Annotated in this window: 59 protein-coding genes (1 of these 59 running past the window's edge); 58 read left to right on the top strand and 1 reads right to left on the bottom strand. The window is 43.8% G+C overall.

From position 1 onward, the window contains the following. The 11 genes from priA to spoVM form a co-directional block, all read left to right on the top strand. Nucleotides 1-2193 carry the 3' portion of a primosomal protein N' gene (gene priA / locus B6A27_RS06510; protein ID WP_080860875.1) on the top strand. Its footprint begins 219 nt before the window's first position, so only the last 2193 of its 2412 coding nucleotides appear in the window; the start codon falls outside the window, past its left edge; its stop codon occupies nucleotides 2191-2193. A 16-nt stretch (nucleotides 2194-2209) separates the two neighbouring features. Continuing rightward, nucleotides 2210-2683, top strand: a complete 474-nt coding sequence (gene def / locus B6A27_RS06505) for a peptide deformylase (RefSeq protein WP_080861007.1) — start codon at nucleotides 2210-2212, stop codon at nucleotides 2681-2683. 12 nt (nucleotides 2684-2695) lie between these two features. Then, on the top strand, nucleotides 2696-3652 hold the full coding sequence (gene fmt / locus B6A27_RS06500; protein WP_080861005.1) for a methionyl-tRNA formyltransferase: 957 nt from the start codon (nucleotides 2696-2698) through the stop codon (nucleotides 3650-3652). Beyond that, entirely contained in the window at nucleotides 3642-4985 is a 1344-nt protein-coding gene (gene rsmB, locus B6A27_RS06495) for a 16S rRNA (cytosine(967)-C(5))-methyltransferase RsmB (protein WP_080860873.1), read from the top strand. Before fmt ends, rsmB begins: the two co-directional genes overlap by 11 nt. A 5-nt stretch (nucleotides 4986-4990) precedes the next feature. Then, the gene (gene rlmN, locus B6A27_RS06490; RefSeq protein ID WP_369824149.1) at nucleotides 4991-6085 is read left to right on the top strand and encodes a dual-specificity RNA methyltransferase RlmN; all 1095 of its coding nucleotides are present in this window, start codon (nucleotides 4991-4993) and stop codon (nucleotides 6083-6085) included. 4 nt (nucleotides 6086-6089) lie between these two features. Beyond that, nucleotides 6090-6839 (top strand): Stp1/IreP family PP2C-type Ser/Thr phosphatase, encoded by a 750-nt coding sequence (locus tag B6A27_RS06485; protein ID WP_080860870.1) that lies wholly within the window; start codon nucleotides 6090-6092, stop codon nucleotides 6837-6839. A gap of 6 nt (nucleotides 6840-6845) precedes the next feature. Continuing rightward, entirely contained in the window at nucleotides 6846-8801 is a 1956-nt protein-coding gene (gene pknB / locus B6A27_RS06480) for a Stk1 family PASTA domain-containing Ser/Thr kinase (RefSeq protein WP_080860869.1), read from the top strand. A 4-nt stretch (nucleotides 8802-8805) separates the two neighbouring features. Next, the gene (rsgA, locus tag B6A27_RS06475) at nucleotides 8806-9690 is read left to right on the top strand and encodes a ribosome small subunit-dependent GTPase A (protein WP_080860868.1); all 885 of its coding nucleotides are present in this window, start codon (nucleotides 8806-8808) and stop codon (nucleotides 9688-9690) included. Continuing rightward, nucleotides 9690-10337: a ribulose-phosphate 3-epimerase gene (gene rpe, locus B6A27_RS06470; protein ID WP_044746185.1), complete on the top strand. Its 648-nt coding sequence runs from the start codon at nucleotides 9690-9692 to the stop codon at nucleotides 10335-10337. Before rsgA ends, rpe begins: the two co-directional genes overlap by 1 nt. A 62-nt stretch (nucleotides 10338-10399) precedes the next feature. Next, a complete protein-coding gene (locus tag B6A27_RS06465; RefSeq protein ID WP_080860867.1) occupies nucleotides 10400-11047 on the top strand; it encodes a thiamine diphosphokinase in 648 nt (215 codons plus the stop codon). Between the two features lie 78 nt (nucleotides 11048-11125). Next, nucleotides 11126-11206: a stage V sporulation protein SpoVM gene (gene spoVM, locus B6A27_RS06460; RefSeq protein ID WP_003394991.1), complete on the top strand. Its 81-nt coding sequence runs from the start codon at nucleotides 11126-11128 to the stop codon at nucleotides 11204-11206. Nucleotides 11207-11282: 76 nt separating this feature from the next. Here the strand turns inward: spoVM and rpmB are convergent, their stop codons facing one another. Beyond that, complete coding sequence (gene rpmB / locus B6A27_RS06455; protein WP_044746183.1) at nucleotides 11283-11468, bottom strand: 50S ribosomal protein L28; 186 nt, start codon at nucleotides 11466-11468, stop codon at nucleotides 11283-11285. Nucleotides 11469-11711: 243 nt separating this feature from the next. Between rpmB and B6A27_RS06450 the strand changes: the two genes are divergently transcribed. From B6A27_RS06450 to flgG, 47 genes are all read left to right on the top strand, one after another. Next, nucleotides 11712-12074: an Asp23/Gls24 family envelope stress response protein gene (locus tag B6A27_RS06450; protein WP_044746182.1), complete on the top strand. Its 363-nt coding sequence runs from the start codon at nucleotides 11712-11714 to the stop codon at nucleotides 12072-12074. Nucleotides 12075-12096: 22 nt separating this feature from the next. After that, nucleotides 12097-13767: a DAK2 domain-containing protein gene (locus B6A27_RS06445; RefSeq protein WP_080860866.1), complete on the top strand. Its 1671-nt coding sequence runs from the start codon at nucleotides 12097-12099 to the stop codon at nucleotides 13765-13767. Between the two features lie 66 nt (nucleotides 13768-13833). Continuing rightward, a complete protein-coding gene (gene sdaAB, locus B6A27_RS06440) occupies nucleotides 13834-14496 on the top strand; it encodes an L-serine ammonia-lyase, iron-sulfur-dependent subunit beta (RefSeq protein ID WP_044746180.1) in 663 nt (220 codons plus the stop codon). 38 nt (nucleotides 14497-14534) lie between these two features. Further along, nucleotides 14535-15422, top strand: a complete 888-nt coding sequence (sdaAA, locus tag B6A27_RS06435) for an L-serine ammonia-lyase, iron-sulfur-dependent, subunit alpha (protein ID WP_080860865.1) — start codon at nucleotides 14535-14537, stop codon at nucleotides 15420-15422. Next, nucleotides 15415-17463 carry an ATP-dependent DNA helicase RecG gene (recG, locus tag B6A27_RS06430; protein ID WP_080860864.1) on the top strand — a complete coding sequence of 683 codons (2049 nt, stop codon included), beginning with the start codon at nucleotides 15415-15417 and terminating at the stop codon, nucleotides 17461-17463. Before sdaAA ends, recG begins: the two co-directional genes overlap by 8 nt. Before the next feature lie 92 nt (nucleotides 17464-17555). Further along, complete coding sequence (gene fapR / locus B6A27_RS06425) at nucleotides 17556-18152, top strand: transcription factor FapR (RefSeq protein ID WP_044746177.1); 597 nt, start codon at nucleotides 17556-17558, stop codon at nucleotides 18150-18152. After that, nucleotides 18136-19125: a phosphate acyltransferase PlsX gene (plsX, locus tag B6A27_RS06420; protein WP_080860863.1), complete on the top strand. Its 990-nt coding sequence runs from the start codon at nucleotides 18136-18138 to the stop codon at nucleotides 19123-19125. Before fapR ends, plsX begins: the two co-directional genes overlap by 17 nt. A 15-nt stretch (nucleotides 19126-19140) precedes the next feature. After that, nucleotides 19141-20082 (top strand): ACP S-malonyltransferase, encoded by a 942-nt coding sequence (fabD, locus tag B6A27_RS06415; protein WP_080860862.1) that lies wholly within the window; start codon nucleotides 19141-19143, stop codon nucleotides 20080-20082. A 2-nt stretch (nucleotides 20083-20084) separates the two neighbouring features. After that, nucleotides 20085-20825, top strand: a complete 741-nt coding sequence (gene fabG, locus B6A27_RS06410; RefSeq protein WP_080860856.1) for a 3-oxoacyl-[acyl-carrier-protein] reductase — start codon at nucleotides 20085-20087, stop codon at nucleotides 20823-20825. Between the two features lie 68 nt (nucleotides 20826-20893). Further along, nucleotides 20894-21127, top strand: coding sequence for an acyl carrier protein (gene acpP, locus B6A27_RS06405; protein WP_027408166.1), 234 nt, complete (start codon nucleotides 20894-20896; stop codon nucleotides 21125-21127). 106 nt (nucleotides 21128-21233) lie between these two features. Beyond that, a complete protein-coding gene (rnc, locus tag B6A27_RS06400; protein WP_080860854.1) occupies nucleotides 21234-21977 on the top strand; it encodes a ribonuclease III in 744 nt (247 codons plus the stop codon). A 271-nt stretch (nucleotides 21978-22248) separates the two neighbouring features. Then, nucleotides 22249-25812: a chromosome segregation protein SMC gene (smc, locus tag B6A27_RS06395; RefSeq protein ID WP_080860853.1), complete on the top strand. Its 3564-nt coding sequence runs from the start codon at nucleotides 22249-22251 to the stop codon at nucleotides 25810-25812. A 22-nt stretch (nucleotides 25813-25834) separates the two neighbouring features. Then, entirely contained in the window at nucleotides 25835-26815 is a 981-nt protein-coding gene (gene ftsY, locus B6A27_RS06390) for a signal recognition particle-docking protein FtsY (RefSeq protein ID WP_080860851.1), read from the top strand. Nucleotides 26816-27169: 354 nt separating this feature from the next. After that, the gene (locus B6A27_RS06385) at nucleotides 27170-27502 is read left to right on the top strand and encodes a putative DNA-binding protein (RefSeq protein ID WP_044746170.1); all 333 of its coding nucleotides are present in this window, start codon (nucleotides 27170-27172) and stop codon (nucleotides 27500-27502) included. Between the two features lie 13 nt (nucleotides 27503-27515). Then, nucleotides 27516-28856: a signal recognition particle protein gene (gene ffh / locus B6A27_RS06380; RefSeq protein ID WP_044746169.1), complete on the top strand. Its 1341-nt coding sequence runs from the start codon at nucleotides 27516-27518 to the stop codon at nucleotides 28854-28856. 92 nt (nucleotides 28857-28948) lie between these two features. After that, nucleotides 28949-29221, top strand: coding sequence for a 30S ribosomal protein S16 (gene rpsP / locus B6A27_RS06375; RefSeq protein WP_044746168.1), 273 nt, complete (start codon nucleotides 28949-28951; stop codon nucleotides 29219-29221). 15 nt (nucleotides 29222-29236) lie between these two features. Then, a complete protein-coding gene (locus B6A27_RS06370; RefSeq protein WP_044746167.1) occupies nucleotides 29237-29473 on the top strand; it encodes a KH domain-containing protein in 237 nt (78 codons plus the stop codon). A 161-nt stretch (nucleotides 29474-29634) separates the two neighbouring features. Then, nucleotides 29635-30021: a YlqD family protein gene (locus B6A27_RS06365; RefSeq protein ID WP_080860850.1), complete on the top strand. Its 387-nt coding sequence runs from the start codon at nucleotides 29635-29637 to the stop codon at nucleotides 30019-30021. Nucleotides 30022-30040: 19 nt separating this feature from the next. Beyond that, nucleotides 30041-30559, top strand: a complete 519-nt coding sequence (gene rimM / locus B6A27_RS06360) for a ribosome maturation factor RimM (RefSeq protein WP_080860848.1) — start codon at nucleotides 30041-30043, stop codon at nucleotides 30557-30559. After that, on the top strand, nucleotides 30559-31293 hold the full coding sequence (gene trmD / locus B6A27_RS06355; protein ID WP_066147229.1) for a tRNA (guanosine(37)-N1)-methyltransferase TrmD: 735 nt from the start codon (nucleotides 30559-30561) through the stop codon (nucleotides 31291-31293). The genes rimM and trmD overlap by 1 nt, the downstream gene beginning before the upstream one ends. Nucleotides 31294-31426: 133 nt before the next feature. Beyond that, nucleotides 31427-31771 carry a 50S ribosomal protein L19 gene (gene rplS / locus B6A27_RS06350; protein ID WP_066147231.1) on the top strand — a complete coding sequence of 115 codons (345 nt, stop codon included), beginning with the start codon at nucleotides 31427-31429 and terminating at the stop codon, nucleotides 31769-31771. 133 nt (nucleotides 31772-31904) lie between these two features. Then, nucleotides 31905-32459, top strand: a complete 555-nt coding sequence (lepB, locus tag B6A27_RS06345) for a signal peptidase I (protein ID WP_066147233.1) — start codon at nucleotides 31905-31907, stop codon at nucleotides 32457-32459. A gap of 4 nt (nucleotides 32460-32463) precedes the next feature. Beyond that, entirely contained in the window at nucleotides 32464-33318 is an 855-nt protein-coding gene (gene ylqF, locus B6A27_RS06340) for a ribosome biogenesis GTPase YlqF (protein WP_201722548.1), read from the top strand. Between the two features lie 250 nt (nucleotides 33319-33568). Further along, a complete protein-coding gene (locus B6A27_RS06335; RefSeq protein WP_080860837.1) occupies nucleotides 33569-34342 on the top strand; it encodes a ribonuclease HII in 774 nt (257 codons plus the stop codon). Nucleotides 34343-34379: 37 nt separating this feature from the next. Beyond that, nucleotides 34380-36047 (top strand): flagellar hook-length control protein FliK, encoded by a 1668-nt coding sequence (fliK, locus tag B6A27_RS06330; protein WP_080860836.1) that lies wholly within the window; start codon nucleotides 34380-34382, stop codon nucleotides 36045-36047. Then, complete coding sequence (locus B6A27_RS06325; RefSeq protein WP_044746158.1) at nucleotides 36044-36322, top strand: EscU/YscU/HrcU family type III secretion system export apparatus switch protein; 279 nt, start codon at nucleotides 36044-36046, stop codon at nucleotides 36320-36322. The genes fliK and B6A27_RS06325 overlap by 4 nt, the downstream gene beginning before the upstream one ends. 142 nt (nucleotides 36323-36464) lie before the next feature. Next, nucleotides 36465-37625 (top strand): ADP-forming succinate--CoA ligase subunit beta, encoded by a 1161-nt coding sequence (gene sucC, locus B6A27_RS06320; RefSeq protein WP_080860835.1) that lies wholly within the window; start codon nucleotides 36465-36467, stop codon nucleotides 37623-37625. Nucleotides 37626-37642: 17 nt separating this feature from the next. Further along, nucleotides 37643-38545, top strand: coding sequence for a succinate--CoA ligase subunit alpha (gene sucD, locus B6A27_RS06315; RefSeq protein WP_044746156.1), 903 nt, complete (start codon nucleotides 37643-37645; stop codon nucleotides 38543-38545). Between the two features lie 742 nt (nucleotides 38546-39287). Then, nucleotides 39288-40181 carry a DNA-processing protein DprA gene (gene dprA, locus B6A27_RS06310; RefSeq protein ID WP_066147241.1) on the top strand — a complete coding sequence of 298 codons (894 nt, stop codon included), beginning with the start codon at nucleotides 39288-39290 and terminating at the stop codon, nucleotides 40179-40181. 91 nt (nucleotides 40182-40272) lie between these two features. Further along, on the top strand, nucleotides 40273-42348 hold the full coding sequence (gene topA, locus B6A27_RS06305; protein ID WP_044746154.1) for a type I DNA topoisomerase: 2076 nt from the start codon (nucleotides 40273-40275) through the stop codon (nucleotides 42346-42348). 58 nt (nucleotides 42349-42406) lie between these two features. Further along, on the top strand, nucleotides 42407-43702 hold the full coding sequence (gene trmFO / locus B6A27_RS06300) for an FADH(2)-oxidizing methylenetetrahydrofolate--tRNA-(uracil(54)-C(5))-methyltransferase TrmFO (protein ID WP_044746153.1): 1296 nt from the start codon (nucleotides 42407-42409) through the stop codon (nucleotides 43700-43702). Nucleotides 43703-43758: 56 nt separating this feature from the next. Further along, entirely contained in the window at nucleotides 43759-44661 is a 903-nt protein-coding gene (gene xerC, locus B6A27_RS06295; protein WP_066147243.1) for a tyrosine recombinase XerC, read from the top strand. A gap of 22 nt (nucleotides 44662-44683) precedes the next feature. After that, nucleotides 44684-45226 carry an ATP-dependent protease subunit HslV gene (gene hslV / locus B6A27_RS06290; protein WP_080860834.1) on the top strand — a complete coding sequence of 181 codons (543 nt, stop codon included), beginning with the start codon at nucleotides 44684-44686 and terminating at the stop codon, nucleotides 45224-45226. A 15-nt stretch (nucleotides 45227-45241) separates the two neighbouring features. Further along, nucleotides 45242-46633: an ATP-dependent protease ATPase subunit HslU gene (hslU, locus tag B6A27_RS06285; protein ID WP_369815491.1), complete on the top strand. Its 1392-nt coding sequence runs from the start codon at nucleotides 45242-45244 to the stop codon at nucleotides 46631-46633. A 27-nt stretch (nucleotides 46634-46660) separates the two neighbouring features. Next, complete coding sequence (gene codY, locus B6A27_RS06280) at nucleotides 46661-47440, top strand: GTP-sensing pleiotropic transcriptional regulator CodY (protein WP_080860833.1); 780 nt, start codon at nucleotides 46661-46663, stop codon at nucleotides 47438-47440. Nucleotides 47441-47825: 385 nt separating this feature from the next. After that, complete coding sequence (flgB, locus tag B6A27_RS06275; RefSeq protein ID WP_044746148.1) at nucleotides 47826-48218, top strand: flagellar basal body rod protein FlgB; 393 nt, start codon at nucleotides 47826-47828, stop codon at nucleotides 48216-48218. Between the two features lie 3 nt (nucleotides 48219-48221). Further along, nucleotides 48222-48674 (top strand): flagellar basal body rod protein FlgC, encoded by a 453-nt coding sequence (gene flgC / locus B6A27_RS06270; RefSeq protein WP_044746147.1) that lies wholly within the window; start codon nucleotides 48222-48224, stop codon nucleotides 48672-48674. A gap of 13 nt (nucleotides 48675-48687) precedes the next feature. Beyond that, a complete protein-coding gene (gene fliE, locus B6A27_RS06265; protein WP_080860832.1) occupies nucleotides 48688-48981 on the top strand; it encodes a flagellar hook-basal body complex protein FliE in 294 nt (97 codons plus the stop codon). 56 nt (nucleotides 48982-49037) lie between these two features. Next, a complete protein-coding gene (gene fliF, locus B6A27_RS06260) occupies nucleotides 49038-50624 on the top strand; it encodes a flagellar basal-body MS-ring/collar protein FliF (protein WP_080860831.1) in 1587 nt (528 codons plus the stop codon). 11 nt (nucleotides 50625-50635) lie between these two features. Next, on the top strand, nucleotides 50636-51655 hold the full coding sequence (gene fliG / locus B6A27_RS06255; RefSeq protein ID WP_044746144.1) for a flagellar motor switch protein FliG: 1020 nt from the start codon (nucleotides 50636-50638) through the stop codon (nucleotides 51653-51655). Further along, entirely contained in the window at nucleotides 51639-52409 is a 771-nt protein-coding gene (gene fliH, locus B6A27_RS06250) for a flagellar assembly protein FliH (RefSeq protein WP_080860830.1), read from the top strand. The genes fliG and fliH overlap by 17 nt, the downstream gene beginning before the upstream one ends. Before the next feature lie 4 nt (nucleotides 52410-52413). Further along, nucleotides 52414-53730: a flagellar protein export ATPase FliI gene (gene fliI, locus B6A27_RS06245; RefSeq protein WP_044746142.1), complete on the top strand. Its 1317-nt coding sequence runs from the start codon at nucleotides 52414-52416 to the stop codon at nucleotides 53728-53730. 7 nt (nucleotides 53731-53737) lie between these two features. Further along, complete coding sequence (gene fliJ / locus B6A27_RS06240) at nucleotides 53738-54181, top strand: flagellar export protein FliJ (protein WP_044746141.1); 444 nt, start codon at nucleotides 53738-53740, stop codon at nucleotides 54179-54181. Nucleotides 54182-54204: 23 nt separating this feature from the next. Further along, complete coding sequence (locus B6A27_RS06235; RefSeq protein WP_236631807.1) at nucleotides 54205-54807, top strand: MotE family protein; 603 nt, start codon at nucleotides 54205-54207, stop codon at nucleotides 54805-54807. 16 nt (nucleotides 54808-54823) lie between these two features. Beyond that, a complete protein-coding gene (locus B6A27_RS06230) occupies nucleotides 54824-56083 on the top strand; it encodes a flagellar hook-length control protein FliK (RefSeq protein WP_080860827.1) in 1260 nt (419 codons plus the stop codon). A 12-nt stretch (nucleotides 56084-56095) separates the two neighbouring features. After that, entirely contained in the window at nucleotides 56096-56539 is a 444-nt protein-coding gene (flgD, locus tag B6A27_RS06225) for a flagellar hook assembly protein FlgD (RefSeq protein WP_066147258.1), read from the top strand. A 31-nt stretch (nucleotides 56540-56570) separates the two neighbouring features. Beyond that, on the top strand, nucleotides 56571-57368 hold the full coding sequence (gene flgG / locus B6A27_RS06220; RefSeq protein ID WP_080860825.1) for a flagellar basal body rod protein FlgG: 798 nt from the start codon (nucleotides 56571-56573) through the stop codon (nucleotides 57366-57368). The last annotated feature ends 303 nt before the right edge of the window (nucleotides 57369-57671 follow it).

The raw sequence follows: 57671 nt of genomic DNA, 5'->3' as shown, positions 1-57671 counted from the left end.
GTATTGAATGAAGAACTATTGCGTTTGGGCCAATACTTAACCGAAACGACGCTCTGCTTTGCTATTTCCGCTTACCAAGCGATGCTTCCGGCTGCGATGAAAGCGAAGTATGAAAAAGAGATACGCCTTGTAGATGAAAAATATCGCGATCGTTTGCATCCAAATGTCCAGCCTTTCTTTTCTAACCGCTCTGCGGTTTCGTGGAAAGAGCTTGAGAATACCAATGTGTTATCTCGCTTACAAAAGGACGTTCAAAACGGCTATTTGGAGGTTATTTATCATCTCAAGGACAAAGCAGCGAAGAAAACGATCAAATACGTTGCTTTTTCCGTACCAGAAGAGCAGCGAAAGAAGGCGATTGAATCACTTCCGGCCAATGCTGTTAAGCAAAAGCAATTGTTAGAGCTGCTGCTTTTCAATGAGCACTTGCCATTAAAGGAGGTGCTCGAGCGAAGCGGTGCCTCGCACGCCTCAGTAAAAACATTAATTCAAAAAGGAATCATTTGCGAATATGAGGTTGAAGCTTATCGCGATCCCTATGGACAGCACCATTTTGCAGCCACTCAACCGCTTATGTTAACGGAGGAGCAGCAGCAAGCGCTCGAGCCGATCGTTAACAGCATCAAGGCGAATGAGCATCAAGTCTTTTTGCTTTATGGTGTGACAGGGAGCGGAAAAACAGAAGTATACATGCAAGCGATTGAGGCCGTATTAAAGCAAGGAAAGGAAGCCATTGTACTCGTTCCAGAAATTTCGCTCACGCCACAAATGGTCGAGCGATTTAAAGGAAGATTTGGCTCGCAGGTGGCCGTGCTTCATAGCGGATTATCGATTGGTGAAAAGTATGATGAATGGCGCAAAATTCATCGTAAAGAAGTCAAGCTTGTAGTTGGAGCGCGTTCTGCTATTTTTGCCCCATTTGAAAATTTAGGTATGATTATCATTGACGAGGAACATGAATCGAGTTATAAACAGGAAGAAACACCGCGCTATCATGCACGTGATGTGGCCATTTACCGGGCGCGTTTTCATCAATGTCCCGTTGTGTTGGGCAGCGCTACTCCGTCTCTTGAATCATTTGCTCGCGCCAAAAAAGGAGTTTATCAGCTTCTTACTTTAACCAAAAGAATGAGTGAAAATGGTCTGCCTGCTGTGTCCATCATTGATATGCGTGAGGAGTTGCGGAGTGGAAACCGCTCGATGTTTTCGCGGACGTTATTTGAAAAATTGCGAGAACGTCTTGATAAAGGTGAGCAATCTGTGTTGTTTTTAAATCGTCGCGGATACTCAACCTTTGTGATGTGTCGAGACTGCGGTCATGTCATCCGCTGTGCGCACTGTGATATTTCGCTTACTTATCATCGTGTGCAGCAGCGATTGAAATGCCATTATTGTGGGCATGAGGAACCGCTTGCTTACAGCTGTCCGTCATGCGGCAGCGAGCATATCCGTTTCTTTGGCACAGGTACGCAAAAAGTGGAGGAAGAACTGACTAAACTGCTTCCACAAGCCCGAGTCATTCGCATGGATGTTGATACGACGAGCCGCAAAGGGGCTCATGAGCGCATATTGTCGGAGTTTGGCGCAGGAAAGGCAGATATTTTGCTTGGAACACAAATGATTGCTAAAGGGCTCGATTTTCCAAAGGTGACGCTTGTGGGAGTGTTGAGTGCTGATACGATGCTCCACCTTCCAGATTTTCGAGCTTGCGAAAAAACATTTCAGTTGCTGACGCAGGTCAGCGGGCGAGCAGGGCGGCACGAATTGCCGGGAGAGGTCGTCATTCAAACGTATACGCCGGAGCATTATAGCATTGAACTAGCTGCTCGTCACGATTATGAAGCTTTTTATCAGAAAGAAATGGCACTCCGCAGGTTTCACGGTTATCCGCCGTTTTATTATTTAACGCTTATTACCGTTTCTCATCCGGAATTAATAAAAGCTGTTTCGGTTACAGAGAAAATTGCGGATTATTTACGTGCGCAGTTATCGAAAGAGGCCATCATTCTTGGCCCGGTTGCTTCTCCTATTGCTCGTCTCCATGATAGATATCGCTATCAATGCATGATAAAATACAAGCGAGAGGCTAATTTTACTAAAATACTAAAGAATGTGGTCGACCGTTATCAGCAGGAAATGTCACAAGGAGAACTGTTGATTACGATCGACACAAACCCGTATATGATGATGTAAAATGGAGGAAATTGCATTGGCTAAGTTAAATATTGTCACATATCCAGCAGAAGTGTTAGAAACCGTTTGTGAAAAAGTCATCGAGTTTGACCGCAAACTTGTAAAATTACTGAATGATATGTATGAAACGATGCTGGAAGCAGACGGTGTCGGATTAGCGGCTCCGCAGGTGGGCATCGCCCAGCAAATCGCCGTTGTAGATGTCGGAGATGAGCATGGAAGAATTGAGCTCATAAATCCTGTGATTCTTGAGCAGAAAGGCGAGCAAATCGGACCTGAGGGCTGCTTAAGCTTTCCTGGGCTATTCGGAGAAGTGAAACGAGCGGATTACGTGAAAGTTCGGGCGCAAGATCGCCGCGGGCGCGCATATACGCTTGAAGCGACCGGTTTTTTAGCCCGCGCTTTACAGCATGAGATTGACCATTTAAACGGTGTTTTATTTACGTCCAAGGTCATTCGTTATTATGAAGAGGAAGAATTAGAAGGGTAGATGATTGATCATATGGTAAGAATCGTTTTTATGGGGACTCCGGATTTTTCTGTTCCGGTATTGCGGCAGTTAATTCATGATGGATACGATGTTGTTGGGGTTGTTACACAGCCGGACAAACCAAAAGGACGGAAAAGGGAGCTGACGCCGCCGCCAGTCAAAGTCGAAGCAGAAAAGCATGGGATTCCTGTTTGGCAACCGACTAAAATTCGTGAGAAGGAACAATATGAAAGGGTGTTAGCATTTAAGCCGGATTTAATTGTCACTGCAGCCTTTGGTCAGATTTTGCCGAAGGAACTGCTGGAGGCGCCTCCATATGGCTGCATCAACGTTCATGCGTCTCTGTTGCCGGAATTGCGCGGAGGTGCGCCAATCCATTATGCGATTTTACAGGGAAAAACAAAAACGGGAATAACCATTATGTACATGGCAGAAAAGCTTGATGCAGGCGATATTTTAACACAGGTAGAAGTCCCGATTACGGAAGACGACACCGTTGGCACGCTCCACGACAAATTAAGTATTGCGGGAGCCAAGCTGCTATCCGATACCATTCCGCTTTTACTTCAAGGAAAAATTACACCAATCCGCCAGGATGAAGAAAAAGCGACATTTGCTTATAATATTAAGCGTGAACAAGAAAAAATTGACTGGACCCGTACAGGAGAAGAAATTTATAATCATATCCGCGGTTTAAATCCTTGGCCCGTGGCTTATACCATGTATCAAGGGCAAATTTGGAAAATCTGGCGTTCAGAAAAAATTCGCGCTTCTTCACAAACACAGCCAGGGACGATCATGGAAGTGGTGAACGACGGCATTGTCGTAGCCACTGGCAATGATATCGCCATTAAAATTACCGAATTGCAGCCGGCTGGGAAAAAGCGGATGAGCGCTGAACAATTTTTGCGCGGCGCCGGGGCAGCGATAGCAATCGGAACGAAGCTAGGAGATGAAAATGAAACATAAAAATGTAAGAGAAGTTGCCTTAGATGTACTTTTAGCTATTGATGAAAAGGAAGCATATAGCAACCTATTGCTCAATCAAACGATCCGTTCCGCAAGGTTGCCGGAAAGAGATACCGGTTTATTGACAGAACTTGTATATGGAACGGTTCAAAGACGTGATACGCTCGATTACTATTTGCAGCCATTTATTAAAAAAGCGCATAAGCTGCAAAAATGGGTGCGGATGCTGCTTCGCTTATCGCTCTACCAAATGCTATATTTAGATCGTATTCCTGATCGCGCCGTTATTTTCGAAGCGGTTGAAATTGCTAAAAAACGCGGCCACCGTGGCATTTCGTCGATGGTCAATGGCGTTTTGCGTGCCGTTCAGCGGGATGGCGTTCCTTCTGTCGATGAAATTCAAGATGATGTTGAACGACTAGCCGTGAAAACGAGCCATCCGTATTGGCTTGTCAAACGCTGGGCATCACAATATGGCCTTCAAGAAACCGAAAAAATGTGCATGGCTAATTTAACCGCACCAAAACAAACAGCGCGAGTCAACACAGTATTGGCGACCGTTGATGAAGTAATTGCCATGTTGGAAGAAGAAGGAACGGAAGTCAAACGGGGAGAATTGGCAGAAGAAGCGATTCGAGCGAAAAAAGGAAACTTGGTAGATACGAAAGCTTTCCAAAACGGGTATATGACCATTCAGGATGAAAGCTCGATGCTTGTGGCCAGAGCGCTCCATCCTAGCGAACATGAACGAGTGCTGGATAGTTGTGCGGCTCCAGGAGGAAAGTCGACACACATCGCAGAGCTTATGAAACGGACGGGACAAGTTATTTCGCTAGATGTTCATGAGCACAAAGTAAAATTGATTAAGCAGCAAGCTGAGCGTCTTCATCTGCCCAACATTGCTGCATATGTATTAGACAGCCGGCAAGCTTCGCAGCATTTTGCTCGTGAATCGTTTGATAAAATTTTAGTAGATGCCCCTTGTTCGGGATTTGGAGTGATACGGCGCAAGCCGGATATTAAATATGCCAAAAATGAGAAGGATCTTCGGGAGCTTGCTCGTTTGCAATTGGCTATTTTAAGGGAAGTGGCTTCGCTGTTAAAACGAGGTGGAACGATCGTTTATAGCACATGTACGATTGACCACGATGAGAATGAGGAGGTAGTGGCTGAGTTTTTGCGTCTTCATCCCGAGTTTACCGTCGATGATAGGCTTTCGGAAAGATTGCCAGAAAAGGTGCGTCCCTATGTAGCAAATGGGCAATTGCGCTTGCTGCCTCACTATTTTGATTCAGATGGATTTTTTATCGCATCATTACGAAAGAAGGTGTAACTTCATTGAGAAAAGCAAAAATTCAAACGAGCCATCAACGAGCAGCCGATGCGTCTCAGCCATCCATCTATTCTTTCACATTGGAGGAACTGCGAGAATGGATGGTAGAGCAGGGAGAAAAGCCATTTCGCGCGACGCAAGTTTATGAATGGCTTTATCAAAAGCGAGTCACCTCCTTTGAGGATATGACTAACCTGCCAAAAGTGTTGCGGGAAAAGCTCGCAGCCCATTTTACGATGACAACCTTAAAAACGCTTGTTCAGCAAACCTCAAAGGATGGAACGATCAAGTTTTTATTTGAGCTTCACGACGGCTTTTCAATTGAAACGGTATTAATGCGCCATGATTATGGCAACTCCATTTGTGTCACAACACAGGTAGGCTGCCGTATTGGCTGTACCTTTTGTGCCTCTACACTCGGTGGTCTAAAGCGTCATTTAGAAGCAGGAGAAATTGTGGCGCAAGTCGTAAAAGTTCAAAAAGCGCTTGATGAATATGCGGAGCGAGTGAGCAGCATTGTCGTAATGGGAATAGGTGAGCCATTTGATAATTACGATGCATTGATTAAGTTTTTACACATTGTGAATCATGCGAAAGGATTGCACATCGGCGCACGCCACATTACCGTATCAACAAGCGGCATTATTCCGAAAATCTATCAATTTGCCGACGAGGGGACGCAAATTAATTTTGCGATCTCTTTGCATGCACCAACGACCGAATTGCGTACAAAACTCATGCCGATTAATAAAGCCTATCCGCTTCCTAAACTAATGGAAGCCGTTCGCTATTACGTTGAAAAAACAGGAAGGAGAGTAACATTCGAATACGGACTGTTTGGTGGAGTAAACGATCAAATAGAGCATGCCGAACAATTGGCAGAGCTGCTCAAAGGTCTTAAATGCCATGTGAACTTAATTCCAGTCAATTATGTGCCAGAACGAAATTATGTGCGAACACCACGCGAGCAAATTTTTGCCTTTGAGCGCACGCTAAAGCAACATGGAATTAATGTCACGATTCGCCGCGAACAAGGACATGACATCGATGCCGCATGCGGACAGCTTCGCGCGAAGGAGCGAAAAGAGGAAACGAGGTGAAACCATGAAAGTCGTTTTTCAAACCGACGTTGGCAAAATTCGTCCTCATAACGAAGACTGCGGCGGTATTTTTAAAAATAAAGACGGCCACTATTTAGCGATGGTCGCAGATGGCATGGGGGGGCATCGTGCTGGTGATGTAGCAAGCGAAATGACGATTTCCTATTTAAAAAAGCAGTGGGAAGAAACCGAAAACATTACATCACCAGAAATCGCCGAGCGGTGGTTAAACGAACAGATTGCAAGCATCAACCGCTTGCTGTTTGACCATTCACTGCGCCATATAGAATGCCAAGGAATGGGGACTACGATTGTCAGTGCGATTTGCACGGATCAGTTTGTGACAATCGGCCATATCGGCGATAGCCGCTGTTATTTGTTCAACCAACATGGATTCCAGCAAATCACAGAAGATCATTCTCTTGTTAACGAATTGGTGAAAACAGGGCAGATTTCTAAAGAGGATGCAGAGCATCATCCGCGCAAAAATGTGTTATTGCGCGCGCTTGGGACCGAAAAGAGCGTCAAATTAGATATTAAGACGATTGAAGTGGAGGAGCGCGATCGACTGCTTTTATGCTCAGACGGTTTGTCTAACAAGGTGTCTGAACAGTCGATGATGGACATTTTAACATCGGAACAATCGCTTGAAGAGAAAGCGCAAGCGCTAGTTCATTTAGCGAATGAGCATGGTGGAGAGGACAATATTACGTTAGTAATTGTTGAATTTTCATCGGAATGTGAAAGTAGGTGATCACACATGCTCATTGGTAAACGGTTAAATGGGCGCTATAAGATCATAAGTTTGCTTGGCGGCGGAGGAATGGCGAATGTTTATGTCGCGAGAGATATGATTCTGGAGCGCGAAGTAGCCATTAAAATTTTGCGTTTTGATTTTTCAAATGATGAACAGTTTATTAAACGATTTCGCCGTGAGGCCCAGGCAGCGACAAGCTTGAATCATGAAAATATTGTTAGCATTTATGATGTGGGTGAGGACGAAGGAATTTATTACATTGTGATGGAATATGTGCGCGGTTTTACACTTAAGCAATATATCCAGCAGCATGCTCCATTGCACGTTGCCAAGGCATTGGATATTATAGAGCAACTCACGTCAGCGATCTCACACGCCCATGCCAATGGCATTATTCATCGTGATATTAAGCCGCAAAATATTTTGATTGACGAAGAAGGAAAAGTAAAAATTACTGATTTCGGTATTGCTGTTGCATTAAGCTCGACGACGATTACCCAAACGAATTCCGTGCTCGGTTCGATTCATTATTTATCTCCGGAACAGGCACGAGGAGGGATTGCGACCGAGAAATCTGATATTTATTCGCTCGGAATTGTCATGTTTGAATTGCTTACAGGCCATTTGCCTTTTTCAGGGGAGTCAGCAGTATCCATTATATTGAAACATTTGCAGACAGAAACTCCTTCGCCAAAAGCTTGGAATCCTTCTATCCCACAAAGTGTAGAAAATATTATTTTAAAAGCAACAGCAAAAGATCCGTTTTATCGTTATCAATCGGTACAGGAGATGAATGAAGATGTTCGCACAGCCCTTGATCCAGAACGGGTGAACGAAAAAAAGTTTACGCTTCCGGCTGATGATGAACCGACAAAGGCGATTCCCATTGTGAAGGATCATGAGTTAACCAAGCAAACCATTATACGGGAGGAAGCGAAAGAGAAAAAGGAAGAAGACAAGCAGCTGCCTGATGCTGAAACGAAGAAAAAGCGGAAAAGAAAATGGCTTGGCTGGATGATTGCTCTTTTTTTATTCCTAATTGCGGCTGGAGTCAGTGCCGCCATATGGGGACCGACGCTCTTCTTTCCAAAGGATGTGACGGTTCCGGATGTAACGAACAAAAATTATGATGAAGCAGTAGAAAAACTTTCTTCCTTAGGCTTTGAAATTAAAGATACGATTGACATGGAAAGCAATGATATTGCCGAAGGAAATGTCATTCGGACAAAGCCAGAAGCAGGACGAGTCGTCAAAGAAGGAACAGAGATCACGATTTATAAAAGCATCGGGAAAAAGAAAATAGAGTTTGGCGATTACGTTGGTGAAGATATTGAGACAGTAGAGCAGCAATTGAAGGATGAACATTATTTAGCGGTGAAGCGCATTGAACGTTATAGCGATAAACCGGTTGGCACCATTCTTGAACAATTTCCTTCTCCAGGTGAACAGGTCGTTCCAGAGGAAACAGAAGTGGAATTTACCATTAGTGTAGGGGTGCCAAAAATTGTGCTAAAAGATTTGACGGGATATACAGAAAAAAGCGTGCGTGATTATGCGCAAGAGCAGCAGCTTAATGTTGTAGTGAAGCATGAATATTCTGATCAAGTCCCGCAAGGAATCGTGATTTCGCAAACACCGGGCGCCAATACAGAACTGCAAAAAGGTGATACCGTTACTGTTGTGATTTCGCAGGGAAAAGAACCGTTACCGAACAAGACAGTTGTAAAGGAAATTGAAATTCCATATGATGCGGAGGAGCCGGGACAAACGGTAGAGGCTCAGCTCTATATTCAAGATGCCAACCATGACATGACGAAACCGTATAAAACATATCGCCTTACAGCACCAGTTAAAGAAACGGTTGAATTTGTTATTCCTTATAATGGTCAAGGATACTATCGTGTCATTGTTAATAATATTGTAAAACAGGAAGGAACCATTCCTTATCCAAAGGGGTGAAGCTATGGCAGAAGGAAAAATTATGAAAGCATTAAGCGGATTTTATTATGTGTTAAGCGATGGAGAAATCATTCAATGTCGAGGAAGAGGGGTATTTCGTAAGCAAAAGATTACTCCTCTTGTCGGTGATTATGTCGTTTTTCAAGCTGAAAGCAAAACAGATGGATATATTATGGAAGTATGTGAACGAAAAAACGAACTGATCCGTCCCCCAATTGCTAACGTCGATCAAGCGATTCTTGTATTTTCTGCGGTGGAGCCAGATTTTAGTACGATGCTTCTGGATCGTTTTCTTGTGCTCATTGAGGCGAAGGACATTCGTCCGATTATTGTCGTTAATAAAATGGATTTGCTTAATGAGAAGACAAAGCCGATTGTGCAAGGGTACATCAGCGATTATCGCCGCATCGGGTACGATGTCATCGAAACATCGATCGTCACAAAAGCTGGTCTTGAGCAACTGCTTCCTTATTTAGAAGGAAAGATTTCTGTCTTTGCGGGCCAGTCTGGTGTGGGAAAGTCATCACTTTTAAATGCGCTTCGTCCAGATTTACAGCTGAAAACGAATGATATTTCATTTCATTTAGGTCGCGGAAAACATACGACAAGACATGTTGAATTGATCGAAATTGGCGATGGGCTTGTGGCGGATACACCTGGCTTTAGTGCATTAGAGTTTCAGGATATTGAAGAGGAACAGTTACCGCTTTGTTTTCCGGAGTTTCGCCAACGCAGTCATGAATGCAAATTCCGCGGCTGCACCCATATGACAGAACCAAAATGTGCGGTAAAAAGCGCATTGGAAGCAGGAGATATTCCGGTCTATCGCTATAATCACTATCGCCATTTCATGGAGGAAATTAAGGAAAGAAAGACGAGGTACTACTGATGATTAAAATTGCGCCTTCCATTTTATCGGCAGATTTCGCAAAGCTCGGAGACGACATTCGAGATGTTGAGCAAGGTGGGGCCGATTATATTCATGTTGATGTCATGGATGGCCATTTTGTGCCAAATATCACGATTGGTCCACTGATTGTGGAGGCGATTCGGCCCATTACCACATTGCCTTTGGATGTCCATTTGATGATTGAACACCCGGATCGTTATATTCCGGCTTTTGCAAAGGCGGGAGCTGACATTTTATCTGTGCATGTAGAAGCTTGTCCGCATTTGCACCGTACCATTCATATGATTAAAGAATTGGGGGTAAAAGCAGGAGTGGTTTTAAATCCCCACACTCCAGTAGCAATGATTGAGTCTATTTTAGATGATATCGATTTAGTACTGCTCATGACGGTCAATCCAGGGTTTGGAGGACAAAAATTTATTTCTTCTGTATTGCCTAAAATTCGTCAGGTTGCGCAAATGGCAAAAGAACGGGGATTACAGCTTGAGATTGAAGTGGATGGCGGGGTGAATCGCAAGACTGCTCAGCTTTGCGTGGAAGCGGGGGCGAACGTACTTGTCGCTGGATCGGCGATTTACGGTGAAATCGACCGAAAAGCGGCTATTCAAGCGATTCGAGGCCACTAATAAAACGGAAGGTTGCATACCTTCCGTTTTTGTTAAAAGCGTATAGAAAGGAAGAGGAACAGGTGTTGATTCATATTGTAGGGGGAGGTCCTAAAGAATTTCTCCCGTCATTTCAGCCATACAAGCAGCAGGAAATTCAATGGATTGGCGTAGACAGAGGAGTATTGACATTATTGCAAGCAGGTATTCGTCCTACTAAGGCATTCGGTGATTTTGATTCCATCAGCAAGCAGGAGCTAGAATATATACAGACGATGCTGAAAGATTTGGATATATGGCCATCGGAGAAAGATAAAACAGATATGGAAATTGCTTTAGATTGGGTGGCAGAGCAACAAGCCGATCGGATTCGAATTTTTGGAGCGACCGGAGGAAGAATTGATCATTTGCTTGGAAATATTCAGCTTTTAGCAAAATATATCGCTCAACCCATCGAAATCGTCGATAAGCAAAATGTTGTGACCATTCATTTGCCTGGGACTTATTCTGTTGAAAAAGATGGGCACCATTATATTTCATTCATTCCGATTTCCTATGAAGTAAAAGGCATTACTTTAAAAGGCTTTAAATATCCGTTAGAAAATTGTCATATTCAGCTTGGCTCTACACTATGTATTAGTAATGAACTCATCCAATCTTTTGGTACTTTTTCTTTTTCGGAAGGCATATTAATGATGGTAAGAAGCAAAGATTTAGGAGAGGCCTTCTAGGTACTATTTTTCATGAGTCGAATATACTTAATAAGGAAATGAGGCAAAGCTCGTCACGATAGTTTGGGAGGGATCGGAATGAAGTTTTATACAATTAAGCTGCCAAAGTTTCTTGGCGGAATTGTCCGGGCGATGTTGAATTCGTTTAAAAAAGGATAAAAAAGCACCAGTACTGGTGCTTTTTTTTTTTGGAAAAAACTCCGTTTTTCTTTTAAGACGCCAGACGCATGCCGGATTATGCGCGTTCGATTTTACCTGATTTAAGCGCACGCGCAGAAACCCATACACGCTTTGGCTTGCCGTCTACTAAAATGCGCACTTTTTGTAGATTTGCTTTCCATGTACGTTTATTCGCATTCATCGCATGTGAACGAGAGTTTCCGAAAGATTTTTTCTTTCCAGTTGCAAAGCATTTCGCCATTTTTTTCCCTCCTTACTTGCCAAACAAATTCAGTCATGGACTGCGTATACCCAAAATACTACTATAATTTATCATACAAAATAGCAGATTGCAATAGTCCATCCACTGCCTTTCAAGAAAATCTCCTTGACATCTATTTTGATTTTAGGCTAAATAATACTAGTGGACGATGGACTTTTAAAATGAAGGCTGTTGTAGTAAAATGGCTGTAGCTATGCGAACATTTCCGAAGGGGGAACCGATATGTCCATTGAAATGCAAACAACGTATGGACGCATTGAAATTTCAAATGATGTCATTGCTACGATCGCGGGTGGAGCAGCTGTAGATTGCTATGGAATTGTCGGAATGGCGTCAAAAAATCAAATTAAAGACGGGCTTTCAGAAATTTTGCGCAAGGAGAATTTTTCAAAAGGCGTCATTGTACGTGAAGAGGATGGAGAAGTACATATTGATATGTACATCATCGTCAGCTATGGAATCAAGATTTCAGAAGTGGCTCATAATGTGCAAACGAAAGTGAAGTACACGTTAGACAAGACGCTAGGACTTGCTGTGAAATCAATTAATATTTATATTCAAGGAGTTCGCGTTACGAACTTATAGGACTGTAAGGAGGAATTTATCGGTGGCAATCCGGACGTTAGATGGAAGACGTTTTGCGGACATGGTGTTACAAGGAGCGCAGCATTTATCCAACAATGCGAAGTCTGTGGATGCGCTGAACGTCTTTCCTGTCCCAGATGGCGATACAGGTACTAACATGAATCTATCGATGACATCTGGGGCTAAAGAAGTGAAAAATCACATTTCTGATCATATTGGAAATGTGGCGGGCGCTCTTGCCAAAGGGTTATTAATGGGCGCGCGCGGAAACTCGGGTGTGATTTTATCGCAGCTATTCCGCGGTTTTGCAAAGGCCATTGAAGGGGCCTTAACCATTAACAGCATGGAATTTGCGGCTGCGCTGGAGGCAGGAGTGACGACAGCCTATAAAGCGGTGATGAAGCCGGTTGAAGGTACCATTTTAACGGTGGCAAAAGACGCGGCTAAACGTGCTGTTGCTGTAGCAAAAAAACAGACGGACATTGTGATAGTGATGGAAGAAGCAGTGAAAGAAGCAAAAGCATCGCTGCAGCGTACTCCTGATCTTCTTCCAGTTTTAAAAGAGGTTGGCGTCGTTGATAGCGGCGGGCAAGGTCTTGTCTATGTGTATGAAGGATTTTTGGCCGGTTTAAAGGGAGAAAATGTCGAGGGATTAAAAGCAGCGAGCCTCTCGATGCAGGAACTTATCAATACAGAACATCATAAAAGCGCACAAAGCCACATTCACACAGATGAAATTGAGTTTGGTTATTGTACGGAATTTATGGTTCGATTTGAAAAGGAAAAGCTTCGCCAATCTCCATTTTCCGAGGAGACATTCCGAAAAGAATTAAGCCAGTTTGGTGATTCGTTATTAGTTGTTGCTGACGATGAGCTTGTAAAAGTCCACATCCATGCCGAACATCCTGGAGAAGTGCTCACTTACGGACAGCGTTATGGGAGCCTGTTAAATATAAAAATTGAAAATATGCGTGAACAGCACGCTCATATTGTGAATGAAGCAGCATCAGCAGTTCCTAAGACTGCAAGGCAAAAGCAACCATACGGAATCATTGCGATTTCAATGGGAGACGGCATTGCCGATTTATTCAAAAGCATCGGAGCGCATGCTGTCATTGAAGGTGGACAAACGATGAATCCGAGCACGGAGGATATCGTCACTGCTATTGAAAGCGTTTATGCTGAAACGGTGTTTGTGTTGCCAAATAATAAAAATATTATTATGGCTGCAGAGCAGGCGGCTTCTGTAGTGGGCAATCGTGTCATTGTGGTTCCAACTAAAACAATCCCCCAAGGTCTATCGGCGCTTTTAGCGTTCAATCCATCCGCGTCTCCAGAACAAAATGAGAAAGCGATGGCGGCAGCGCTATCTCAAGTAAGAACAGGACAAGTAACGTTCGCGGTGCGCGATACAGCGATTGATGGTATGGAGATTGCTAAAGGAGATTATATGGGGATTGCTGACGGAAAAATTGCTGTGTCAGAAAAGGATAAGCTACAAGCGGCTAAAAAGCTGTTAGATGAGCTTTTAAGTGAGGATGCAGAAATTTTAACCATTTTGTACGGTGAAGAAGCAACAGAAGAAGAGGTTCAAGAACTGGTTGATTACATTGAAGCCACATATACAGATATTGAAGTAGAAGCTCATAATGGAAAACAACCATTGTATCCATTTATCTTTTCAGTCGAATAATATGTTAGAATAACAGAAGGGGGGATCCCCTTCTATTTTATTGGGTATTCAAGGGAGAGAGGCAGTATGAAGTATAAAAGCGTATTTGATATTATTGGGCCAATTATGATTGGGCCGTCAAGCTCTCATACGGCAGGAGCGGCAAGAATCGGAAGAGTAGCACGAAGCTTATTCGGAAGACAGCCAAAGTGGGCCCATATTTCATTCTATGGCTCATTTGCGCAAACATACAAAGGCCATGGGACAGATGTAGCCATTGTTGGCGGACTGTTAGATTTTGATACATTTGATGAGCGAATTAAATCATCGCTTGACATCGCAAGACAAGAAGGAATGGAAATTGTGTTTTATGAGGAAGATGCCGTCCCAACTCATCCGAATACAGCTAGAGTTCGAATCGGTGATGAACAAGGGGAACTAGAGCTTGTCGGCATTTCCATTGGCGGCGGAAAAATCGAAATTACAGAATTGAACGGATTCGAGCTAAAATTGTCAGGCCATCACCCTGCCATTCTTGTTGTTCATAACGACCGTTATGGAACAATTGCTTCTGTGGCAAATGTGTTGGCGAAATATGCTATTAATATTGGACATATGGAAGTTTCCCGAAAAGAAAAAGGGAAGGAAGCGTTAATGACCATTGAAGTCGACCAGCCGATTGATCCTGCAGTCATTGAGGAGCTTTCACAACTTCCCCATATTATTCAAGTAACCAAAATTGTCGAATAACAAAGAAAGCGTTTTCGTATAGAAAGGAGGCATCTTAGATGTTTCGGAATGTTGCAGAATTAGTACATCTAGCCGAGAGTCAGAACATTAAAATTGCTGAAGTTATGATCCGGCAAGAAATTGACATAACAGGAAAAAGTAGAGAAGAAATTTTCAGCCAAATGGACCGCAATTTGCAGGTAATGGAGCAGGCGGTCATGAAAGGTCTAGCCGGTGTTTCTTCCTATTCTGGATTGACAGGCGGCGATGCCGTACTGTTGCAAAATTATATTAAGCAGGGCCGTTTTTTGTCAGGAGAAACGATTCTAGATGCTGTTAGCAAAGCAGTGGCAACGAATGAAGTGAATGCTGCCATGGGAACCATCTGTGCTACTCCGACAGCTGGATCGGCAGGGGTGGTTCCAGGAACACTATTTGCAGTGAAGGAAAAACTGCATCCAACCCGTGAAGAAATGATTGAATATTTATTTACGGCAGGAGCATTTGGTTTTGTGGTCGCCAACAACGCTTCGATTTCTGGAGCCGCAGGGGGCTGCCAAGCTGAGGTGGGATCGGCAACAGGAATGGCGGCGGCAGCTCTCGTAGAAATGGCGGGCGGTACGCCAAGCCAAGCAGCAGAAGCAATGGCCATCGCCTTAAAAAATATGTTAGGATTAGTATGTGATCCAGTAGCTGGATTAGTCGAGGTGCCTTGCGTTAAACGAAATGCCATGGGAGCGGCGAACGCGATGGTGGCAGCGGATATGGCGCTGGCCGGCATTAAAAGCCGCATTCCTTGCGACGAGGTCATTGATGCGATGTATCGCATCGGGGAAACGATGCCAACGGCACTCAAAGAAACTGCACAAGGGGGGTTAGCGGCAACGCCGACAGGACGCGCACTAGCGGCGAAAATTTTCGGCGTTCCTACCAATCATCGTGAATAAAGAATTGCAACAACCAGTCACACAAATTAAAGGAATTGGAGAAGAAACAAGCGAAGCGCTGCGGGATATGGGAATTGAGACGATTGAAGATTTGTTGATGTATTTTCCGTTTCGCTACGAGGATTATGAAATACGCGATCTTGCAGATGTCAAGCATGATGAGAAGGTAACCGTACAAGGGAAGGTTCATAGTGAGCCTTCTCTTATGCATTATTCCCGCAAAAAATCTCGTCTGACATTCCGATTGCTTGTTGATCGCTATCTGATTAACGTCGTGTGCTTTAATCGTCCCTATCTGAAAAACAGGCTCAGCATCAATGAAACAGTCACTGTCATTGGAAAATGGGATCAGCATCGCCAAACGATTACCGCTGTTGAAATAAAGATAGGAACGCAATCGGAGGCATGTGAGCTAGAACCGGTATATTCTGCGCGAGGAGCCTTGACGGTTAAAGGAATCCGCAGATTTATCAAACTGGCTCTTGAACAATATGGGGGAGCGATACATGATCCTCTACCCGCTTCTATTCGTCAAACCTATCGCTTGATCTCAAAGCATGCGGCGATTTCAGCCATTCATTTTCCTCGCTCTCACGAAGAGCTGAAGCAAGCACGTCGCCGGCTTGTATACGAAGAATTTTTATTATTTCAATTAAAAATTCATGTTTTGCGCAAAATTCAGCGTGAACATTCGCGTGGCATTTCCCATCGTTTTTCGATGGAAAAGCTGGAGCAATTCATTCAGCAGCTTCCATTCTCATTGACCCATGCACAAAAGCGGGTCATTCAAGAGATTATGAAAGATATGAGATCTCCGCATCGAATGAATCGACTGTTGCAAGGAGATGTAGGTTCGGGAAAAACAGTCGTCGCTGCCATTGCTTTATATGCCACCGTTTTATCGGGATATCAGGGGGCGCTGATGGTGCCAACAGAAATTTTAGCAGAGCAGCACGCACATTCACTGAAGCAGCTGCTGGCGTCTGCTGAGGTGTCGGTTGAGCTGCTGACAAGCTCGGTAAAAGGAAAGAGGAGAAAAGAACTGCTTACCAATCTTGCTGCAGGCCAAATTGATATCGTCATTGGCACGCATGCACTCATTCAGGATGAAGTCAATTTTCATAAACTAGGGCTCGTTATTACCGATGAGCAGCATCGCTTCGGCGTAGAGCAACGCCGGATTTTGCGTGAAAAAGGAGAATCCCCGGATGTTTTATTTATGACCGCGACTCCCATTCCGCGGACGTTGGCGATTACAGCTTTCGGTGAAATGGATGTTTCGATTATTGATGAAATGCCCGCGGGACGCAAAAAAATTGAAACATATTGGGTAAAACATAACATGCTTGAGCGCGTTCTTGATTTTATAGAGAAAGAAGTGCAAAAAGGCAGGCAAGCCTATGTCATCTGCCCGCTCATTGAGGAATCGGAGAAGCTTGATGTGCAAAATGCGATTGACGTCCATAGCATGCTTGTCCATTATTATCGGGGAAAATATCGAATCGGCCTCATGCATGGCCGCCTCTCTTCTGAAGAGAAAGATGAAGTCATGAAAGCCTTTAGCCAAAACGAGGTCCATATTTTAGTTTCGACAACGGTTGTGGAGGTCGGAGTCAATGTTCCAAACGCGACGGTCATGCTGATTTACGATGCCGACCGGTTTGGTCTGGCGCAGCTTCATCAGCTAAGAGGACGTGTAGGCCGTGGCAATGAACAATCGTACTGCATTTTGTTAGCCGATCCTAAATCAGAAACCGGAAAAGAGCGAATGCGGATTATGACAGAAACGAATGACGGCTTTGTGTTGTCAGAAAAAGATTTGCAGCTGCGAGGTCCCGGTGATTTTTTTGGAACAAAGCAGAGCGGACTGCCAGATTTTAAGCTTGGCGATGTCGTGCATGATTATCGAGTACTTGAAGTAGCGCGAAGTGATGCGGCTAAATTAATTGAATCTCATGCATTTTGGCACGACGAGGCGTATCATTGGCTACGCCTTTATTTAGAAGAATCCGGTGCATTAAGCGGTGAAAAACTAGATTAAAAAACAGATTGCAAACTTAGTCTTGCAATCTGTTTTTTTTAATTATATACTACTATTAGTACCTAGTCATAAAATTGGACGGTGTATGCATCATGCGAAAAACAAAGCGGGAGCGGCAGCGGATGCTGAAAGAAACGATTGAAAAAAATCCATTTATTACAGACGAAGAATTGGCCGAACAATTTTCTGTCAGCATTCAAACAATTCGTTTAGACCGACTAGAGCTATCCATCCCTGAATTGCGCGAACGAATTAAGCATGTTGCCGAGAAATCATTTGCCGATAAGGTAAAATCACTGCCGATTGAAGAAGTCGTCGGCGAAATTATTGATATTGCTCTAGATAAAAGTGCGATCTCTATTTTTGATGTCAAGGCTGAGCATGTGTTTAGACGGAATCGCATTGCGCGCGGACACCATTTGTTTGCGCAGGCCAATTCGCTGGCGGTTGCCGTGATTAATGATGAACTAGCCTTGACTGCTAAAGCGAATATTCGATTTACGCGTCAAGTGAAAGAAAATGAACGGGTCGTGGCAAAGGCAAAAGTAAAAGGAATCAATGAAAATGGAAGAACGATGGTCGAAGTGAATAGTTATGTTGGACAAGAGCTTGTGTTTTCAGGAGAATTTGAAATGTATCGATCAAACATCGCAAAAAAGGATGGAGTAGATGATGAGAATAGCGATTGATGCCATGGGGGGAGATCATGCCCCAAAAGAAATTGTGCTTGGGGCTGCGAAAGCAGTTCAGCATTTTCAGGACATAGAAATCATTCTCTTTGGCAACGAACAGCAAATTCGCTCCTATCTTCCCGCTGCTGACCGCATTGACATTGTACATACCGATGAAGTAATTGAAGCAACGGATGAGCCGGTTCGAGCCGTCAGACGAAAAAAACAATCATCCTTGGTATTAATGGCAGAAGAAGTGAAACAAGGTCGTGCCGATGCCTGCGTTTCAGCGGGAAATACAGGAGCATTGATGGCTGCTGGCCTATTTATTGTCGGAAGAATCGAAGGGATTGAGCGTCCAGCATTAGCACCAACGCTGCCAACCCTAGGAGGCGAAGGCTTTGTATTTTTAGATGTCGGCGCAAACGTCCATGCACGTCCTGAACATCTGGTGCAATACGCGCTAATGGGCTCTGTTTACGCTAAAAAGGCAAGGGGAATTGCGAAACCGCGCATCGGTCTATTAAATGTAGGAACGGAAGACCAAAAAGGAAATGATTTAACTAAACGCGCTTTTCTTCTGCTGCAAGAGGCGAATGTAAATTTCATCGGAAATGTTGAAGCGAGGGATTTGCTTCAAGGAGTGGCTGATGTGGTGGTAACGGATGGTTTTACCGGAAATGTCGCGCTAAAAACGATTGAAGGTACGGCTCTTTCTGTATTTTCGATGCTAAAAGAGGGGTTGACGAGCAGCTTTTCTAGCAAACTGGCAGCCGCTGTGCTGAAGCCGAAGCTTTTAGAAATGAAGCGCAAGATGGATTATTCTGAGTATGGCGGTGCTGCTTTGTTTGGATTGAACGCTCCTGTCGTGAAAGCGCATGGTTCCTCTGATGCGACAGCGATTTTCCACGCCATTCGTCAGACGCGCGAAATGGTGATTACGGATATGATTGGCACGATTAAGCAGGAAATGGAACATATTCACTCATAAAGGAGGGAATGATAGATGGGAAAACTAGCTTTTATTTTCCCGGGTCAAGGCTCGCAAACAGTAGGGATGGGAAAAGAATTAGCAGAAACGGATGCAAAAGCAGCCTCCATTTTTCAACAGGCTGATGAACGTCTTGGTCTTTCCCTTTCTACGATTATTTTTGAAGGACCGCAGCAAACATTGACGCTTACATATAATGCGCAGCCCGCTTTATTAACAACGAGCATTGCGCTGTTTGAAAAAGTAAAAGAGGCCGGTCTAACGCCTGACTACGTTGCCGGACATAGTTTAGGAGAGTACACGGCGCTTGTGGCAGCAGGAGCGATGTCATTTACAGACGCAGTGTATGCTGTCCGAAAAAGAGGAGAATTTATGGAGGAAGCGGTACCTGCCGGTGAAGGAACGATGGCTGCTGTTCTTGGGATGGAAGCGAATGAACTTGCAGCCATTACGAAGCAGATTACTGAAGAAGGCAAGCCTGTTCAGCTTGCTAACTTGAATTGTCCAGGGCAGATTGTTATTTCTGGAGCGAAAGAAGGAGTAGAGCGAGCAGCACAGCTTGCGAAAGAAAAAGGTGCCAAACGTGTTATCCCTCTTGAAGTAAGCGGTCCTTTTCATTCATCGCTTATGAAGCCAGCGGCTGAAAAATTGGCAAACGTGCTAAACGAAGTAGCAATTCATGATGCGAATGTGCCTGTCATCGCGAACGTAACAGCGAAGCCAATGACTGAAAAAGAAATGATTCAAACGCTTTTAATTGAGCAGCTTTATTCTCCTGTTCGTTGGGAGGAGTCCGTAAGAACGATGATTGAGTTCGGTGTCGATACGTTTGTAGAAATTGGGCCGGGAAAAGTATTATCAGGTCTTGTGAAGAAAATTCATCGCGATGTGCGCGTTTATGCGGTAAACGATACGGCTTCTTTTGAAGCGACAATCGCAGCGTTGAAAGGAGAATAAACATGTTGCAAGGAAAAGTAGCGCTTATAACCGGGGCATCGCGCGGAATTGGAAGAGCGATTGCTTTAGAATTTGCCCGTCAAGGAGCGAAGGTAGCTGTCAATTATGCCGGAAGCGAAGCGAAAGCAAAGGAAGTAGTGGATGAGATTTACCGTCTTGGCGGCGAAGCGCTGGCAATTCAAGCGGATGTGTCGAATACAGAAGCGGTTGAGCAAATGGTGAAAGAGGTGATCGATCGTTATGGCCGCGTGGATATTTTAGTCAATAACGCCGGAATTACCCGCGACAATTTGCTCATGCGCATGAAAGAAGAAGAGTGGGATGATGTCATCAATATTAACTTAAAAGGCGTGTTTAACTGTACAAAGGCGGTTACACGTCCAATGCTCAAGCAGCGTTACGGCCGCATTATTAATATCGCTTCAGTGGTTGGTGTAATGGGGAATCCAGGGCAAGCCAATTACGTAGCTGCTAAGGCAGGTGTGATCGGCCTAACGAAGACAGCCGCTAAGGAGTTGGCGAGCCGTAGCATCACGGTAAACGCTATTGCGCCGGGATTTATTGCGACGGATATGACAGATCGTTTGAATGAAGAGATTCAGACAGAAATGTTAAAGCAAATTCCACTTGCCCGTTTCGGCAATCCAGAGGACATTGCCAATATGGTCGCATTTTTGGCATCGGATGCAGCGAGCTATATTACCGGACAGACGATTCATGTCGATGGCGGAATGGTCATGTAACGAATCTGGATTATCCGCTAGTATTTTACCGATAAATTTACTATAATCATGAGAGGAGGTGAATTGTCGTGGCAGATGTATTAGAGCGCGTAACGAAAATCATCGTTGACCGCTTAGGCGTGGAGGAGTCTCAAGTAACACTTGAAGCTTCTTTCAAAGATGATTTAGGTGCTGATTCATTAGATGTGGTTGAACTTGTCATGGAACTAGAAGACGAGTTTGATATGGAAATTTCCGATGAGGAAGCAGAAAAAATTGTCACAGTAGGAGATGCTGTGAACTACATAAAAAGCCGCATGTAAGTAAACGATATAATGCAGAAAAGTCCCGTTGCTCTAACGGGGCTTTCTATGCTTTTGATGAATTGCCGAATACTTTGATTGAATGAAGTCCCGGAGGTCCTTATTTATGTCGAAGCAGAAAGACAAAGAGCAGCGCATGAGCGAAAAAAAACGAGTAAAATTTAAACAGTTGCAGGAGAAAATCGGCATATTTTTTCTGGATGAAAAGCTGCTAATTCAGGCTTTTACCCATTCATCGTATGTGAATGAGCATCGCAAACGACCGCATGAGGATAATGAGCGTCTTGAGTTTTTAGGAGATGCTGTACTGGAACTGACCGTTTCTCAATATCTCTTTCGTCATTTTCCAAATATGACGGAAGGTGAATTAACGAAATTGCGTGCAGCGATTGTATGTGAGCCGTCTCTTGTAAAATTTGCAAATGACCTTTCATTCGGCCAGCTTGTTTTGCTCGGCAAAGGAGAGGAGATCACCGGCGGGCGAATGCGGCCATCGCTTCTAGCAGATGTATTTGAGGCGTTTATCGGTGCTCTTTACTTAGATCAAGGAATTGATGCGGTCATTCGGTTTTTGGAGCAAACCATTTTTCCGAAGATCAATGAAGGTGCTTTTTCTCATGTGATGGATTATAAAAGCCAGCTGCAGGAACTTGTTCAGCGGGATGGTAGTGGCGTCATCGAATATGCCATTTTGCAAGAAAAAGGACCTGCGCATAACAAAGAGTTTGTTTCTCGCGTTTCTTTAAATGGTGAAGAGCTTGGAGTTGGTGCTGGAAGATCGAAAAAGGAAGCGGAGCAAAAAGCTGCACAAATGGCGCTGCAAAAGCTAAGAACGCCGAAACAGGAATAAGAAAAACAGTGCTGTGAAAAAAGGGTTGGCTCATTCGAAAATAGTCGGCCCTTTTTCTTCTCTAATGACATACAGACAAGCGATGCTTTAGTCTAGAAAGGAAAGTGGAAATACAAACATCGCCCGTTCCATTTAGATAGCAGCTTCGTGTTTTTAAGCTTTTTCTGCTTTGCATTTGCAAAATTTGAAGAAAAAGTTCTATATAGGTTTGAGCAAGTAGTTATGATACAATAATGAAGATTTAGATGAAAGATAGCGAGGCGGGGTACGGATGTTCCTCAAACGATTAGATATTGTTGGATTTAAATCATTTGCCGATCGGGTCTCGATCGAATTTGTGCCGGGTGTGACGGCTGTTGTCGGCCCGAATGGCAGCGGAAAGAGCAATATTACGGATGCCATTCGCTGGGTATTAGGCGAACAGTCAGCCAAATCGCTTCGCGGTGCGAAAATGGAAGATATTATTTTTGCGGGAAGCGACTCACGCAGGCCGCTAAATATTGCTGAGGTTACTTTGACACTCGATAATGAAGATGGGTTTTTGCCGCTTGATTATCAGGAAGTAAGTGTCACGAGACGCGTCTATCGCTCAGGAGAAAGTGAATTTCTTATTAATCAGCAGCCATGCCGTTTAAAAGATATTATTGATCTATTTATGGATTCAGGATTGGGAAAAGAAGCCTTTTCAATTATTGGACAGGGGCGAATCGAAGAAATTTTAAGCAGCAAACCGGAGGAAAGACGGACGATTTTTGAAGAAGCGGCAGGGGTGCTCAAATATAAAATTCGTAAGAAGAAAGCGGAGCATAAGCTGAATGAGACACAAGAAAATTTACATCGCGTCAATGATATTTTACATGAGCTAGAAAGCCAGCTGGAACCGTTGAAAATCCAAGCTTCTATTGCCCAGGACTATCTTGAAAAACGAAACGAGCTGGAAACGTTTGAAGTGGCGCTGATTGCCCATGAAATTGAAGAGCTGCATCGCCAATGGAATCATTTACGCGATCAGCTGACAGACCACCAGCAAAAGGAAATGGCCTTATCAGCGGCGTTGCAAAAAGAAGAAGCAACAGTGGAGCAGTTGCGTGACCAAATGACCGCACTTGATGAATCGATTGACGGTCTTCAGCAAGTGTTGCTTGTTGTAAGTGAAGAACTGGAAAAGCTTGAAGGGCGAAAGGAAGTATTAAAAGAACGAAAAAAAAATGCGGCACAGTATCAGAAGCAGCTTGAAGAGACGATCTCCTCCCTTTCTGAAAAAAGCGGAAAGCTATGCTCAACTTTGGAAAAGGAGAGGGAGCAGCTAACCCGCATACGCGAAGAGCTTCATGCGCTTCAAACGGAGCTGAAGGAAAAGCAGCGTGCTTTTGCCTCCTATGATATCAGTGTTGAAGAGCAAATGGAAAGGTTAAAAAGCGATTATATTGAGCTTGTTCATGAACAAGCTTCGTTAAAAAATGAGCGCACTCATTTGCAGGCTTTGCTTGAAAAATTGGAAAAAAAGCAGAGTGTGCTAACGAAAGAGAACGAAAAACATTTAGCAGAGCGAAATCTTATAAAAGAACAATATATCGCTTTGGAAAGCAACTATCAGCAAACGGAGCGAAAGCTGAAGGAGCAGGAAACACAGCTTCAGCAAAAAAGCGCTCAGCTTGCCGAGCTGAAACAAGAAATTGAGCAGAAGGAATCAATGCTTTATCAAGCTTATCAATATTTACAGCAAACCAAATCAAGAAAAGAAATGCTGGAGGAAATGCAGCATGATTATGCTGGATTTTTTCAAGGAGTTAAGGAAATTTTAAAGGCGCGTGAACAGCTTTCAGGAATTCACGGAGCCGTTGTCGAGCTTATTCATGTATCCAGCAAATATGAAACGGCGATAGAGATTGCGCTCGGAGGAGCGATGCAGCATATTGTGGTTGCTGACGAAGAAGCGGCACGCGCAGCCATTCACTATTTAAAAAAGCATTCATATGGACGAGCGACTTTTTTGCCGATGAACGTCCTCCAGCCTAAACAACTTCCATCTGAACAGCTGGCCATTGTTAAAAATCATCCAGCTTTTGTTGGCGTAGCAAACGAACTGGTTTCCTATGATTCCATCTATCAAACGGTACTGGCCCATCTGCTTGGCAATGTGATTGTGACGACAAATTTAAAGGGAGCGAATGAGCTAGCTCGGCTTCTTCATTATCGTTATCGTCTTGTCACCCTTGAAGGAGATGTTGTTAGCCCTGGGGGAGCGATGACTGGAGGGGGCGTAGCTAAGAAAACAAATTCTTTACTTAGCAGAAACCGAGAGCTAGAAACGATCACTGATAAGTTCCGAGACATGGAAGCAAAAACAGAGCAGCTTGAATTATTGGTACAGTCGAAAAAAAAGGAAGCGGCCCAGCGCGAGGCAGAAATGGCGGAGCTGCGGAAGCAAATAGAGGAAAGACGCTTTGCTTTGCAGGAAATAAAAAGTGCTTGGCGCGAAGTAGAGTGGCAGGAAAAGAATACGAGCGAACGCTTGGCTTTATATGATGAAGAAAAAGCGCATGACGAGCAGGAAATGAGGCAGCTGCGCGAAAAAATCACAACGGTGGAACAAAAGCTCTACCAAATGGAAGCCAAGCTTGCTGAAATTGACGAGCAAATGCAGCATCTTACGCTGCAAAAGCAGGATGAGCAAAGCTCGAAAGAAGCGTTGCAAGCTGCGATTACGGAGCAGAAAGTAGCGGTTGCTGAAAAGCAGCAGCTGTTGAAGCATATTCAGGAGAAGATCGCGCAGCTGACCCTTGAGCAAGAGGAAACAGAGAAGCAGCTTCAAGCGGCAAAAGAAGATTTACTGACACTTACAGACGAAATGAATTCCAATGTTTTTGGAGAGGAGCAGCTGGATCAGTTGCGTCAACAAAAAGTGCAAGACAAACAAGAAACGCTTGAGCTCATAGCTAGCCGACGTGAACAAAGACTTCAATATCAAGAAATGCTCGAAAATAGTGAGCGCGAGCTAAAAGAGAAAAAACGACAATATAAACAATTAACAGAGATTATTAAAGATGAAGAAGTCAAATTAAATCGTCTTGATGTGGAGCTTGAAAACTTGCTTAGCCGCTTGCGTGAAGAATATATGCTTACGTTTGAAGCGGCGAAAGAAAAATATCCACTGCAAATGGAAGCGGAGGCTGCTCGGAAAAAAGTGAAGCTCATTAAGCGGGCGATTGATGAACTTGGAACGGTAAATTTAGGCGCTATTGATGAGTATGACCGCGTATCGGAGCGCTATCAATTTTTAACAGAGCAAAAAAGTGACTTGCAGCATGCAAAGGAAACGCTGCATCAAGTGATTGACGAGATGGATCAAGAGATGAAAAAGCGCTTCTTGACGACATTCCAACAGATTCGCTCGCATTTTGGTGATGTATTCCAGCAGCTGTTCGGCGGAGGGCGCGCGGATCTGCAACTTACAGATTCGAATGATCTATTAAATACAGGGGTGGAAATCGTCGCACAACCACCAGGGAAAAAATTGCAAAATTTAAGCCTATTGTCTGGCGGCGAGCGAGCGCTAACGGCGATTGCGCTATTGTTTTCCATCTTAAAAGTACGGCCGGTGCCGTTTTGCGTTCTGGATGAGGTGGAAGCCGCTCTTGACGAAGCCAATGTCCATCGTTATGCTCTGTATTTGAAACGATTTAGCAGTCAAACCCAATTTATCGTTATCACCCATCGCAAAGGAACGATGGAGGAGGCGGACGTGCTTTATGGCGTCACGATGCAAGAATCAGGGGTGTCAAGGCTCGTATCTGTCCGCTTGGAAGATTCTAAACAACTTGTGAAATCGTAAGGCAGGAAAGGTGATTAAAACGATGAATTTTTTCAAGAAGCTAAAAGAAAAAATTACCCAACAAACAGATGCAGTCACAGAGAAGTTTAAACAAGGTCTTTCAAAAACACGCGATTCCTTCACGGGACGGGTCAATGATTTAATTGCCCGTTATCGAAAAGTGGATGAAGAGTTTTTTGAAGAATTAGAGGAAATTTTAATTTCCGCCGATGTTGGCGTTACAACCGTCATGGAGTTAATTGATGAGTTAAAAATGGAGGTAAAGCGGCGGAACATTCAAGAGACGAAAGAAATGCAAGCTGTTATTTCGGAAAAGCTTGTCGATATTTATCGCGGGAGCCATGATGAATTGGCCACACTGAATATGCAGCCAGATGGCTTAACGGTCATTTTGTTTGTCGGCGTCAACGGTGTCGGAAAAACGACGACGATTGGCAAATTGGCGCATAAGTTAAAATCAGAAGGGAAAACCGTCATGCTGGCAGCGGGGGATACGTTCCGCGCTGGGGCGATTGAGCAGCTAGAAGTATGGGGAGAACGAGTCGGGGTTGAAGTAATCAAGCAATCCGCTGGCTCCGATCCAGCCGCTGTCATGTATGATGCCATTCAAGCAGCTAAAGCGCGCAAAGTCAATGTTTTGCTATGTGATACAGCAGGACGCTTGCAAAATAAAGTGAACTTAATGAAAGAGCTTGAAAAAGTAAAACGTGTCATTGAACGAGAAATCCCGGGGGCGCCGCATGAAGTATTGCTTGTTTTAGATGCGACAACCGGACAAAATGCAATGAGCCAAGCGAAAATTTTTAAAGAAGCAACAAACGTGACAGGCATTGTGCTGACGAAATTGGATGGAACAGCGAAGGGAGGGATTGTCTTAGCAATCCGCAACGAGTTGGACATCCCGGTCAAGCTTGTCGGCCTTGGCGAAAAGATGGATGACTTACAGGAATTTGATCCGGAACAATACGTATACGGTTTGTTTGCCAACTTGGTAGAAGAGTAAAAGAGCAAAAAGATGTCTCAACAAGACTTTGAGACATCTTTTTTTATCAAGAAGGAACCCACAGTGTCTGCGACAAACACTTAGTATGTCAAGTGGCCCCTATATACAAAAACAAGAAAGGCGCTATCTTTGCAAATACAAAGCTCTGTTTATACTAGACAACAACAATCGTTGGGACCGGCGAACTTTTACAACGGACTGTTGGGTTTTTACAAAAAGCGATTTTGAGCCTGTTTTATTACTCAAGCAAAGAAATGAAACAAGCTGAAAGCTCAACACTTGACACCGCTGTGAAAAGACGCTAAACTAATCATTTGTAAAGGTATTTTACTTAACAAGCGAGGAGGGAGTCTCGTGCTTGAAAAAACAACGAGAATGAATTATCTATACGATTTTTATCAATCGTTGTTAACTCCGAAACAGCGGAGCTACATGTCACTTTATTATTTAGATGATTACTCCCTCGGCGAAATTGCAGAAGAGTATGAAGTAAGCCGTCAAGCGGTTTATGATAACATTAAACGAACGGAAGCGATGCTCGAGGAATACGAGGAAAAACTGCTGCTGTTTCAAAAATTTCAGGACCGGCAAAAGCTGATTAAGCAGCTAAAGCAGCGGACCTTGCAGCAATATGCCGATGACCGAGAGCTGCTTCAGATGATCGAAGCGTTAGAGAAATTAGAGTAGGAGGCGGTAATGGATGGCATTTGAAGGATTAGCCGACCGTCTGCAAAGTGTCATGAACAAAATCCGCGGCAAAGGAAAGGTAACAGAAGCCGATGTTAAAGAGATGATGCGAGAAGTTCGGCTTGCTTTGTTAGAAGCGGATGTCAACTTTAAAGTTGTCAAGGATTTTGTCAAGCGTGTCAGCGAGCGAGCTGTTGGACAGGAAGTCTTAAAAAGCTTAACTCCGGGCCAGCAGGTTATTAAAGTGGTGAAAGAAGAATTAACCGCGCTAATGGGAGGAGAGCAAAGTAAAATTGCGGTTGCCAGCCGCCCGCCGACGGTGATTATGATGGTTGGCTTACAGGGAGCCGGAAAGACGACAACAACGGGCAAGCTTGCAAATCTGTTGCGCAAGAAGTACAACCGCAAGCCGCTTTTAGTTGCGGCTGATATTTATCGTCCTGCAGCGATTAAGCAGCTTGAAACACTCGGTAAGCAGCTGAATATGCCAGTATTTGCGCTCGGTGATCAAGTAAGCCCGGTCGAAATCGCCAAACAGGCAATTGCCAAAGCGAAGGAAGAACATCATGACTATGTTCTAATCGACACAGCCGGCCGGCTTCACATTGACGAGACGCTCATGGATGAATTAAAGCAAATTAAAGAATTGACAAATCCGGATGAGATTTTTCTAGTCGTTGATGCGATGACGGGACAGGATGCGGTGAATGTTGCGCAAAGCTTCAATGAACAGCTGGGTTTAACAGGGGTTATTTTAACGAAGCTTGATGGCGATACGCGCGGCGGTGCCGCATTGTCCATTAAAGCTGTAACAGACACGCCGATTAAATTTGTCGGGATGGGCGAGAAAATGGATGCGCTGGAACCGTTTCATCCTGAAAGAATGGCTTCGCGTATTTTAGGAATGGGCGATGTGCTGACGCTCATTGAAAAAGCCCAGGCCGCTGTTGATGAAGAGAAAGCGAAAGAGCTTGAGCAAAAAATGCGCACAATGTCCTTCACATTCGATGATTTTCTTGAACAGCTTGGTCAAGTGCGTAAAATGGGGCCGCTTGACGAAATTTTAAAAATGCTTCCAGGAGCTAATAAAATTAAAGGATTAAACAATATTCAAATTGACGACAAGCAAATTGGCCGCGTGGAAGCGATTATTCGTTCGATGACAAAAGAAGAAAAAATCAATCCTGAAATCATTAATGCAAGCCGCAAAAAGCGGATTGCAAAAGGAAGCGGTACATCCGTTCAGGAAGTTAACCGCTTGCTTAAGCAGTTTGATGAAATGAAAAAAATGATGAAAATGATGACAACCATGCCAAAAGGAAAGAAAAAAGGGTTTAAATTCCCTTTTATGTAGGGGATAATGTGTTAAGAAAAAAAACTTTACAAACTAGATGATTATTGCTAATATACTATCTTGTGTGAACTATTTACGGAGGTGCTAGAAAAATGGCAGTAAAAATTCGTTTAAAACGCATGGGTGCGAAAAAATCACCTTTTTATCGTATTGTAGTAGCGGACTCTCGCTCACCGCGCGACGGCCGTTTTATTGAAACAATCGGCACATACAACCCGGTTGCAGAGCCAGCTGAAGTAAAAATCAATGAAGAGTTGGCGTTAAAATGGCTACAAAACGGCGCGAAACCATCTGACACAGTTCGCAATCTTTTTTCTAAGCAAGGAATTTTAGAGAAATTTCATCATTTAAAATACGGCAAGTAATGGCCGTGATCGTAGATGAAAGCGTTAATTGAGACGATTGTACGGGCGCTTGTCGATTATCCTGAAGATGTAGTGGTAACGGAGTCTTCGCATGAAAATACGGTTACCTATGTTTTATCGGTGCACGAAGAAGACATCGGAAAGGTGATTGGAAAGCAGGGCCGCACGATTCATGCCATTCGGACGGTCGTGTACGCTGCTGCGTCCGATCAGCCAAAGCGCGTGATCGTGCAAATTAAAGATAAAGGGTGAGGACAAATCCTCCCCTTTTTTTATATAATAAGGAAGCATCAATGTTTGGATGACCTAGGCTTTCATCGCCTCGAGAGGAAGCCTCTTTTTCAAAGCTGGTGCGCTCTGTCCTAAGAGACAGGAGTGCTCCCTTGTTTGATTACCGCTTTAGGGGTGGGGCTATGAAAATTATTCAGACCGTCGAAATCAAGCAAATTTTAACGAATAAAAGCAAAAAAGAGCTGTATGATCGATTCATGAAAAGAAAGCAGCAGCTCCAGCAGGAGTGTGATCAGCTGCGTTTTGAGCAAAAGCGGCTTGAAAAGAGCACAAAGCAACCGTCTCATGCATTAAAGCAATATTTTATCAAAGAACTAAATGAGAGATTAGAAAAAATTAAGCTTCTTGATTTCCAAATCGAACAATTGCAAATTCTTCCGTTAGGGAGCGAATTGAAAGAGCGGGAAGTGCAAGCGTTAATTGAAGTGAACGTAGGAGACCGCTGGGAAGATGTGGCCATGAAACGAACGATCGTGATCGAAGATGGATTTGTAAAAGAAATTCGTTGAAAAGAGGTGAGGATCAAACATGACAAAATGGTTTCATGTAGGGACAATTGTCAATACACATGGTATTCGCGGCGAGGTGCGAGTCGTTTCCAAAACGGATTTTGCCGAAGAACGCTATAAAATTGGCAACCTTCTCTACGTTTTTATGGACCACTCATCGGAACCGATCGAAGTGAAGGTGAAAAGCCATCGCGTCCATAAATCGTTTGATTTATTGTCTTTTGAGGGATATGATAACATCAATCTTGTAGAAAAATTTAAGGGAGCGGCTTTGAAAGTCCCTGAGAGTCAGCTTGGCCAGTTGGGAGAGGGAGAGTATTATTTCCATGAAATTATTGGCTGCACCGTGATCACCGAAGAAGGTGAAACGATTGGCATCGTCAAGGAAATATTGACTCCTGGTGCCAATGATGTATGGGTAGTCAAACGGAAAAATGAGAAAGATGCGCTGATTCCGTACATTGATGATGTCGTCATCCGCGTCAATCCTGAAGAAAAGAAAATTACGATTCGTCCGATGGAAGGATTGCTTGAATAATGAAAATTGATATTTTAACATTGTTCCCAAATATGTTTGCAGGCGTGTTTAATGAATCGATTTTAAAAAAAGCGCAGGAAAAGCGAGCAGTAGCTATTAATGTGGTGAATTTCCGCGAATTTGCTGATAACAAGCACCAGACGGTGGATGATTATCCATATGGAGGCGGTGCAGGAATGGTATTAAAGCCGCAGCCGATTTTCGATGCCGTTGCTCATTTAACGCAGCATTCGCCAAACGCGCGCATTATTTTGCTCTGTCCGCAAGGCGAACGGTACACGCAACGAAAAGCGGAAGAGCTGGCTAAGGAATCTCACTTAATTTTCGTTTGTGGGCATTATGAAGGATATGACGAACGGATTCGTGAGCATTTAGTAACCGATGAAATTTCGATTGGCGACTTCGTCCTAACAGGAGGAGAACTAGGGGCAATGGTCATCGTCGACAGTGTGGTCCGCCTGTTGCCGGGAGTCTTAGGAAACGAAGCTTCCTCTGTACACGATTCATACAGCTCGGGTTTGCTAGAGCATCCTCATTATACACGCCCCGCCGATTTTCGCGGCTTCAAGGTGCCAGAGGTCCTGTTATCAGGAAATCACCGCTTAATTGAGGAATGGAGGCAAAAAGAATCACTGCGCCGTACTTTTTTGCGCCGTCCGGATTTGCTTGAAACATACGAATTAACGGAACAACAAAAAAAGTGGTTGGAGGAATTTCAAAAAAACGAACGGTAACTATTGCATACAATACCCCTTTATGCTAGTATAATCTTTGTGACTTAAGCCTGCTTAAGTCGTTTAAAACGATGTTCCGCTGCAATGATGGAAAAGCATTGGTATGAGCATCTGTTGGAAGGAGTTGAAGATGATGCATCATTTAATTCAAGAAATCACAAAAGAACAATTACGTACAGACATGCCTGAGTTTCGCCCTGGTGACACAGTGCGCGTTCACGTAAAAGTTGTCGAAGGAAACCGTGAGCGTATTCAGGTGTTTGAAGGCGTTGTGATCAAGCGTCGCGGTGCTGGCGTGAGCGAAACATTCACTGTTCGTAAAGTTTCTTACGGTGTAGGTGTAGAGCGCACGTTCCCAGTTCATACGCCAAAAATTGCGAAGCTTGAAGTTGTTCGCCGCGGCAAAGTGCGTCGTGCAAAACTTTACTACTTGCGTCAACTTCGCGGTAAAGCTGCACGCATCAAGGAAATCCGCTAGTTGGTCCGCTGTATTCGCCGACCGAACGGCAGCGGGTCGAAGCGTACAACATGGACATGTCAATGATGAAACAAGGAGCTTGGTGTTCAAGCTCCTTTTTTCTAATCAAATTAGACGTAGGTGGGAGAAAGAAATGGCAAAACAAAAAAGTGAGACATGGGAATGGTTAAAAGCGATCGTGATTGCGGTGTTGTTGGCCGGAGGCATTCGCTATTTCATTTTTGCCCCGATTGTCGTTGACGGCCAATCCATGATGCCGACTCTTCACGATCGTGATCGCATGATTGTTAATAAGCTGTCTTATAAAATTGGTGAGCCGCACCGTTTTGACATTATCGTTTTTCATGCTGAAGAGGGGAAAGATTATATTAAGCGGGTCATCGGCTTGCCTGGTGATCGCATCGAATATAAAGATGATACATTGTATGTAAACGGAAAGCCTTATAAAGAACCGTACTTAGACCAATATAAAAAACAAGTGATTGATGGGCCATTAACAGAGCCGTTTACGCTGGAGGACATTCCAGGAGGGCAAGCAACCGTGCCAAAAGGTTATTTGTTTGTGATGGGCGATAACCGCCGCTTCAGCAAAGATAGCCGTCACATCGGCTTTATTCCGATGGAAAAGGTAGTGGGAAAAACCAATATTGTATATTGGCCGCTTTCTGATGCCCGTATTATTAAGTAAGTAGGTGGAAGCAATGACAATCCAGTGGTTTCCGGGCCATATGGCAAAAGCGAAACGCGAAGTGCAGGAAAAACTAAAATTAATTGACATCGTTTTTGAATTAGTGGATGCGAGAATCCCTTTATCTTCAAGAAATCCGATGATTGATGAGATTTTGGCGAATAAACCGCGCATCGTTTTGTTAAACAAGGCAGATATGGCGGATGAAGCCATTACTGTACAGTGGATTTCCTATTTTGAACAACAAGCCTTGCATGCGTTAGCCATTGACTCTCAAGGCGGAAAAGGAACCAAACAAATTGTGGCTGCAGCTAAAAATATGCTGAAAGATAAATTTGCTAAAATGGCAGCCAAGGGAATTAAAAACCCGCGACCGATGCGCGCGCTCATTGTCGGCATTCCCAATGTCGGAAAATCAACCCTCATCAATCGACTAGCTGGCAAACATATCGCCAAAACAGGGGACAAGCCAGGCGTGACCAAAGCACAACAATGGATTAAGGTTGGAAAAGAAATGGAGCTGTTAGATACTCCGGGAATTTTGTGGCCGAAGTTTGAAGAGGAGGAGGTAGGGCTAAAGCTCGCTGCGACAGGAGCGATTAAAGATGCGATTTTAAATTTGCAGGACGTGGCGGTTTATGCCCTTCGCTTTTTAAACCAACATTATCCAGATCGTTTAAAAGAGCGCTATTCTCTTCAAGAAATTCCCGAAGATATCGTTGAGCTATTTGATGAAATTGGCAAACGCCGCGGTTGTTTAATGGCCGGTGGGGCCATCGATTACGATAAAGTAGCAGAGCTTGTTCTGCGTGATGTCCGTACAGAAAAGTTAGGACGTCTCAGCTTTGAAAAACCATAACGTTCGAAAAACAGGAGGTCAGATTGTAGACAAAGTCAAAATGGACTTTGTCTACAATCATTTTAGGCACCCCCTTCTTTACCTCGAACTGTTTTGAATCCCCTTGTCAAACAAGGAGCAGCGCGGATGAACGAAGCAAGTTACGCAGGATGAAAGAGCGAATCAACAGTTTGAAAGCCCCAAAAACAGGCTTTATTTTTTAGAAAGCGCGCCGATATAAAAGATATAAGAGAAAGGAACGAATCATGACATGAAGCGTACAGCAAAAGAGATCGAACAGCTATTGCAAACGATTGACGACGCCCAGCATCCGTTGTTTCAGGAATTTATGAACGACGAGCGGGTTAGCGTCCAAAAGCTTATTGCTCGCTGGCACAAACGAAAACAAGCAGCGGAAAAAGAGCGTCGTCTTTGGGAAAAGATGTCACAGCATGAGCAACAGCTCTATCGCCAAGGAATTTCGTATATCGCTGGCATTGATGAGGTGGGGCGCGGTCCATTAGCGGGTCCGGTTGTAGCTGCAGCTGTTATTTTGCCAAAGGATTTTTATTTGCCGGGATTAAATGACTCTAAAAAGCTGTCAGAAGCAAAGCGCGAACACTTGTTTGACTATATTCAGCGCCATGCTATTTCTGTCGGAATTGGGATTGTTTCCGCAGCGGAAATCGATGAGCTGAATATTTATCAGGCAACGAAAAAAGCGATGATACAGGCGGTCAAGATGCTTGATCCAGAACCGCAATATTTGCTGATTGATGCAATGGAACTACCATTGGCTATTCCGCAGCGAAGCCTCATTAAAGGAGATGCTGCCAGCATTTCAATCGCTGCAGGCTCCGTAATGGCCAAAGTGACGCGCGATCGCATCATGAAAGAGCTTGGCGCTAAATACCCGCAATATGGATTTGAAAAGCATATGGGGTATGGAACGGAGCAGCATTTGCAAGCCATTCGCACATACGGAATTATGAACGAGCATCGACGTTCCTTCGCGCCAGTAAAAGAGGCGCTTAAGCAGAACTGATGTCCCACAGGCACATCAAGCAAGGGGGAGGAGCAAAATGACATCGATTCGGCAGACGGATGGATGGGGAAAATTTCATCGCATGGAATCAGCAAAATCGCTGCCGTTTCGCAGCGGCCAGGTCATATATGGGAGTGTGGAAAAAATCAATGATCAGCATCGCGCGCTCGTAAAAATTGGACAGGAAACGGTTCTGGCGGAGATGCAGACGCCATTATCAGAAGGAGGACGTTACTGGTTTCAGCTCTTAGCTGAACATGAAACCGTTCGCTTACAGCTCATTGCAAAATCAGAGACAGCAGGCGATGAAGCAGGAATCAATCACGCCGTATTACATTTGACAAAAAGCTGGGGGCTTCCGCGTGAGGCTCAACCGCTTCTCCGTTTTTTGTTGCAAAAGCAGCTCCCTGTTGTGAAAGAAGAGGTGCTTCAAGCAACCAAATGGCTTATAGCAACAAAAGAGACAGAAATGAATTTACGGGCAATTCAATGGATGTACACAAACCAGCTTCCGCTCACCGAAGACGTCTTTCAAGCGATAAAGGCGGTTCAACAGCCCGATTTATTATCAAATCAGCTGCTAAAACTGCAAGATTTGCTCGCCTCCATGCCAGATGACCAAAAACCGGACGCCATTCGTACGCTATTAACAACGCTGCAGCGCATGACAAGCCGGATGGACGACATCGATCAAACCCTCTTTTTTTTGCTAAAAGATTGGATTCAGCAGGGAGACCGGGAGGCATATCGAACTTTACAAAAAGTAGGAGGATGGCCGCAGGAAGTAACAGAAAATTCATGGAGTTGGTTTGCCAAGCAAATTCAAATTCACGGCAAGACATTTTCCCTTCCGCTGTCGTCTGCCGTTCTTGAGGAGCATGATGCAAAGAAGCAGCTTTCTGATTGGATTGCACAACTGCAGCACGATTGGCAAACAAATCGAAGCAAAGCAAACGAGCAGGTGCGCGCTTTTATGACCGCTCTCAACGGTGGAGAGCTACCTTCTCGGCTTTCGGATTTTTATGAAGCTTATTTAAAAGGGGAGCTACCGGACCAGCCGCTGTTATCTTTGGACGATGAAGCGGCTTCTGTGGTGATTGCTCACCATATGAAAAAGATCGGGCAATGGCTCGGGCTGAATTATGAAGCGGAATTAAAAAAATGGATGAAAGCTGATTCTCCCGTCCATTTTGACGAGCTAAAACCGCTTCTGCTGCGCGTGTACGACGAAGTACAGCTCCCTGCTTTAAAGGAACAGCTTGAAGCGCTGATTCATCGCTTGACAGGGCAGCAGCTCCTTTCTCAATCACAAGGACCGATTCAGCAGTTGTTTTGGCAGTTTCCGCTCCGCTTCGCAGATCACGTAACGGATGTAATCGTGCGCTGGCAGGGAAGAAAGAAGAGAAGTGGAGAAATTGATCCGCACTATTGTCATATCTTGTTTTATTTGCAATTAGAGCGGCTGAAGGAAACCATAGTAGATGTTCGCATTCAAAACAGTATTCTTCATGTAACCTTATGGAATCATACACCGCAAATCGAGCAGCTGGTGTCTCGAATGCAGCCGTTATTAAAGGAACGATTAGAGGCATGCGGATATGTGTTGTCAGGAATAAAGGTAGCGGCAGCCGAGCAGCAGCAGAAAAATGATTGGCTGTTCTCGCGTATTTTGATGAGCCATTCAGGGGTGGATTATCGAATATGAAAGAAGAAAAAATGAAACAAGCGGTTGCATTGACGTATCGTCCTCATGAGCAATCAGCTCCTACCGTTATTGCTAAAGGAAAAGGAAAGGTAGCAGAAAATTTAATTGCGACGGCCAAAGAGCATAGCATTCCGATTCAAAAAGATCCATCGCTTGTCGAGTTGTTAAGCGAACTAGAGATTAATGAAGCCATTCCTGAACAGCTATATCAAGTCGTTGCAGAGCTGTTTGCTTTTGTCTATCAAATGGATCGCCAATTAGATGCACATGATTAAAGGCTGCTTTGCTCAACAGCAAAGCAGCCTTTTGTCAGAGAGGATTTTTCTGATTTTGTGTCGAAATGGTAGACAATATGGAAAGTAACATTATACAATGAAAGCGCTAGTACTTTTATTTTTATACATAGGAGGATGGGATATGAATATTCATGAGTATCAAGGCAAAGAGATCCTCAGAAGCTACGGAGTTGCCGTGCCAAACGGGCGCGTAGCATTCTCTGTTGAAGAAGCAGTCGAAGCGGCTAAAGAATTAGGAACCTCTGTTTGTGTCGTAAAAGCGCAAATCCACGCTGGCGGCCGCGGAAAAGCCGGAGGGGTAAAAGTAGCGAAAAGCTTAGAGGAAGTTCGTACATATGCAAGCGAACTGCTAGGAAAAGTGCTTGTCACTCATCAAACCGGACCTGAAGGAAAAGAGGTCAAGCGCCTTTTAATTGAGGAAGGATGCGATATCAAGAAAGAGTATTATATCGGCCTTGTTGTTGATCGTGCAACTTCTCGCGTTGTGCTGATGGGCTCTGAAGAAGGCGGTACAGAGATTGAAGAAGTAGCCGCAAAAACACCGGAGAAAATTTTTAAAGAGTATGTTGATCCTGCGGTAGGTTTGCAAGCGTTTCAAGCGCGCCGCTTGGCATTTAACATCAACATTCCGAAAGAGCTGATCAATCAAGCAGTCAAATTTATGATAGGCTTATACCAAGTATTTGTGGAAAAAGATTGCTCGATCGCCGAAATCAACCCGCTTGTCGTCACGGGCGACGGCAAAGTCATGGCGCTTGACGCGAAGTTAAATTTTGATTCCAACGCGCTCTATCGCCATAAAGATGTGCTTGAATACCGCGACTTGGACGAAGAAGATCCAAAAGAAGTGGAAGCATCTAAATTTGATTTGAACTACATTGCGCTTGATGGCAACATCGGCTGCATGGTAAACGGCGCTGGCCTTGCGATGGCAACAATGGACATCATTAAATACTACGGCGGCGAACCGGCGAACTTCTTAGATGTCGGCGGCGGCGCGACAACGGAAAAAGTAACAGAAGCGTTCAAAATCATCTTGTCTGACCCGAAAGTAAAAGGCATTTTTGTTAACATTTTCGGCGGCATTATGAAATGTGATGTCATTGCAACTGGAATTGTTGAAGCAACGAAACAAGTCGGCTTGGAGCTTCCGCTTGTTGTTCGTTTAGAAGGCACCAACGTTGAACTAGGGAAGAAAATTTTAGAGGAGTCTGGCTTAAACATTACAGCTGCTGAATCGATGGCAGACGGCGCACAAAAAATCGTGGAATTAGTACGTTAAGAAGGCGAGGGAGAAGAATGAGCGTTTTTGTTAACAAAGATACAAAAGTCATTGTTCAAGGGATTACAGGATCGCAAGGATTATTCCATACGAAGCAAATGCTTGAATACGGAACGAAAATTGTTGGCGGTGTAACGCCAGGAAAAGGCGGTACAGAAGTCGAAGGAGTTCCGGTATTTAATACGGTTTCTGAAGCGGTTGCAAAAACAGGAGCAAATGCCTCTGTTGTTTATGTTCCGCCTGCATTTGCTGCGGAAGCGATTATGGAAGCAGTTGATGCGGAATTAGACCTTGTTGTCTGCATTACAGAAGGCATTCCTGTGCTTGATATGGTCAAAGTGAAACGCTACATGGAAGGAAAGAAAACGCGTTTGATCGGACCGAACTGCCCTGGCGTGATCACACCAGAAGAGTGCAAAATCGGCATTATGCCTGGCTACATCCATAAAAAGGGCCATGTCGGTATCGTATCTCGCTCTGGCACATTGACATACGAAGCGGTACATCAGTTGACGCAAGCAGGAATTGGGCAATCTACAGCAGTTGGTATCGGTGGCGACCCTGTCAACGGTACAAACTTTATCGATGTTTTAAAAGCATTTAATGAAGATGAAGAAACATATGCAGTCATTATGATTGGTGAAATCGGCGGTACAGCAGAAGAAGAAGCGGCTGAGTGGGTCAAAGCGAACATGAAAAAGCCGGTAGTCGGCTTCATTGGCGGTCAAACAGCGCCTCCTGGAAAACGTATGGGCCATGCTGGTGCGATCATTTCCGGCGGCAAAGGGACAGCAGCAGAAAAAATTAAGAAAATGAATGAATGCGGCATTAAAGTAGCGGATACTCCTGCTGTGATCGGCGAAACATTAATTGCCGTGTTAAAAGAGCAAGGGCTTTATGAAAAATGTAAAACACATTAATCAATAAGGAGCAACCGTCCCGCATGCAAGAGCCCGTCCGCTCAGTGCGGGATGGTTTTTTGCATACAAAGGATAACTGACGTCCTTTATTGTGTGAGAGCGGTTTTTTGACAAGGGGCATAAATGGGTAAACGAAAATTCAACATGTGTGATTGTTCTCAGTCATTCGACAGTCGAAATCAAGCCGTTGTTTCAGCGAAAAAGTGAAGCGGTTGATATGCCAAGTTGCAGCTCAAATAGATAACTTGAAAAATCGCTATGTTATTTGTGCCAATGAAGAAATCACCTCCATGATTGCCTCTCTCCTACATCATGGATCAAAATAGGCAGGTGTCTCCATCAAGATCGTTTGCTTTTCTCCTGTCACCATTTACGATTCACATGCGTTTCCCCGATCATGATATTGCTAGTTTTATGAGGCATTAGCCCATCAACACACTTGGATAGAGATCGAATAAAAAGACGGAACCATGAGTCTATTCAGAGGTAGAATCCTATTTTTTTCGACGGTCTTTGACCGTCATAGATACTGACGGACACCTCCGATTGGATTGATAGAATTCAAATCAGCTAGACTGGATGGCACCGCTAAAAAGAAAGGCTGACAGGTGAGCTCAGCTCTATATAAATCGCTGGTCAAGCGGTGTTCTTGTTCCAGAAGAAGAAAATTTGTGGTCATGTGTTTCCGTATATGTGTCTGATGCAGCTGTGTTTGAAAGGATTTTAAGAGAGGAGAGACGAAATGTATACCTCGCTTCGTGAACGTCTGATTCATCTTCATCATTGTCGCGGTGCAGGCTGGAAAACGATTCATCGCCTCTTGCAACAAGATCCATCGCTTTCTTCGATTTTTTCACTCTCTTATTCAACTCTTGCTTCCTCCATGTCGATTTCTCCCGAACAATATTCTTTGTTTTTCCAAGATTTACATTCCATTGATATTCAAAGTATGATAAAAACATATAGGGACAAAAATATTCATATCGTTACTGTTTTTGATGACATTTATCCGAAGTGGCTCAAACACATCTTTGCCCCGCCTTGGGTGTTATATGCCAAAGGGAATATTGAATGGCTTTCATCTTGTAAAATGATCAGTATGGTTGGAACGAGAAAGCCGACCGAGGAAGGGATTCGTGCTCTGCGCCTTTTAGTGCCGCCGTTGATTCAGCATGACTGGACGATTGTCAGCGGCCTTGCTTTAGGAATTGATGCAGCTGCGCATCAAACGGCTGTCCAATCCGGGGGAAAAACGATTGCCGTCATTGCCGGAGGAGTCGAGCATATTTATCCCAAACAAAATCGCTCACTGGCAGAAAAGCTAATGAATGAACATTTAGTGGTTTCAGAATATCCGCCGCACACAAAGCCGCAAAAATGGCAATTTCCGCTGCGAAATCGGATTATTAGCGGCTTGTCGCTTGGAACGGTTGTCGTTCAAGCAAAAGAGAAAAGCGGTTCACTCATTACTGCTTCCCTTGCCTTGGAAGCGGGAAGAGAGGTGTTTGCGGTGCCGGGCTCCATTTTTCTTGAGCAGGCAGATGGAACCAATCAATTGATTCAGATGGGCGCAAAGCTTGTCCGTTCTTCGTGGGATATTATGGAGGAATTCTCCGCTATTTTTCCATTAAAATAAAAAATTTTTTTACATCTTGTTTGACAAATGTCATAAGAATCATTAATAATAATGAAGATTTTAAATATAACCTCTTAAGGGAGGAAACGGTATGTCAGATTATCTCGTCATTGTTGAATCACCAGCAAAAGCAAAGACGATTGAACGATATTTAGGAAAAAAGTATAAAGTAAAAGCCTCGATGGGACATATTCGCGATTTGCCGAAAAGCCAAATGGGCGTTGACATAAAAAATAATTATGAACCAAAATATATTACCATTCGCGGCAAGGGGCCAGTCATTAAAGATTTGAAAACAGCGGCTAAAAAAGCGAAAAAAGTCTTTTTAGCGGCTGACCCGGACCGTGAAGGAGAAGCGATCGCTTGGCATCTAGCCCATATGCTTGATCTTGATATTCATTCCGATTGCCGTGTGGTCTTTAATGAGATTACAAAGGATGCGATCCGTGAATCCTTCCAGCATCCTCGGGCGATCAATATGCATTTGGTGGATGCCCAGCAAGCTCGACGTGTTCTTGACAGACTTGTAGGCTATAATATTAGCCCGTTGCTTTGGAAAAAAGTAAAAAAGGGGCTAAGCGCGGGAAGAGTGCAATCCGTTGCTTTGCGGTTGATCATTGATCGCGAAAAAGAAATTAAAGAATTTCAGCCTGAGGAATATTGGTCCATTCAAGCGGAATTTGTGAAGCAAAATGAAGTGTTTACGGCGTTTTTTTATGGATTGGATGGACAAAAACTCGATTTAAAACAGGAAAAGGATGTCAAGCTCGTTTTAGAACGCCTCAAAGGCCAATATTTTACGGTGAAATCGGTAACGAAAAAGGAGCGGAAGCGAAACCCGGTGCCGCCATTTACGACCTCATCTCTGCAACAAGAAGCGGCGCGTAAGCTGAATTTCCGCACCAAAAAGACGATGATGCTCGCTCAGCAGCTCTATGAAGGGATTGATCTTGGAAGCGAAGGAACGGTCGGTTTAATTACATACATGCGCACGGACTCAACACGTGTCTCTGAGTCAGCGCAAAATGAAGCGCTTTCGTATATTGAAAAAGCATTTGGAGCAGAGTACGTAGCACAAGAAAAGCGAAAAGAAAAGAAAAATACAGCAGCTCAAGATGCTCACGAAGCGATTCGCCCTACATCTGTATTTCGCGATCCTAGCTCGGTAAAGCCATATTTGAGCCGCGATCAATTTCGGCTTTATAAACTGATTTGGGAACGATTTGTCGCCAGTCAAATGGCTCCTGCGCTTTTGGACACGATGAGTGTCGATTTAGAAAACGGGGGAGTGATTTTCCGCGCTAGCGGCTCCAAAGTAAAATTTGCTGGATTTATGAAAGTATACGTGGAGGGGACAGATGACCAGACGGATGAGCAAGATCGTTTACTTCCTGACCTTCAAGAAGGAGAAAAAGTGATTGGAAAGGACATAGAACCGAAGCAACATTTTACACAGCCGCCTCCGCGCTATACGGAAGCTAGATTAGTCAAAACGCTGGAGGAGCTTGGAATCGGTCGCCCGTCGACTTATGCTCCAACCTTGGACACGATTCAAAAGCGCAATTATGTTGTGCTGGAAAATAAACGATTTGTGCCAACGGAGCTTGGGGAAATTGTCTTGGAATTAATTTTAGAGTTTTTCCCAGAGATTTTAGACGTCGAATTTACAGCGAAAATGGAAAAAAGCTTAGATGAAATTGAAGAGGGGAAAATTCAATGGATTCAAGTGATTGATGAATTTTACAGCGGATTCGAAAAAAGCTTGCAAATTGCGGAAAAAGAGATGAAGGAAGTCGAAATCAAGGATGAACCGGCTGGGATTGATTGTGAAGAATGCGGAAGCCCGATGGTTTATAAGATGGGAAGATTCGGCAAGTTTATTGCCTGCTCCAATTTTCCGGATTGTCGTCATACAAAGCCGATCGTGAAAGAAATCGGTGTAAAATGTCCGCAATGCGGCGAAGGAAATCTTGTTGAACGAAACAGCAAGAAAAGGCGAATATTTTATGGATGCGATCAGTTTCCAGCCTGTGATTTTATGTCGTGGGATAAACCGCTTGCGCGCCCTTGTCCAAAATGTGAAGGATTACTAGTAGAGAAAAAATTAAAAAAAGGCATACAAGTTCAATGTAATCAATGTGACTACCAAGAGAAACCGCAAGCATGATCGGTGGGCGACCGTCAGTCCTCACCGTTTTTATGCGTAACGAAGGAGGAAATGAAGCATGATTGTCAATGTTATTGGTGCAGGATTAGCAGGAAGCGAAGCCGCGTGGCAGCTTGCTACCCGCAACATTCATGTCCGTTTATACGAAATGCGTCCTGTGAAACAAACGCCAGCCCATCATACGGATAAATTCGCTGAGCTGGTTTGCAGCAATTCACTGCGCGCCAATTCGTTAACGAATGCCGTTGGCGTGCTCAAAGAAGAGATGAGAATGCTCAATTCGGTCATCATCAAAGCGGCAGATGAGTGCTCTGTGCCTGCTGGAGGAGCACTGGCGGTGGATCGGCATGAATTTGCGGCCCGTGTCACCGATTTCGTTCAAAACCATCCAAATGTAACGGTCATCCGTGAGGAAGTGACAGACATCCCGACTGGGCCAACGATTATTGCCACAGGACCTCTTACGTCTCCTACATTATCTGAAAAATTAAAAGAGCTGACGGGAGAAGAGTATTTGTATTTTTATGATGCAGCCGCCCCTATTGTTGAAAAAGAAAGCATCGATATGGAAAAGGTGTATAGAAAATCTCGCTATGATAAAGGGGAAGCCGCCTATTTGAATTGCCCGATGACGGAGGAAGAATTTGACCGCTTTTATGAAGCGCTTATTTCAGCAGAAACAGCGCCGTTAAAGGAATTTGAAAAAGAAATTTATTTTGAAGGATGCATGCCGATTGAAGTCATGGCGAAACGCGGAAAGAAAACGTTGCTATTTGGTCCGATGAAACCGGTCGGCCTCGAAGATCCACGCACAGGAAAAAGACCGTTTGCGGTAGTTCAGCTTCGCCAAGACGATGCAGCAGGAACGTTATACAATATCGTTGGTTTTCAAACTCATTTGAAATGGGGAGCACAAAAGGAAGTATTCCGTTTAATTCCAGGGCTTGAAAATGCGGAAATTGTTCGCTATGGAGTGATGCATCGCAATACGTTTATTAACTCGCCAAAACTTCTCCGTCCGACTTATCAATTGAAGGAGAGAGAGGATTTATTTTTTGCTGGACAAATGACGGGAGTCGAAGGATATGTAGAGTCGGCCGCCTCCGGATTGGTAGCAGGCATCAACGCGGCGCGCCTTGTGCTCGGCCAGGAGCTGATCGTTTTCCCGCCCGAAACAGCGATTGGCAGCATGGCTCACTATATTACGTCGACAAATCCGAAGCATTTTCAGCCAATGAACGCGAATTTCGGCCTGTTTGCCCCTCTTGAAGAAATGATTAAAGATAAAAAGCGCCGCAATGAAGAGTATGCTAAGCGAGCATTGGACACTATTCAGAATTTTATAAAAAAATAATTGCAAGGGCTGCTAAATCTATGTTAATATTTAGTAGCCCTTGTGAGGTGTTAAGAATGGAAAATTTGAAAATTTCGTTACAATTATTCGTAGAATATTTACAAATCGAAAAAAACTATTCACAATATACTATTGCGTGCTATACACGCGATATTGAGCAGTTTTTCGAGTTTATGCATGAACAGGCGCTGGAACGTTTAGATGAGGTAACGTACAGCGATGTTCGATTATATTTGACGAAGCTGCATGCCGAACAACTGCTGAGCCGTTCAATTTCCCGAAAGATTTCGAGCTTACGAAGTTTTTATAAATTTTTAATGAGGGAAAAGAAAGTAACGGAAAATCCGTTTGCTCTCGCATCATTGCCGAAAAAAGAGCAAAAAATCCCCCGTTTTTTATATGAACAGGAATTAGAAGCCTTATTTCATGTCAATGATTTAAATACAGCGATTGGTCAGCGAAATCAAGCGTTAATTGAACTGCTTTATGCGACGGGCATCCGTATTAGTGAATGTTGTCACATTCACTTGTCTGATATTGATTTTTCCCTTGCAACCATTTTGATTTACGGGAAAGGGAACAAACAGCGCTATGTGCCATTCGGTAGTTTTGCGAAGCAAGCGCTGGAACGGTATGTACAAAAAGGGCGGAATGAGCTTTTAGCCAAAAGCAAAACAGCGAATCATTCTTTGTTTTTAAACTTTCGGGGAAGTCCTTTAACACCTCGAGGGGTGCGTTATATTTTGAACGAAGTTGTGGAGAAGGCTGCATTAACGCAAAAGGTAAGCCCGCACGTATTCAGACATACATTTGCCACCCATTTGCTTAACGAAGGAGCGGATATGCGCACCGTTCAAGAGCTATTGGGACATGCGCATCTTTCATCGACGCAGGTATACACGCACGTGACGAAAGATCGTCTCCGCCACGTTTATTTGCACACGCATCCGCGTGCTTAGACTTCCATAAAGGAGGGTTTATATGGAGCAATTCCATGCTACAACAATTTTTGCGATTCAACATAACGGCGCCTGCGCCATGGCTGGAGATGGCCAAGTGACTTTTGGGAATGCGGTGGTCATGAAACATACAGCTAAAAAAGTTCGGAAGCTTTTTAACGGAAAAGTATTAGCGGGATTTGCTGGTTCCGTTGCGGATGCGTTCACATTGTTTGAAATGTTCGAAGGGAAATTAGAAGAGTTTAATGGGAACTTGCAACGTGCGGCGGTTGAACTGGCGAAGGAATGGCGCAGCGATAAAGTATTGAGAAGACTGGAAGCGATGCTGATTGTGATGGACGAACGCCATTTGCTTCTAGTATCAGGAACAGGTGAAGTGATCGAACCGGATGATGGCGTTTTAGCGATTGGTTCAGGAGGAAACTACGCGCTTGCTGCCGGTCGGGCCTTAAAGCAATACGCGGGCGGACAAATGACGGCTAAGGAAATTGCCAAAGCCGCTTTAGAAATTGCTTCTGATATTTGCGTGTATACCAATAGCCACATTATTGTGGAAGAACTGTAGCGAGGGGGAGAAATGATGAACCTAACACCTCGACAAATTGTAGAAAAGCTGGATCAATTTATTGTCGGTCAAAAAGAAGCGAAAAAAGCAGTCGCGGTTGCGCTAAGAAATCGCTATCGGCGCAGTTTGCTTGATGAAAAGCTGCGCGACGAGATCGTACCTAAAAATATATTGATGATCGGTCCCACAGGAGTAGGGAAAACCGAGATTGCGAGAAGAATCGCTAAGCTTGTCGGGGCGCCGTTTGTCAAAGTGGAAGCAACGAAGTTTACAGAGGTTGGCTATGTTGGACGCGATGTTGAGTCTATGGTGAGAGATCTTGTTGAAACATCTGTTCGTTTAGTGAAAGAGCGGAAAATGTATGAAGTGAAAGATCGCGCTGAGCAGCAAGCCAATAAACGTCTCATCGAGCTTTTAGTTCCTGGAAAACCGAAGCAGACGATCAAAAATCCGCTTGAGATGCTATTTGGCGGCCAAACATCACAGCAGGATTCGACGACTTACGGCCAAGATGACCAACATATCGAGCAAAAACGGAAACAGGTAGCTGCCCAGCTTGCCAATGGTGAGCTTGAGGACGAATTAGTGACGGTGGAAATCGAAGAGCAGCAAACGACTGTTTTTGATTTTTTGCAAGGGGCCGGCATTGAGCAGATGGGCATGAATATGCAGGATGCTTTAAGCAGTTTGATGCCAAAACGGCTCAAAAAACGAAAATTGAAGGTAAGTGAAGCACGAAAAGTGTTAACCAATGAAGAAGCGCAAAAGCTGATCGATATGGATGAAGTGACACAAGAGGCGGTGCAGCTGGCAGAACAGTCTGGTATTATTTTTATTGATGAAATCGACAAAATTGCCAGAAAGGGCCAGAGCGCTTCTTCAGCCGATGTATCACGTGAAGGGGTGCAGCGCGACATTTTACCGATCGTAGAAGGCTCAACGGTGATGACAAAATATGGTCCTGTCAAAACAGACTATGTTTTGTTCATTGCTGCTGGAGCGTTTCATATGTCGAAGCCGTCCGATTTGATTCCTGAGTTGCAAGGGCGCTTCCCGATTCGGGTAGAACTATCCAAGTTGACGGTAGATGATTTTGTGAAGATTCTTATTGAGCCTGACAATGCTCTGATTAAACAATATATGGCTCTTCTTGCTACAGAAGGTATACAACTTGAATTTTCTGACGATGCTATTCGTAAGATTGCTGAAGTGGCGTTTGAAGTCAATCAAACAACAGACAATATCGGGGCAAGACGGCTTCATACAATTCTGGAGAAGCTGCTTGAGGATCTATCATTTGAAGCGCCTGATATTGCACTAGAAAAAGTGGTGATTACACCGCAATATGTTGAACAAAAATTAGGTAATATTGTAAAAAATAAAGACTTAAGCGAATTTATTTTGTAAATGAATTTGAATAGGAGGATATAGATCATGAATTTGTTACAGAAAACACGAACGATTAATGCGATGTTACAGAAAGCAGCCGGAAAGCCTGTAAACTTTAAAGAGATGGCAGAAACTCTTTGCGAAGTGATTGAAGCCAATATTTTTGTCGTCAGCCGCCGTGGGAAGCTATTAGGCTTTGCGATTAAGCAATCGATTGAAAATGAGCGGATGAAAAAAATGCTTGAGGATCGCCAATTCCCAGAAGAATATACCAATAGTCTGTTCAATATTACGGAGACCTCTCCTAATTTGGATATTAACAGCGAATATACGGCGTTTCCAGTAGAAAACCGAGATTTATTTAAAACCGGGTTAACGACGATTGTGCCGATTAATGGGGGGGGAGAACGCCTGGGCACGCTGATTTTGTCCAGACTTGACCGCCAATTTGAGGATGATGATCTCATCTTGGCTGAATATGAAGCTACTGTCGTTGGTATGGAAATCTTGCGTGAAAAAGCAGAAGAAATTGAAGAAGAAGCAAGAAGCAAAGCGGTTGTACAAATGGCGATCAGCTCGTTATCCTACAGCGAGCTTGAGGCAATCGAGCACATTTTTGAAGAATTAGAAGGAACAGAGGGGCTGCTTGTTGCCAGCAAAATCGCTGACCGAGTGGGCATTACGCGTTCGGTCATTGTCAACGCGCTTCGCAAGCTTGAGAGTGCAGGCGTCATTGAATCTCGTTCTCTTGGTATGAAAGGAACGTATATTAAAGTATTAAACGATAAGTTTTTAACAGAGCTTGAAAAATTAAAAACAAACTAATGCAAGAGCTGCTTTTTTGGCAGCTCTTTTTTATCTATATCGAACGAAGCTAACCATTTTGCTTCGGAAGTGCAATCCAATGCAACTATGTTTCTTCTTCAAATAAGCAGGTAAGGATCAGACGGACGATTGAACAACATCGCTTCCATGTTTTTTAGTCAACATTCATGTTTAGCTTATGTCGATTTTTCAATCCGAATCTATAGAGATGAAAAGAAAGGAAAGAGGGATTTACGCTATTGTGCGTATGTTTAATAACGATACAAGCTAATATCAATTCCTATGAAAAAATAGTACAATATTCCGGCTATACATCATTTAGGCGTTATTTTAAAATATAGAATATCAAATATTGTCGAAAAAAGAAAAAAAGAGGGGATTACGCTTGGAAATCTTTTCGCAAACATTTGCGCGCTTAGAGCAAGGATTGGACTATGCGTCGCTAAAGCAAAAGGTGATTGCCAATAACATTGCGAATGCCGATACGCCAAATTACAAAGCAAAAGAGGTTCGTTTTAAAACCGAACTAGATCAGGCTATGTCTTCGTTTGAAGCTTATCGAACGAATCCGAAGCATTTTGCATTTGCTAGTAAAAATACTGGCAATTTTTTAGTGACGACAAGAAGTGATATGGTATACAATCATAATGGAAACAGTGTCGATGTAGATAGAGAAATGTCGGAATTAGCGGAAAATCAAATTTATTACAACGCATTGATCGAGAGATTAAATGGGAAGTTCAATTCTTTAAAAACGGTTATTAAAGGAGGGAAGTAATGTATGTCCATTTTTCAAAGCCTAAATACCACGGCTTCTGCATTAACGGCGCAGCGTTTGCGGATGGATGTCATTTCCTCCAATATGGCGAATGTGGATACAACGCGTGCCCAATTTGTCGACGGACAATGGCAGCCATATCGACGCAAAATGGTCGTATTGGAGCCGAATGAAGGCGGTTTTTCTTCTTATCTTCAAAAGGCAATAGATGGACAGGCGTCGGTTGGAGGGGGAGTAAGGGTCGCCAAAATCGTCGAAGATGAAACGCCTTTTAAGCTTGTTTACGACCCGACCAATCCGGATGCTAACCAAGATGGATATGTACAGCTTCCAAATGTCGATCCTCTAAAAGAAATGGTAGATTTAATGAGCGCAACCCGTTCTTATGAAGCCAATGTGACAGTGTTCAATGCAACAAAAGGAATGTTAGTCAAGGCTTTAGAAATTGGAAAATAAAGGGGAGTAAAAAATGATTAACGGAATACAAAACAGCTTTTTTTCGACTGCAACGCCCTCTTCGTCTATAAAGGCAGCGGATGTGCAAAAATCGTTTGCTAACTTTTTGAAAGATGCGATTCAGCAGGTAAACGACCAGCAGGTTGCAGCCGACCAACTAACCGATAAGCTAGTTAAAGGAGAAAACGTTGATCTGCATCAAGTCATGATCGCTGCTCAAAAAGCCGGCATTTCTTTGCAGTTAGCAGTGGAAGTCCGAAATAAAGCTGTTGAGGCATACCAAGAAATGATGAGAATGCAAGTATAATCAACGCGCTAACAAACTGGCAATCTATTATCGCAATAATCGGGGGAATATTATGTATGAATGAAAGAGTGAAAGAATGGCTCAACCGATCCACATCGTTTTGGAGGGGGAGAACGAAGGCTCAAAAAGCCATGGCGCTAGGTGCTCTTCTTCTTTTTCTTGTCATTGTTGGGGTTGCGTCATTTTTTGCCACAAGAACGAGCTTTGTACCATTATATAGCAACCTTTCGCCGCAGGAAGCTGGACAAATTAAAGCGACGCTCGATCAAAAGGGAATCGATTCCCAAGTGACCGATAACGGAACCACGATTGAAGTGCCGGAGAAAATGGCGGATACACTGAAGGTGGAATTAGCGGCCGAAGGGATTCCGAACAGTGGAAGCATCGACTACTCCTTTTTTGGAAAAAATGCAAGCTTTGGGATGACAGATAACGAATTTAATGTAGTAAAACTCAAAGCGATGCAAACAGAATTGGCCAATCTGATTAAAAATATTGACGGGGTCGAGGATGCCAAAGTCATGATTAACCTTCCCCAGCAGTCCGTATTTGCGTCAGAGGATCAAGGAGAGGCGTCCGCTTCAGTCGTTCTTAAAACAAAGCCAGGATACAAATTTACAGATGAGCAAGTTAGAGCGCTCTATCATCTCGTGTCAAAAAGTGTTCCGAATCTTCCTACTGATAATATCGTCATGATGAATCAATATTTTCAGTATTTTGATCTAAAAAATAATGAAGAAAATTCGACAGCTACGGCGTTTACGCAACAAAACGAAATCAAAAAGCAAATTGAACGCGATATCCAGCGACAAGTCCAACAAATGTTAGGCACGATGATGGGACAAGACAAAGTGGTTGTATCGGTTACAGCGGATGTTGATTTTACGCAGGAGAACCGTGAGGAAAATTTAGTGACCCCGGTTGATGAGCAAAACAATGAAGGAATTGCTGTCAGTGTGCAGCGGATTAGAGAAACTTATTCTGGACAAGGTGCCCAACCAGGAGGAGTGGCCGGGACCGGTGAAAATGACATTCCAGGCTATCAAGCAGCAACTGACGGCTCAAATGGCGATTATGAAAAAACAGAAGAAACGATCAATAATGAAGTAAACAGAATTAAAAAGAATATTGTTGAAAGTCCATACAAAGTAAGAGATTTAGGGATCCAAGTGATGGTTGAACCACCAAATCCCCAAAATCCTAACTCTTTATCGCAGCAAACCATTGATGATATTCAGAAGATTTTAGGTACGATCGTTCGAACTTCGATTGATAAGCAGGATGGTCAAACGTTAAGCGATCAAGATATCCAAAACCGCATCGTCGTATCTGTGCAAAAATTTAATGGGAAAACCGATTTTGCACAGCCGCAGCCAACCATTCCGACATGGGCGTATATTGCAGGGGGAATTGGTGCTGCTGCTATTATCGGCTTACTGATTTACTTCTTGCTGCGCAGACGGAAAAGGGTGGAGGAAGAAGAGGAAGACTTTATTGAACAGCCTCCTTTATCCGATCTTCCTGATGTGACGGAGGAACGGGAAACAGAAGTGACAATTCGACGCAAGCAGCTTGAAAAATTGGCAAGAGAGAAGCCAGATGAATTTGCTCAATTGCTAAGAACGTGGTTGGCTGAGGACTAGGAGGAATGAAGATGGCCAAAAAAGAGAGAAAAGGAGAATTAACAGGCAAACAGAAAGCTGCCATACTCCTCATTTCTCTTGGACCAGATGTATCAGCATCTGTCTATAAGCATTTATCGGAGGAAGAAATTGAAAAGCTCACACTTGAGATTTCTAATGTTCGCCAAGTAGCGACGCAAGAAAAAGAGGAAGTGCTGGAGGAGTTTCATCAAATTGCTTTAGCGCAGGATTATATTGCTCAAGGCGGCATTGCTTACGCGAAAGAAGTACTTGAAAAAGCGCTTGGCTCGGAAAAAGCGCTGAACATTATTAACCGTTTAACATCCGCTTTAATGGTGCGGCCGTTTGACTTTGCTCGCAAAGCCGATCCGGCTCAGCTGTTGAACTTTATTCAAAATGAACATCCACAGACGATCGCTCTTGTGCTTTCCTATTTAGATCCGGCGCAAGCTGGCCAGATTCTGTCGTCGCTGCCGCAGGAAATGCAGGCGGATATCGCGCGCCGAATTGCGCTGATGGACAGTACGTCGCCTGAGGTGATCAACGAAGTTGAGCAAATTTTAGAACGGAAGCTTTCAACGACCGTTGTCCAAGATTACACGCAAACAGGCGGCATCGAAGCGGTGGTGGAAGTTTTAAACGGTGTAGACCGAAGCACGGAAAGAACGATTTTAGATGCGCTTGAAATTCAAGATCCAGAGCTTGCAGAAGAAATCAAGAAACGAATGTTTGTCTTCGAAGATATTGTTACCCTTGATAACCGTGCGATTCAGCGTGTCATTCGTGAAGTTGATAACAATGATTTAATGCTGGCACTGAAAGTTTCAAGTGATGAAGTGAAAGAAATCGTCTTTCGCAATATGTCGACGCGTATGGCGGAAACCTTCAAAGAGGAGATGGAGTTTATGGGACCGGTTCGCCTCCGCGATGTGGAGGAAGCACAATCGCGTATTGTTGCGGTCATTCGCCGTCTTGAAGAAGCTGGAGAAATCGTTGTAGCGCGCGGCGGAGGAGATGATATTATTGTCTAATGTGATCAAAGCTCCTTTTACAACAACGTCCCATGGCAGCAAAAAAGTAATTGAAGTGAAGCATTATTTTCCGCAGCCAGCAGCCTCAGCCGTTTCGCAAGAAATAGATGGACATGCTCACGCTCAGTTCATCATTGAGCAAGCAAAGGAAGAAGCGAAGCTGATGAAGCAAGAAGCAGAACAATATTGCCAGTCTTTGAAAGAAAACATATGGCAAGAGAAGGAAAATTGGTTGGCCGAAAAACAGCGGCTTATGGCGGCAGCGCAACAAGAAGGATATGAAGCCGGATATAGTCAAGGAAAAAATGAAGCGCTTCATGCTTTTCAAGAATTAATGAATGAAGCAAGAAACATCGTGCAAACAACCAACCAACAGTTTTATGAACAAATTGAATCATCAAAAGAAACCATCCTGTTGATCGGCTTAAAGGTAGCGGAGCGAATATTGGGGGAAAAGCTGGCGGAAAATCACGATTCCTTCCTTCATCTTGTGCAAAGAGCGATCAAGGAGGTTAGGGAACAATCAGAAGTGAAGCTATATGTTCATCCATTGCATTATCAAACACTTGTTCAGCAAAAGGATGAATTAAGGGCGATTTTTAGTCAGCCAGTAGACATTTTTATTTATCCTGACGAACGGTTAGCAGAGGGCGGCTGCATGATTGAAACGCCTTTTGGCCGCATTGATGCAAGTGTTGACACTCAATTGCAACAAATCAAACAAAAGCTGCTTAAGTGGCTTGAGGAGGAGTAATTTTTTGAATTGGCCAGCTCTTTTTCAAGAGATCGAAACCATTGATTCGTATAAGCGATTTGGTAAAGTAACGCGCGTGATTGGATTAATGATTGAATCAAAAGGTCCTGAAAGCTCCATTGGCGATGTTTGCTTTATTCATGTGGGCGGAGGAAGAAAGAAGCAGAAGATTGCTGCTGAGGTGGTAGGATTTCGCGAACAGCATGTGCTTTTAATGCCTTTTTCAACCGTTCAAGATATTTCGCCGGGATGCATAGTGGAAGCGACAGGCCAGCCGCTGCAAATAAAAGCGGGAATGGATCTAATCGGCAAGGTTCTTGATTCGCTTGGCCAGCCCCTTGATGGTAGCCTTCTCCCTAAAGGGCTGCGCTCCATTTCGATTGAGCAGGAGCCGCCTAATCCGCTGTCAAGACCGCCGATTGATGAACCGGTGGAAGTAGGAGTCAGATTGATCGATAGCTTGCTGACAGTAGGAAAAGGACAGCGTGTGGGCATATTTGCTGGTTCAGGAGTAGGCAAGAGTACACTTCTTGGGATGATTGCCCGCAACACAAACGCAGACCTAAATGTGATTGCGCTTATTGGCGAACGGGGACGTGAAGTGCGAGAGTTTATCGAACGAGATCTCGGCCCTGAAGGCTTGGCTCGTTCCGTTGTGGTGGTTGCGACATCAGATCAGCCTGCGCTTATGAGAATTAAAGGCGCCTATACCGCAACGGCTATTGCCGAATATTTTCGCAATAGGGGAATGAATGTCATGCTGATGATGGATTCCGTGACACGTGTAGCCATGGCACAGCGGGAAGTGGGACTAGCGATCGGTGAGCCGCCGACAACCAAGGGCTATACTCCTTCTGTTTTTGCCATTTTGCCCAAATTGCTGGAACGGACAGGAACAAATGAACACGGAACCATTACGGCTTTTTATACGGTTTTAGTAGATGGTGACGATATGAATGAACCGATTGCGGATACGGTCCGAGGAATTTTAGATGGGCATTTTGTTCTTGAGAGAAGCTTGGCGAATAAAGGTCAGTATCCAGCTATTAATGTTTTGAAAAGCATCAGCCGTGTCATGAATTATATTATTGGGCCAGAGCATAAAGCGGCAGCTGAACGATTCCGTCATCTTCTTTCAACCTATATAAACGCGGAAGATTTAATTAATATCGGTGCGTATAAAAGAGGTTCTTCTAAAGACATTGACGAAGCCATTCGCTACTATCCAAAGCTGCTTGCATTTTTAAAACAAGATACTCACGAAAAATTGACAAAAGAAGAGAGCATTCAAGAACTGCTTCAGCTTGTACATTCGGGGTGAATAAAACATGGAGCATGTGTTTAAATTTGAAAAAATATTGACCATTAGAGAAAAAGAAAAAGAGAGAGCGCTAGGGGAATATAACGAAGCGGTGAAGCGCTTTGAAGAAGCAGCGGAAAAGCTGTACCATTTTCTGAAGCAAAAAGAAGATTACGAGGAAATGTACAAGCAAAAATTAAAAAATGGATTGCCCATTCAAGACATTCGTCATTTTCGGCAATTTGTCATGAATTTGGAGCGTACCATTTCTCATTATCAGCAGCTTGTGATCGAAACGCGTGAGCAAATGTTTCTCAAGCAAACAAAGTTAGCTGAAGCGAATATTGAAGTAAAAAAATATGAAAAAATGAAAGACAAGCATATAGCAGCTGTGCTTCAAGCTATTCAAACTATGGAAAATCACTGGATGGATGAAATCTCAATTCAACAATTTGTGAATCGCAGAAATTAGGTGAGACGATGAAGGAGCAAGAAATGGAAAAAGAAGAAAAAGTAAGCAAGCTGCAATGGTTCTTGTTTGTCATCATCATCCCATTATTGTTTACAATCACATTGGCACTGATTATTACCACGATTGCAGGAGTGAATGTGTTTGACATCGCCAAAAAGTACGGTGCTGATCTTCCAGGGATTTCACAGTTAGTCGGTAGCAAGCAGCCATCATCTGAGCAGGCTTTAAAGGAGAATATGTTGGAGCAGCAAGCTACGCTCGAAGAAAAAACGGCACAAGTGAAAAAGCTTGAAACCGAAGTCAAAAATAAACAGAGTGAAATTGAAGCACTAAAGAAAGAAATTGAACGGTTAAATGCCCAACTGGAATCCCAGCAGCAGACCGACACATCACCAACAACCGAAGCAAAAAAACTCACTGTTCAAGATGTTGCTCAAATGTATGGAGAAATGTCACCGAAAAATGCCGCCGCCATCATTCCGAAAATGTCGGATCAGGAGGCGCTTAACATTCTTGCGATATTAGGCAGCGAGAAGGCCGCCGCTATTCTGGAAAAAATGTCTCCGGAAGAAGCAGCTAAATATACGGCGCTACTAACGAAAGCAGCCCAAGCGGCTAATAATTAGGAAAGGAGGGGAGATCATGAGAATTGGCACTTATACTCAATCGCTTTTTCCGTCTTCTTCGGTTTCTGGGGATAAGGCACAAACGTTGAACGCAAAAGGACAAACACAAGAAGGAAGTTTATTTCAGCAGCTGCTTCAATCGGCGACGTTTGATTCTGCAGATTCCAGCATGAAAGCAAATGAGGTGGCAACAAAAGACCATATAGAACGAAATGAACACCAAGACGATCTGTTGACCAAATGGGTGGATTTGCTCTTGCTGCTGCTGCCGGCTGATATGCAGCAGACGTTGCATGAGCAGTTTGAAACAAACCCAGCTTCTCTTCAGCCATCCAGCGTTCCGCAAACGGCTGCATGGATAAAACAAATGCTCTCAGAACAAATGACATGGATGCAGAGCAATAGCGCGCAGGGCGCAGAGCCAATATCGTTATTGGAGGAATGGCTGTCATTGCAGCCAAATCGCGATGAGTTGGGACCAATGATCAATGTAGAAACATTGGTAAATTTCTTGCAAAACAAAAAGGCTCAGCAAGCGAGCAGTGATCCTCGGAATGGCCGTTTTTCGGCGCTTTTCAATGGAGGAGCCGCCGCAGCTGTCAACACCTATCGAAACGGGAGCTATCCACATCAGCTGACCTTTCCACCTAGCAGCTTTTCTTCAGCCTTCAGCTCGACTGCCGGATATCACCCGGATTCGCTGGCTCAGTTAACGAAAGCCGCGAATGACAAGCAGGGGGATGTTCAAACAATGGCTCAGCCGTTTTTCAATCAGGCTCAACCAACGCTGTTTTCGCAAAATACAGAGCCGATCATTTCACTGCCTGAGAACACCTCGGCTAATGGTAGCAGCGAGCAACTAATCCGGCAATTTACAAGTATTATAAAATCGAGTAAATTCACCAATTTAGGAAATGGACAATCACAGCTTGTGATTCGCCTTCATCCAGAACATTTAGGAACGTTGACAGTAAAGCTTGTTCAGGAAAACGGACAGATGATGGCGAAAATCATCGCCTCAAGCCGTTCGGCAAAAGAACTAATGGAAGCAAACATCCAGCAAATGGCTCATGTGATACCAGCTCAGCACATTACAATCGAGCAATTTGATGTACGCGCACACTCACCGTTGCCTTCTTATGAACAATCATTCAGTCAGCACGAGCGAAACAGAGAGGGACAACCTGATCAAGAACAGCGCCAGCCGTTTGAGCAAGACAAGGAGCTTCCATTTCAGGAGTCTTTTCTTCATGAATTGTTAAATATTGAAGCATAGGAGCGGTCAAAGATGGCAAATACCATTGATCCCAACTTATTGTTAAGCAATTATACGCCTCCGGAGCGGCAGACGGGAGACAGTGTTCTTGGCAAAGACGATTTTTTAAAAATTTTGCTGGTTCAGCTGCAAAATCAAGATCCATTAAATCCAATGGAGGATAAAGAGTTTATTGCGCAAATGGCCAATTTCTCCACGCTGGAGCAAATCACGAATCTGGCAGCTGCCATGCAAGGATTTATGCAAATGCAAAGCGATAACGCGATTTTGCTTTATAGTGAAATGATAGGCAAAAAAGTGTATTGGATGGATACCAGCGATGAGGCCGATACGTCGGAAAATCCAGCGAGCGGTATGGTGAAATCAGTTTCCCAAAGAAACAATGAAATCTTTTTAGAGCTTGATAATGGTCAGGAGATTTCCAACAAGCAAATTATCAAAGTAGAAACTCCATAATGGATAAATCTGAACAAGGGAGAGGGATTATATGCTTCGTTCAATGTATTCTGGAATTAGCGGAATGAAAAACTTCCAAGTGAAATTAGACGTGATCGGAAACAATATTGCGAATGTGAATACGTATGGGTTTAAGAAGGGCCGTACCATTTTTAAAGATTTAGTTAGTCAACAAATCGCGGGTGCAAGTGCTCCAACAGCGAACAGCGGCGGGGTGAATCCAAAACAAGTCGGATTAGGGGCGCAGCTTGCGGCAATTGATACTGTTCAGACGCAAGGAAGTTTGCAAACTACTGCTCGTGTGCTTGATTTGGCCATTTCAGGAGATGGATTCTTTGTTTTAGGTGATAACTCTGGAAATAACAGACTATACACAAGAGCAGGAAATTTTTATCTTGATTCTCAAGGCTATATTGTTAGCGCTGATGGACGTTACTTGCTCGGCAATGGTAACACTCGCATTCAAATCCCAACAACAGCGCAAAGTCTTAGTATTGGTTCAGATGGCACAGTAAACTACGTCGATAACACAGGAACTTTGCAGGTTGCTGGTCGAATTGAATTAGCGAAATTTGCAAATAACGATGGATTAGAGAAGGTTGGAGACAATCTTTTCCGCTCAACAACGAACTCTGGTGCGGAGACGTTAACTTCTCCGGGAGTAGGCGGAGCAGGCAAAATTGTTCCTGGTGCGCTTGAAATGTCCAATGTCGATCTATCTGAAGAGTTTACGGAAATGATTGTCGCGCAGCGCGGATTTCAAGCGAATACACGCATTATTACAACATCGGATGAGATTTTGCAAGAGCTTGTCAATCTAAAGAAATAATTAAGGGGGGAGGGGCTGTCCAAAAAGTCAGGGTAACTGACTTTTTGAAGCCCCTCTCATTTTTTTCATTTTTTAAAAAAGTACACAAAAAAATCGTCCTATCCTGTAAAATGAAGGTACCACCACAACATTCCAGAAAGGACGATTTTTATGAGCAATCAAATGATTACTACTGAAAATTATAACACGCAAATGACACTTTTTCCAGAGACAGAGGAAAAAAAGCCCTCTAAAAGACCATTAGCCCCTACTTTTAAACCCTATGACAAYCGTCAAACTCAAGTGATTTTTGATATTGAAGCC

Origin of the sequence: Anoxybacillus sp. UARK-01, from assembly GCF_002075365.1 — a bacterium.
Taxonomy (GTDB): Bacteria; Bacillota; Bacilli; order Bacillales; family Anoxybacillaceae; genus Anoxybacteroides; species Anoxybacteroides rupiense.
This window is presented reverse-complemented; position numbering and strand designations above follow the sequence as displayed.

Coding starts and splice junctions, on each gene's coding strand:
- fabG (WP_080860856.1), top strand. CDS start 20,085: ATGTTGCAAGGAAAAGTAGCGCTTATAACCGGGGCATCGCGCGGAATT.
- rpsP (WP_044746168.1), top strand. CDS start 28,949: ATGGCAGTAAAAATTCGTTTAAAACGCATGGGTGCGAAAAAATCACCT.
- dprA (WP_066147241.1), top strand. CDS start 39,288: ATGTATACCTCGCTTCGTGAACGTCTGATTCATCTTCATCATTGTCGC.
- rnc (WP_080860854.1), top strand. CDS start 21,234: ATGTCGAAGCAGAAAGACAAAGAGCAGCGCATGAGCGAAAAAAAACGA.
- rpe (WP_044746185.1), top strand. CDS start 9,690: ATGATTAAAATTGCGCCTTCCATTTTATCGGCAGATTTCGCAAAGCTC.
- hslV (WP_080860834.1), top strand. CDS start 44,684: ATGGAGCAATTCCATGCTACAACAATTTTTGCGATTCAACATAACGGC.
- xerC (WP_066147243.1), top strand. CDS start 43,759: ATGGAAAATTTGAAAATTTCGTTACAATTATTCGTAGAATATTTACAA.
- lepB (WP_066147233.1), top strand. CDS start 31,905: ATGGCAAAACAAAAAAGTGAGACATGGGAATGGTTAAAAGCGATCGTG.
- B6A27_RS06485 (WP_080860870.1), top strand. CDS start 6,090: ATGAAAGTCGTTTTTCAAACCGACGTTGGCAAAATTCGTCCTCATAAC.
- rplS (WP_066147231.1), top strand. CDS start 31,427: ATGCATCATTTAATTCAAGAAATCACAAAAGAACAATTACGTACAGAC.
- flgD (WP_066147258.1), top strand. CDS start 56,096: ATGGCAAATACCATTGATCCCAACTTATTGTTAAGCAATTATACGCCT.
- fliF (WP_080860831.1), top strand. CDS start 49,038: ATGAATGAAAGAGTGAAAGAATGGCTCAACCGATCCACATCGTTTTGG.
- B6A27_RS06450 (WP_044746182.1), top strand. CDS start 11,712: ATGTCCATTGAAATGCAAACAACGTATGGACGCATTGAAATTTCAAAT.
- rsgA (WP_080860868.1), top strand. CDS start 8,806: ATGGCAGAAGGAAAAATTATGAAAGCATTAAGCGGATTTTATTATGTG.
- fliG (WP_044746144.1), top strand. CDS start 50,636: ATGGCCAAAAAAGAGAGAAAAGGAGAATTAACAGGCAAACAGAAAGCT.
- rsmB (WP_080860873.1), top strand. CDS start 3,642: ATGAAACATAAAAATGTAAGAGAAGTTGCCTTAGATGTACTTTTAGCT.
- trmD (WP_066147229.1), top strand. CDS start 30,559: ATGAAAATTGATATTTTAACATTGTTCCCAAATATGTTTGCAGGCGTG.
- fabD (WP_080860862.1), top strand. CDS start 19,141: ATGGGAAAACTAGCTTTTATTTTCCCGGGTCAAGGCTCGCAAACAGTA.
- smc (WP_080860853.1), top strand. CDS start 22,249: ATGTTCCTCAAACGATTAGATATTGTTGGATTTAAATCATTTGCCGAT.
- hslU (WP_369815491.1), top strand. CDS start 45,242: ATGAACCTAACACCTCGACAAATTGTAGAAAAGCTGGATCAATTTATT.
- sucD (WP_044746156.1), top strand. CDS start 37,643: ATGAGCGTTTTTGTTAACAAAGATACAAAAGTCATTGTTCAAGGGATT.
- sdaAB (WP_044746180.1), top strand. CDS start 13,834: ATGAAGTATAAAAGCGTATTTGATATTATTGGGCCAATTATGATTGGG.
- B6A27_RS06335 (WP_080860837.1), top strand. CDS start 33,569: ATGAAGCGTACAGCAAAAGAGATCGAACAGCTATTGCAAACGATTGAC.
- fapR (WP_044746177.1), top strand. CDS start 17,556: ATGCGAAAAACAAAGCGGGAGCGGCAGCGGATGCTGAAAGAAACGATT.
- B6A27_RS06235 (WP_236631807.1), top strand. CDS start 54,205: ATGGAAAAAGAAGAAAAAGTAAGCAAGCTGCAATGGTTCTTGTTTGTC.
- spoVM (WP_003394991.1), top strand. CDS start 11,126: ATGAAGTTTTATACAATTAAGCTGCCAAAGTTTCTTGGCGGAATTGTC.
- B6A27_RS06370 (WP_044746167.1), top strand. CDS start 29,237: ATGAAAGCGTTAATTGAGACGATTGTACGGGCGCTTGTCGATTATCCT.
- B6A27_RS06365 (WP_080860850.1), top strand. CDS start 29,635: ATGAAAATTATTCAGACCGTCGAAATCAAGCAAATTTTAACGAATAAA.
- flgG (WP_080860825.1), top strand. CDS start 56,571: ATGCTTCGTTCAATGTATTCTGGAATTAGCGGAATGAAAAACTTCCAA.
- topA (WP_044746154.1), top strand. CDS start 40,273: ATGTCAGATTATCTCGTCATTGTTGAATCACCAGCAAAAGCAAAGACG.
- fliH (WP_080860830.1), top strand. CDS start 51,639: ATGATATTATTGTCTAATGTGATCAAAGCTCCTTTTACAACAACGTCC.
- ftsY (WP_080860851.1), top strand. CDS start 25,835: ATGAATTTTTTCAAGAAGCTAAAAGAAAAAATTACCCAACAAACAGAT.
- trmFO (WP_044746153.1), top strand. CDS start 42,407: ATGATTGTCAATGTTATTGGTGCAGGATTAGCAGGAAGCGAAGCCGCG.
- pknB (WP_080860869.1), top strand. CDS start 6,846: ATGCTCATTGGTAAACGGTTAAATGGGCGCTATAAGATCATAAGTTTG.
- rpmB (WP_044746183.1), bottom strand. CDS start 11,468: ATGGCGAAATGCTTTGCAACTGGAAAGAAAAAATCTTTCGGAAACTCT.
- fliE (WP_080860832.1), top strand. CDS start 48,688: ATGATTAACGGAATACAAAACAGCTTTTTTTCGACTGCAACGCCCTCT.
- B6A27_RS06325 (WP_044746158.1), top strand. CDS start 36,044: ATGAAAGAAGAAAAAATGAAACAAGCGGTTGCATTGACGTATCGTCCT.
- sdaAA (WP_080860865.1), top strand. CDS start 14,535: ATGTTTCGGAATGTTGCAGAATTAGTACATCTAGCCGAGAGTCAGAAC.
- ffh (WP_044746169.1), top strand. CDS start 27,516: ATGGCATTTGAAGGATTAGCCGACCGTCTGCAAAGTGTCATGAACAAA.
- rimM (WP_080860848.1), top strand. CDS start 30,041: ATGACAAAATGGTTTCATGTAGGGACAATTGTCAATACACATGGTATT.
- plsX (WP_080860863.1), top strand. CDS start 18,136: ATGAGAATAGCGATTGATGCCATGGGGGGAGATCATGCCCCAAAAGAA.
- fmt (WP_080861005.1), top strand. CDS start 2,696: ATGGTAAGAATCGTTTTTATGGGGACTCCGGATTTTTCTGTTCCGGTA.
- codY (WP_080860833.1), top strand. CDS start 46,661: ATGAATTTGTTACAGAAAACACGAACGATTAATGCGATGTTACAGAAA.
- flgC (WP_044746147.1), top strand. CDS start 48,222: ATGTCCATTTTTCAAAGCCTAAATACCACGGCTTCTGCATTAACGGCG.
- sucC (WP_080860835.1), top strand. CDS start 36,465: ATGAATATTCATGAGTATCAAGGCAAAGAGATCCTCAGAAGCTACGGA.
- B6A27_RS06230 (WP_080860827.1), top strand. CDS start 54,824: ATGAGAATTGGCACTTATACTCAATCGCTTTTTCCGTCTTCTTCGGTT.
- fliK (WP_080860836.1), top strand. CDS start 34,380: ATGACATCGATTCGGCAGACGGATGGATGGGGAAAATTTCATCGCATG.
- fliJ (WP_044746141.1), top strand. CDS start 53,738: ATGGAGCATGTGTTTAAATTTGAAAAAATATTGACCATTAGAGAAAAA.